The 56,484-nt window shown below is 49.9% G+C and carries 61 protein-coding genes and 2 tRNA genes (2 of these 63 cut by a window edge); 25 read left to right on the forward strand and 38 right to left on the reverse strand.

Features of this window, described 5'->3' with window-relative positions:
* Window positions 1–311 carry the 5' end (the start) of a 2-dehydro-3-deoxyglucarate aldolase gene (gene garL, locus DES37_RS17700; RefSeq protein ID WP_036104799.1) on the reverse strand. It extends 460 nt beyond the left edge of the window, so only the first 311 of its 771 coding nucleotides appear in the window; the start codon lies at window positions 309–311; its stop codon lies off the left edge, out of view.
* Between the two features lie 20 nt (window positions 312–331).
* The gene (locus DES37_RS17705) at window positions 332–1,660 is read right to left on the reverse strand and encodes an MFS transporter (protein ID WP_110027104.1); all 1,329 of its coding nucleotides are present in this window, start codon (window positions 1,658–1,660) and stop codon (window positions 332–334) included.
* A gap of 376 nt (window positions 1,661–2,036) precedes the next feature.
* Here DES37_RS17705 and garD point away from each other — a divergent pair, with 376 nt between their 5' ends.
* Window positions 2,037–3,608, forward strand: coding sequence for a galactarate dehydratase (gene garD, locus DES37_RS17710; RefSeq protein WP_036104805.1), 1,572 nt, complete (start codon window positions 2,037–2,039; stop codon window positions 3,606–3,608).
* A gap of 63 nt (window positions 3,609–3,671) precedes the next feature.
* Here the strand turns inward: garD and rsmI are convergent, their stop codons facing one another.
* On the reverse strand, window positions 3,672–4,538 hold the full coding sequence (rsmI, locus tag DES37_RS17715; protein ID WP_110027105.1) for a 16S rRNA (cytidine(1402)-2'-O)-methyltransferase: 867 nt from the start codon (window positions 4,536–4,538) through the stop codon (window positions 3,672–3,674).
* Between the two features lie 60 nt (window positions 4,539–4,598).
* Between rsmI and DES37_RS17720 the strand changes: the two genes are divergently transcribed.
* Genes DES37_RS17720 through dolP form a run of 4 tightly spaced genes read left to right on the forward strand, consistent with a single transcriptional unit; the run spans window position 4,599 to window position 8,342 of the window.
* Complete coding sequence (locus DES37_RS17720) at window positions 4,599–6,785, forward strand: penicillin-binding protein activator (RefSeq protein WP_110027106.1); 2,187 nt, start codon at window positions 4,599–4,601, stop codon at window positions 6,783–6,785.
* Window positions 6,743–7,144, forward strand: a complete 402-nt coding sequence (locus DES37_RS17725) for a YraN family protein (RefSeq protein WP_110027108.1) — start codon at window positions 6,743–6,745, stop codon at window positions 7,142–7,144. Before DES37_RS17720 ends, DES37_RS17725 begins: the two co-directional genes overlap by 43 nt.
* A gap of 22 nt (window positions 7,145–7,166) precedes the next feature.
* Entirely contained in the window at window positions 7,167–7,757 is a 591-nt protein-coding gene (gene diaA / locus DES37_RS17730) for a DnaA initiator-associating protein DiaA (protein WP_036105135.1), read from the forward strand.
* A gap of 9 nt (window positions 7,758–7,766) precedes the next feature.
* The gene (dolP, locus tag DES37_RS17735) at window positions 7,767–8,342 is read left to right on the forward strand and encodes a division/outer membrane stress-associated lipid-binding lipoprotein (protein ID WP_036104816.1); all 576 of its coding nucleotides are present in this window, start codon (window positions 7,767–7,769) and stop codon (window positions 8,340–8,342) included.
* 113 nt (window positions 8,343–8,455) lie between these two features.
* On the opposite strand, the gene DES37_RS17740 is transcribed toward dolP, so the two are convergent.
* The 3 genes from DES37_RS17740 to DES37_RS17750 all read right to left on the reverse strand — a co-directional run bounded on the left by DES37_RS17740 (window position 8,456) and on the right by DES37_RS17750 (window position 10,694).
* Window positions 8,456–9,517, reverse strand: coding sequence for a permease (locus DES37_RS17740; protein ID WP_110027110.1), 1,062 nt, complete (start codon window positions 9,515–9,517; stop codon window positions 8,456–8,458).
* A gap of 77 nt (window positions 9,518–9,594) precedes the next feature.
* A complete protein-coding gene (locus DES37_RS17745; RefSeq protein WP_110027112.1) occupies window positions 9,595–10,239 on the reverse strand; it encodes an NAD(P)H-binding protein in 645 nt (214 codons plus the stop codon).
* Window positions 10,236–10,694 (reverse strand): YhbP family protein, encoded by a 459-nt coding sequence (locus DES37_RS17750; protein WP_036104823.1) that lies wholly within the window; start codon window positions 10,692–10,694, stop codon window positions 10,236–10,238. Before DES37_RS17750 ends, DES37_RS17745 begins: the two co-directional genes overlap by 4 nt.
* Before the next feature lie 104 nt (window positions 10,695–10,798).
* Between DES37_RS17750 and DES37_RS17755 the strand changes: the two genes are divergently transcribed.
* Window positions 10,799–11,092: a GIY-YIG nuclease family protein gene (locus DES37_RS17755; protein ID WP_036104824.1), complete on the forward strand. Its 294-nt coding sequence runs from the start codon at window positions 10,799–10,801 to the stop codon at window positions 11,090–11,092.
* Here the strand turns inward: DES37_RS17755 and DES37_RS17760 are convergent.
* Window positions 11,089–11,592: a GNAT family N-acetyltransferase gene (locus DES37_RS17760; protein WP_110027113.1), complete on the reverse strand. Its 504-nt coding sequence runs from the start codon at window positions 11,590–11,592 to the stop codon at window positions 11,089–11,091. The genes DES37_RS17755 and DES37_RS17760 overlap by 4 nt on opposite strands.
* The gene (ubiT, locus tag DES37_RS17765; RefSeq protein ID WP_036104826.1) at window positions 11,586–12,110 is read right to left on the reverse strand and encodes a ubiquinone anaerobic biosynthesis accessory factor UbiT; all 525 of its coding nucleotides are present in this window, start codon (window positions 12,108–12,110) and stop codon (window positions 11,586–11,588) included. Before ubiT ends, DES37_RS17760 begins: the two co-directional genes overlap by 7 nt.
* Before the next feature lie 248 nt (window positions 12,111–12,358).
* On the opposite strand from ubiT, the gene ubiU reads away from it, so the two are divergent.
* The 3 genes from ubiU (at window position 12,359) to DES37_RS17780 (ending at window position 15,382) form a co-directional block, all read left to right on the forward strand.
* On the forward strand, window positions 12,359–13,354 hold the full coding sequence (gene ubiU, locus DES37_RS17770) for a ubiquinone anaerobic biosynthesis protein UbiU (RefSeq protein WP_036104827.1): 996 nt from the start codon (window positions 12,359–12,361) through the stop codon (window positions 13,352–13,354).
* A gap of 11 nt (window positions 13,355–13,365) precedes the next feature.
* Window positions 13,366–14,244 carry a U32 family peptidase gene (locus tag DES37_RS17775; protein WP_110027115.1) on the forward strand — a complete coding sequence of 293 codons (879 nt, stop codon included), beginning with the start codon at window positions 13,366–13,368 and terminating at the stop codon, window positions 14,242–14,244.
* Between the two features lie 130 nt (window positions 14,245–14,374).
* Window positions 14,375–15,382 (forward strand): luciferase-like monooxygenase, encoded by a 1,008-nt coding sequence (locus DES37_RS17780; protein ID WP_110027116.1) that lies wholly within the window; start codon window positions 14,375–14,377, stop codon window positions 15,380–15,382.
* Window positions 15,383–15,418: 36 nt separating this feature from the next.
* Here DES37_RS17780 and mtr read toward each other — a convergent pair whose 3' ends face one another.
* The 18 genes from mtr to rlmE form a co-directional block, all read right to left on the reverse strand.
* Entirely contained in the window at window positions 15,419–16,666 is a 1,248-nt protein-coding gene (gene mtr / locus DES37_RS17785) for a tryptophan permease (protein ID WP_110027118.1), read from the reverse strand.
* Between the two features lie 230 nt (window positions 16,667–16,896).
* Window positions 16,897–18,795, reverse strand: coding sequence for a DEAD/DEAH family ATP-dependent RNA helicase (locus tag DES37_RS17790; protein ID WP_146211535.1), 1,899 nt, complete (start codon window positions 18,793–18,795; stop codon window positions 16,897–16,899).
* Window positions 18,788–18,868, reverse strand: a complete 81-nt coding sequence (yrbN, locus tag DES37_RS17795; protein ID WP_110027122.1) for a protein YrbN — start codon at window positions 18,866–18,868, stop codon at window positions 18,788–18,790. The genes DES37_RS17790 and yrbN overlap by 8 nt, the downstream gene beginning before the upstream one ends.
* A gap of 101 nt (window positions 18,869–18,969) precedes the next feature.
* Window positions 18,970–19,863, reverse strand: coding sequence for a lipoprotein NlpI (gene nlpI / locus DES37_RS17800; protein ID WP_110027124.1), 894 nt, complete (start codon window positions 19,861–19,863; stop codon window positions 18,970–18,972).
* 206 nt (window positions 19,864–20,069) lie between these two features.
* Entirely contained in the window at window positions 20,070–22,220 is a 2,151-nt protein-coding gene (pnp, locus tag DES37_RS17805) for a polyribonucleotide nucleotidyltransferase (RefSeq protein ID WP_036104837.1), read from the reverse strand.
* 236 nt (window positions 22,221–22,456) lie between these two features.
* Window positions 22,457–22,726 carry a 30S ribosomal protein S15 gene (rpsO, locus tag DES37_RS17810; protein WP_036104840.1) on the reverse strand — a complete coding sequence of 90 codons (270 nt, stop codon included), beginning with the start codon at window positions 22,724–22,726 and terminating at the stop codon, window positions 22,457–22,459.
* Between the two features lie 105 nt (window positions 22,727–22,831).
* Complete coding sequence (gene truB, locus DES37_RS17815; protein WP_110027125.1) at window positions 22,832–23,776, reverse strand: tRNA pseudouridine(55) synthase TruB; 945 nt, start codon at window positions 23,774–23,776, stop codon at window positions 22,832–22,834.
* Window positions 23,776–24,186 carry a 30S ribosome-binding factor RbfA gene (gene rbfA, locus DES37_RS17820; protein WP_036104845.1) on the reverse strand — a complete coding sequence of 137 codons (411 nt, stop codon included), beginning with the start codon at window positions 24,184–24,186 and terminating at the stop codon, window positions 23,776–23,778. The genes truB and rbfA overlap by 1 nt, the downstream gene beginning before the upstream one ends.
* 70 nt (window positions 24,187–24,256) lie before the next feature.
* Entirely contained in the window at window positions 24,257–26,962 is a 2,706-nt protein-coding gene (gene infB / locus DES37_RS17825) for a translation initiation factor IF-2 (protein WP_110027127.1), read from the reverse strand.
* A gap of 24 nt (window positions 26,963–26,986) precedes the next feature.
* Window positions 26,987–28,474, reverse strand: coding sequence for a transcription termination factor NusA (gene nusA / locus DES37_RS17830; RefSeq protein ID WP_036104847.1), 1,488 nt, complete (start codon window positions 28,472–28,474; stop codon window positions 26,987–26,989).
* A 25-nt stretch (window positions 28,475–28,499) separates the two neighbouring features.
* Entirely contained in the window at window positions 28,500–28,952 is a 453-nt protein-coding gene (gene rimP / locus DES37_RS17835; protein WP_036105136.1) for a ribosome maturation factor RimP, read from the reverse strand.
* Window positions 28,953–29,165: 213 nt separating this feature from the next.
* A tRNA-Met gene (locus DES37_RS17840) sits at window positions 29,166–29,242 on the reverse strand.
* Between the two features lie 59 nt (window positions 29,243–29,301).
* A tRNA-Leu gene (locus DES37_RS17845) sits at window positions 29,302–29,388 on the reverse strand.
* A gap of 35 nt (window positions 29,389–29,423) precedes the next feature.
* Window positions 29,424–29,759, reverse strand: a complete 336-nt coding sequence (gene secG, locus DES37_RS17850; protein WP_036104849.1) for a preprotein translocase subunit SecG — start codon at window positions 29,757–29,759, stop codon at window positions 29,424–29,426.
* A 218-nt stretch (window positions 29,760–29,977) separates the two neighbouring features.
* On the reverse strand, window positions 29,978–31,315 hold the full coding sequence (gene glmM / locus DES37_RS17855) for a phosphoglucosamine mutase (protein WP_036104851.1): 1,338 nt from the start codon (window positions 31,313–31,315) through the stop codon (window positions 29,978–29,980).
* The gene (gene folP / locus DES37_RS17860; RefSeq protein WP_110027129.1) at window positions 31,308–32,156 is read right to left on the reverse strand and encodes a dihydropteroate synthase; all 849 of its coding nucleotides are present in this window, start codon (window positions 32,154–32,156) and stop codon (window positions 31,308–31,310) included. The genes glmM and folP overlap by 8 nt, the downstream gene beginning before the upstream one ends.
* 78 nt (window positions 32,157–32,234) lie before the next feature.
* Complete coding sequence (gene ftsH, locus DES37_RS17865; protein WP_036104857.1) at window positions 32,235–34,172, reverse strand: ATP-dependent zinc metalloprotease FtsH; 1,938 nt, start codon at window positions 34,170–34,172, stop codon at window positions 32,235–32,237.
* Between the two features lie 56 nt (window positions 34,173–34,228).
* Entirely contained in the window at window positions 34,229–34,858 is a 630-nt protein-coding gene (gene rlmE / locus DES37_RS17870) for a 23S rRNA (uridine(2552)-2'-O)-methyltransferase RlmE (protein ID WP_036104859.1), read from the reverse strand.
* Between the two features lie 120 nt (window positions 34,859–34,978).
* On the opposite strand from rlmE, the gene yhbY reads away from it, so the two are divergent.
* Window positions 34,979–35,272 carry a ribosome assembly RNA-binding protein YhbY gene (yhbY, locus tag DES37_RS17875; RefSeq protein ID WP_036105139.1) on the forward strand — a complete coding sequence of 98 codons (294 nt, stop codon included), beginning with the start codon at window positions 34,979–34,981 and terminating at the stop codon, window positions 35,270–35,272.
* 132 nt (window positions 35,273–35,404) lie between these two features.
* On the opposite strand, the gene greA is transcribed toward yhbY, so the two are convergent.
* On the reverse strand, window positions 35,405–35,881 hold the full coding sequence (gene greA, locus DES37_RS17880; RefSeq protein ID WP_036104862.1) for a transcription elongation factor GreA: 477 nt from the start codon (window positions 35,879–35,881) through the stop codon (window positions 35,405–35,407).
* Between the two features lie 256 nt (window positions 35,882–36,137).
* Between greA and dacB the strand changes: the two genes are divergently transcribed.
* The 3 genes from dacB to pmrB are packed head-to-tail and all read left to right on the forward strand — an operon-like array spanning window position 36,138 to window position 39,294.
* Entirely contained in the window at window positions 36,138–37,568 is a 1,431-nt protein-coding gene (dacB, locus tag DES37_RS17885) for a serine-type D-Ala-D-Ala carboxypeptidase (protein WP_036105142.1), read from the forward strand.
* 2 nt (window positions 37,569–37,570) lie between these two features.
* Window positions 37,571–38,233, forward strand: coding sequence for a two-component system response regulator PmrA (gene pmrA, locus DES37_RS17890; RefSeq protein WP_036104865.1), 663 nt, complete (start codon window positions 37,571–37,573; stop codon window positions 38,231–38,233).
* Window positions 38,230–39,294, forward strand: a complete 1,065-nt coding sequence (gene pmrB / locus DES37_RS17895; RefSeq protein WP_110027131.1) for a two-component system sensor histidine kinase PmrB — start codon at window positions 38,230–38,232, stop codon at window positions 39,292–39,294. Before pmrA ends, pmrB begins: the two co-directional genes overlap by 4 nt.
* A gap of 66 nt (window positions 39,295–39,360) precedes the next feature.
* Here pmrB and cgtA read toward each other — a convergent pair whose 3' ends face one another.
* The 4 genes from cgtA to rplU all read right to left on the reverse strand — a co-directional run bounded on the left by cgtA (window position 39,361) and on the right by rplU (window position 42,198).
* The gene (gene cgtA / locus DES37_RS17900; protein WP_036104869.1) at window positions 39,361–40,539 is read right to left on the reverse strand and encodes an Obg family GTPase CgtA; all 1,179 of its coding nucleotides are present in this window, start codon (window positions 40,537–40,539) and stop codon (window positions 39,361–39,363) included.
* Between the two features lie 16 nt (window positions 40,540–40,555).
* Complete coding sequence (locus DES37_RS17905) at window positions 40,556–41,521, reverse strand: DMT family transporter (protein ID WP_110027133.1); 966 nt, start codon at window positions 41,519–41,521, stop codon at window positions 40,556–40,558.
* 91 nt (window positions 41,522–41,612) lie between these two features.
* The gene (rpmA, locus tag DES37_RS17910) at window positions 41,613–41,870 is read right to left on the reverse strand and encodes a 50S ribosomal protein L27 (RefSeq protein ID WP_036104873.1); all 258 of its coding nucleotides are present in this window, start codon (window positions 41,868–41,870) and stop codon (window positions 41,613–41,615) included.
* 16 nt (window positions 41,871–41,886) lie between these two features.
* Complete coding sequence (gene rplU, locus DES37_RS17915) at window positions 41,887–42,198, reverse strand: 50S ribosomal protein L21 (protein ID WP_036104882.1); 312 nt, start codon at window positions 42,196–42,198, stop codon at window positions 41,887–41,889.
* 256 nt (window positions 42,199–42,454) lie between these two features.
* Between rplU and ispB the strand changes: the two genes are divergently transcribed.
* Both ispB and sfsB read left to right on the forward strand, forming a co-directional pair.
* Window positions 42,455–43,426 (forward strand): octaprenyl diphosphate synthase, encoded by a 972-nt coding sequence (gene ispB / locus DES37_RS17920; RefSeq protein WP_036104883.1) that lies wholly within the window; start codon window positions 42,455–42,457, stop codon window positions 43,424–43,426.
* Window positions 43,427–43,647: 221 nt separating this feature from the next.
* On the forward strand, window positions 43,648–43,911 hold the full coding sequence (gene sfsB / locus DES37_RS17925; protein WP_036104884.1) for a DNA-binding transcriptional regulator SfsB: 264 nt from the start codon (window positions 43,648–43,650) through the stop codon (window positions 43,909–43,911).
* A 30-nt stretch (window positions 43,912–43,941) separates the two neighbouring features.
* Here the strand turns inward: sfsB and murA are convergent, their stop codons facing one another.
* The 7 genes from murA to mlaF all read right to left on the reverse strand — a co-directional run bounded on the left by murA (window position 43,942) and on the right by mlaF (window position 48,743).
* On the reverse strand, window positions 43,942–45,201 hold the full coding sequence (murA, locus tag DES37_RS17930; protein ID WP_036104886.1) for a UDP-N-acetylglucosamine 1-carboxyvinyltransferase: 1,260 nt from the start codon (window positions 45,199–45,201) through the stop codon (window positions 43,942–43,944).
* A 53-nt stretch (window positions 45,202–45,254) separates the two neighbouring features.
* A complete protein-coding gene (gene ibaG / locus DES37_RS17935) occupies window positions 45,255–45,509 on the reverse strand; it encodes a BolA family iron metabolism protein IbaG (protein WP_110027134.1) in 255 nt (84 codons plus the stop codon).
* A gap of 128 nt (window positions 45,510–45,637) precedes the next feature.
* Window positions 45,638–45,937, reverse strand: coding sequence for a lipid asymmetry maintenance protein MlaB (gene mlaB / locus DES37_RS17940; protein ID WP_036104891.1), 300 nt, complete (start codon window positions 45,935–45,937; stop codon window positions 45,638–45,640).
* Window positions 45,937–46,566, reverse strand: a complete 630-nt coding sequence (gene mlaC, locus DES37_RS17945; RefSeq protein WP_036104895.1) for a phospholipid-binding protein MlaC — start codon at window positions 46,564–46,566, stop codon at window positions 45,937–45,939. The genes mlaB and mlaC overlap by 1 nt, the downstream gene beginning before the upstream one ends.
* A gap of 15 nt (window positions 46,567–46,581) precedes the next feature.
* Entirely contained in the window at window positions 46,582–47,133 is a 552-nt protein-coding gene (mlaD, locus tag DES37_RS17950) for an outer membrane lipid asymmetry maintenance protein MlaD (RefSeq protein WP_036104897.1), read from the reverse strand.
* Between the two features lie 4 nt (window positions 47,134–47,137).
* Window positions 47,138–47,923, reverse strand: a complete 786-nt coding sequence (mlaE, locus tag DES37_RS17955; RefSeq protein WP_110027136.1) for a lipid asymmetry maintenance ABC transporter permease subunit MlaE — start codon at window positions 47,921–47,923, stop codon at window positions 47,138–47,140.
* 4 nt (window positions 47,924–47,927) lie between these two features.
* The gene (mlaF, locus tag DES37_RS17960; RefSeq protein ID WP_036104902.1) at window positions 47,928–48,743 is read right to left on the reverse strand and encodes a phospholipid ABC transporter ATP-binding protein MlaF; all 816 of its coding nucleotides are present in this window, start codon (window positions 48,741–48,743) and stop codon (window positions 47,928–47,930) included.
* Between the two features lie 231 nt (window positions 48,744–48,974).
* Here mlaF and DES37_RS17965 point away from each other — a divergent pair, with 231 nt between their 5' ends.
* The 10 genes from DES37_RS17965 to rapZ form a co-directional block, all read left to right on the forward strand.
* On the forward strand, window positions 48,975–49,952 hold the full coding sequence (locus DES37_RS17965) for a calcium/sodium antiporter (RefSeq protein WP_110027138.1): 978 nt from the start codon (window positions 48,975–48,977) through the stop codon (window positions 49,950–49,952).
* Window positions 49,953–49,964: 12 nt separating this feature from the next.
* Window positions 49,965–50,951 (forward strand): arabinose-5-phosphate isomerase KdsD, encoded by a 987-nt coding sequence (kdsD, locus tag DES37_RS17970; protein ID WP_036104909.1) that lies wholly within the window; start codon window positions 49,965–49,967, stop codon window positions 50,949–50,951.
* Between the two features lie 15 nt (window positions 50,952–50,966).
* Window positions 50,967–51,533, forward strand: a complete 567-nt coding sequence (gene kdsC, locus DES37_RS17975; protein WP_036104914.1) for a 3-deoxy-manno-octulosonate-8-phosphatase KdsC — start codon at window positions 50,967–50,969, stop codon at window positions 51,531–51,533.
* Entirely contained in the window at window positions 51,530–52,105 is a 576-nt protein-coding gene (gene lptC / locus DES37_RS17980) for an LPS export ABC transporter periplasmic protein LptC (protein WP_036104917.1), read from the forward strand. Before kdsC ends, lptC begins: the two co-directional genes overlap by 4 nt.
* A complete protein-coding gene (gene lptA, locus DES37_RS17985; protein ID WP_110027140.1) occupies window positions 52,074–52,625 on the forward strand; it encodes a lipopolysaccharide ABC transporter substrate-binding protein LptA in 552 nt (183 codons plus the stop codon). The genes lptC and lptA overlap by 32 nt, the downstream gene beginning before the upstream one ends.
* 6 nt (window positions 52,626–52,631) lie before the next feature.
* Complete coding sequence (gene lptB / locus DES37_RS17990; RefSeq protein WP_036104924.1) at window positions 52,632–53,357, forward strand: LPS export ABC transporter ATP-binding protein; 726 nt, start codon at window positions 52,632–52,634, stop codon at window positions 53,355–53,357.
* Window positions 53,358–53,518: 161 nt separating this feature from the next.
* On the forward strand, window positions 53,519–54,952 hold the full coding sequence (gene rpoN / locus DES37_RS17995) for an RNA polymerase factor sigma-54 (RefSeq protein WP_036104927.1): 1,434 nt from the start codon (window positions 53,519–53,521) through the stop codon (window positions 54,950–54,952).
* 22 nt (window positions 54,953–54,974) lie between these two features.
* Window positions 54,975–55,262 carry a ribosome hibernation promoting factor gene (gene hpf / locus DES37_RS18000; RefSeq protein ID WP_036104930.1) on the forward strand — a complete coding sequence of 96 codons (288 nt, stop codon included), beginning with the start codon at window positions 54,975–54,977 and terminating at the stop codon, window positions 55,260–55,262.
* An 82-nt stretch (window positions 55,263–55,344) separates the two neighbouring features.
* Window positions 55,345–55,830, forward strand: coding sequence for a PTS IIA-like nitrogen regulatory protein PtsN (gene ptsN / locus DES37_RS18005; RefSeq protein WP_036104934.1), 486 nt, complete (start codon window positions 55,345–55,347; stop codon window positions 55,828–55,830).
* 220 nt (window positions 55,831–56,050) lie between these two features.
* Window positions 56,051–56,484, forward strand: the 5' portion of a protein-coding gene (gene rapZ / locus DES37_RS18010; RefSeq protein ID WP_110027141.1) for an RNase adapter RapZ. 421 nt of this gene lie beyond the right edge of the window; only the first 434 of its 855 coding nucleotides appear in the window; its start codon is at window positions 56,051–56,053; its stop codon lies off the right edge, out of view.

Consider the following 56,484-nt stretch of genomic DNA (forward strand, 5'->3'; position numbering starts at 1 on the left):
TCTTCTGATTCAACAAACGGGATCAGGAAGTTATAGAAACCAATATCCAGGAACCGTTTAATGATGACTGGCTCATTGGTCGGAACACGAACCACAGGAGCGCTGTGGCTGCCCTTCAGGGCCATAAGCTGAGGAATGAAAGTAGAAATATCATTCGGCGCATGTTCGCCATCCAGCACCAGCCAGTCGAAACCTGCCAGGCCAAGCACTTCTGTCGTGATAGGGCTTGCAAGAGCAGACCAGCAGCCTATCTGTGTCTGGTGAGCCGCCAGTGCGGCTTTGAATGTATTTGGAAAAAATTCGTTATTCATTGTCTTGCCTTCATCGTTGCTTATTTTTGAAGTTCCATACGTTTGATATCGCCAACAACCAGCAGGTAGCAAACCATCGCCATCAGTGCTGAACAGCCGACAAAGATCAGAGCAGCATTAAAAGAGTGAAGCTCACTGACCAGATAACCAATCACCAGTGGAGTCACAATTGATGCTACGTTACCGAAGACATTAAACACCCCACCGCACAACCCAACGATCTCTTTCGGTGCGGTATCGGAAATTACTGGCCAACCCAGTGCGCCAAAACCTTTACCAAAGAACGCCAGCGCCATCAGTGTTACAACCAGTGCTGTGTTATCAACGTAGTTGCACAGAATGATGGTTGAAGCCAGTAACATGCCCAGCACTATTGGTAATTTACGGGCAAAAGTAAGAGAGACACCACGGCGAATCAGGTAATCTGAGAACACGCCACCCAATACCCCACCGGCGAAGCCACACAGTGCCGGGATAGAAGCAACCAGGCCAACTTTCAAAATGGACATGCCACGTGCCTGAACCAGGTAAATAGGGAACCAGGTCAGGAAGAACCAGGTGATGGTGTTGATAAAATACTGCCCGAAGAACACACCCAGCATCATCCGGTTTGTTAGCAACTGTTTGATGTAGTTAAGTTTTGGACCAGTAACGCCATTATTCTTACGTTGGTCCATATCAACAACTGCCCCACCTTTACGGATGAAGTCCAGTTCTGCTTTAGACATACGCGGGTGATCTGTTGGGTTATGGATAGTACGAGTCCAGACCCAGGTCAGGATAAAACCAAGAACCCCCATCACGGTGAATACATGTTCCCAGCCCCAGGTAAAGGTTAGCCAGCCCAGTAATGGAGAAAAAATCGCTAATGAGAAATATTGCGCAGCATTAAATAAGGCTGAAGCTGTGCCACGCTCTTTGGTCGGGAACCATGCGGCAACAATACGCGCATTTGCGGGAAATGAAGGCGCTTCGGAAAAGCCCAGCATAAAGCGCATTGCGAACATAGTAACCCCGGCCCATGCAAGAGGAAACATGCCAACAAACCCTTGCAGGAAGGTAAATAATGACCAGAAAAACAAACTGTAGGTATAAACTTTACGTGAACCAAATTTATCCAGTAACCAGCCTCCGGGAATTTGCATTAACAAATAGGCCCACCCGAAAGCAGAAAAAATATATCCCAACGAGATTGAACTAAGTTGTAGTTCTTTACCCACTTCAGCACCGGCGATGGAGAGAGTGGCCCGGTCTGCATAATTTATTGCAGTGACAATAAATATCACTAACAAAATAAGATATCGGGTATGCATTCCCCGTTTAGCTTCCACTGTTTCATCCAAAATCATTTTTCCAGCCTCTAAGTCGGGTACGAATAAGTAGATTTAAAATATATTGATGAACACTATCTAAATGCACTAACAAAATAACCAGCAGGTGTTTTTTAATTTTCTTCAGTATAAGCACAGTATAAATAGCACGCACCATGCAAACGCACAATTGAAAGTGTTAATTTAAATTATCTCATGAGCAAATGCACAACATCATGGGCGATAATGCACAATTTTTACTGTTTCCATCCTTGCCAGCTCTGGCTTCAGCATATTAAGTGATGTAGATCACATTTTATTCCAGGTGAACCTGACATGCTAACTCCACAATATATTTATTAGACTTTTTCTTTTTTCAAATATCACCAGACAGCGTACCTGGAGAATACTGGAAATGGCAACGATAGAAGTTAAACAGCATTCGCCTCAGGCGTTTTATATAAAAGTTCATGAAACAGATAATGTCGCTATTATTGTTAACGACAATGGTTTAAAAGCCGGCACACGTTTTCCTGATGGCCTGACATTAATTGAGCATATTCCCCAGGGGCACAAAGTTGCCTTAATTGATATTCCACAAAAAGGGGAAATAATTCGTTACGGCGAAGTTATCGGCTATGCGGTGCGTGATGTCCCGGCCGGAGCCTGGATTGATGAATCCATGGTTGAGTTACCGAAAGCGCCCCCATTGAACACACTCCCGCTGGCTACCCGCGTTCCGGAGGCTTTACCACCGCTGGAAGGGTATACCTTCGAAGGTTACCGCAACGCAGATGGTAGTGTCGGCACCAAAAACCTGTTGGGTATCACCACCAGCGTGCACTGCGTCGCCGGGGTTGTGGATTATGTAGTCAAACTGATTGAGCGAGACTTACTCCCCAACTACCCTAATGTTGATGGCGTGGTTGGGCTAAATCACCTGTATGGTTGCGGTGTGGCTATTAATGCGCCTGCAGCAGTGGTTCCGATTCGCACTATCCATAACATTGCGCTTAACCCCAATTTTGGTGGAGAGGTGATGGTGATTGGGTTGGGTTGTGAAAAACTGCAACCTGAGCGCCTGTTGCAGGGTACTGAAGATGTCCAGCCAATAAATGTTGATGACGCCAGTATTGTTCGCCTGCAGGATGAACAGCACGTTGGCTTCCAGTCAATGGTGGAAGATATCTTACGTGTTGCTGCCCGTCATCTGGACAAGCTCAACCAACGTAAACGTGAAACCTGCCCGGCATCTGAGCTGGTGGTGGGCACACAGTGTGGCGGGAGTGACGCTTTCTCTGGCGTAACAGCAAACCCGGCGGTGGGCTTTGCATCTGACTTGCTGGTACGTTGTGGCGCAACCGTGATGTTTTCTGAAGTGACCGAAGTGCGTGATGCCATTCATTTGCTCACCCCGCGCGCTGTTAATGAAGATGTGGGTAAGCGCCTGCTTGAAGAGATGGCGTGGTATGACAACTATCTGGACATGGGTAAAACGGACCGCAGCGCCAACCCATCTCCAGGGAATAAAAAAGGCGGGCTGGCAAACGTTGTAGAGAAAGCATTGGGATCCATTGCCAAGTCAGGGAAAAGTGCAATTGTGGAAGTGCTGTCACCAGGCCAGCGCCCGACTAAACGTGGGCTGATTTATGCCGCAACCCCCGCCAGCGACTTCGTTTGTGGCACGCAACAGGTTTCATCAGGCATAACCGTTCAGGTATTCACTACTGGCCGTGGGACACCTTATGGCCTGATGGCTGTACCGGTAATTAAAATGGCAACCCGTACCGAGCTGGCTAACCGCTGGTTTGACTTAATGGACATTAATGCCGGTACCATTGCTACTGGTGATGAGACAATTGAAGATGTGGGCTGGAAGTTGTTCCACTTTATTCTCGATGTAGCCAGTGGACGGAAAAAAACCTTCTCAGACCAGTGGGGACTGCACAACCAACTGGCTGTATTTAACCCCGCACCAGTAACCTGATCCACCAGCAAGGCATGAACACGCCACATTTGCCATGTTCATGCCTGCTTTGCCAGGATAACGTCAACCGTTATCCTGTGCATCCAGCGCATATTTATACAGCGCATTTTTCTTAACACCATGAATTTCTGCCGCCAGCGCGGCAGCTTTTTTCAGTGGTAATTCTGCCTGTAATAAGGCCAGAGTGCGCAATGCATCCGGCGGCAGTGCTTCTTCTTGTGCTTTATAGCCTTCCACAATCAGCACCATTTCCCCTTTACGCCGGTTATCATCTTCCTGAACCCAGGCCAGTAGTTCACCTATCGGGGCACCATATACAGATTCCCAGGTTTTGGTGAGCTCACGAGCCAGCACCACATAGCGTTCAGACCCCAGCACGGCATTCATATCAGCAAGGCTGTCCAGCAAACGGTGAGTGGATTCATAGAAAATCAGCGTGCGAGGCTCTTGCAACAATGCGGTCAGTGCATCCCGCCGACCTTTTGGTTTGGCAGGCAAAAAGCCCTCGTAACAAAACCGGTCAGAAGGCAAACCTGCTGCGCTTAAAGCGGCAATGGCAGCACATGGTCCAGGTAATGGCACCACACGAATTCCCGCCTCACGGCAGGTGCGCACCAGATGGTAACCCGGGTCGTTAATCAGTGGTGTCCCTGCATCAGAAACCAGAGCGATGTTCTGCCCTTCTTGCAGCTTAGCCAGCAATGTTTCTGCTTTTTGTTGTTCGTTATGGTCATGAAGTGCGAATAAACGCGCATTTATGGCAAAATGCTGTAAAAGTAGCCCGGTATGACGGGTATCCTCTGCAGCGATAAGATCAACAGACTGCAATACGGAAAGCGCGCGTTGAGTAATATCACCCAAATTTCCGATAGGTGTAGGAACTATATAAAGCTGACCATCAGAATTCAGCACTGATTCGTCTTGTTTCATTGTTTCATCCGTATTGCCGATTTAATATTGAGCATTAAGCAAAAAAACACTGGATACAGTATGGTACCGTCAAACCGTTTTCGTTCTAAAGCTTCACGCAGCCTGCCAGTGGTTCTGGCCGCGATTTTGTTCGCCGGATGCGTCTCGCATGAACCAGACCAAAGTGCACCTTACATGCAAGGCCAGGTAAAGGCCGACTCCGCCTTCTACTTGCAGCAAATGCAGCAGAGTACGAATGATACCAAGACCAACTGGCAATTACTTGCCATTCGTTCACTACTCCAGGAAGGAAAAACCAGCCAGGCAGTGCAACTCTTCCAGGCACTACCACAACAGGTTACTGCACAGCAACGTGATGAACAGGCTTTACTGGCCGTTGAAATGAAACTGGTGCAGCAAGACCCGGCCAGCGCAAAAACACTGCTGGCAAGCATCAACCCGGAAACGCTGACCCCGGCTCAGGCACAACGTTACTGGCAGGCGCAAATTGCGCTTAACCAGGGCACACCATCAATTGAGTTACTCCGGGCACTGGTCGCTCAGGAACCCGGCCTGCAGGGTGCGGCAAAACAGCAAAATATTGATGCGACCTGGCAGGCGCTGTCTTCAATGACCCAGGACCAGGCCAATGCCCTGGTTATCAATACCGGTGAGCAGACCTTACGCGGCTGGCTCGACTTGCAGCATACGTGGTTCGATAACCGTAATGATGCCACCATGCTACAGGCTGCAATCAAAGACTGGCAGACACGTTACCCAGACAACCCGGCAGCAAAAATGCTACCAACCCAACTGGCAAATGTTCAGTCATTCCAGCCCACATCGGTTCAAAAAATTGCCCTGCTGTTGCCATTGAGCGGCCAGGCGGCCATTTTTGGGCGTACGATTGAGCAAGGTTTCGAAGCTGCCAAAAATGCGGGTACCACACCCGTTACACAAATTGCCCCGCAATCTGTGCCGGAGCCTGCCAGCAACACTGGGGCAGATAATGCTCAGGGCTCCCCGGCGACTGGCACTGGCACTGGCACTGGCACTGGCACTGGCACTGGCACTGGCACTGGCACTGGCACAACAGAGAATAGCGCTAACGGGGATGTTGTCAGCCCGTCTGCTGCATCCGTTGATAACCTGACGGGTGAAACAGCCACTGCCGCACCATCCGGAGCCACAGCAACTGATGGCGTGGCAACACCAGACACCCCCGTTGCCGCCAGCACAACACCATCCGCTGATACCCAGGCCATCAACAGCACTGCGGCTAATCCATCGGCTGAATTAAAAGTGTATGACACCAGCACACAACCCATTGATCAGATTATGGCTCAGGTGCAAAAAGACGGTGCCAGCATCGTTATCGGTCCATTACTGAAAGAAAATGTTAAGGCAGCGGTAAAAAGTAATACAACCTTAAATATGCTGGCGCTTAACCAGCCGGAAGATGTGCAGAATCAGGCCAATGTGTGTTACTTCGCGCTGTCGCCAGAAAACGAAGCTGCAGATGCTGCGCGCCATATTTGGCAATCCGGGCAACGTAACCCGCTAGTACTGATTCCACGTAATAGTTTTGGCTCACGCATCAGTAAAGCTTTTGCTACCGCATGGCAAGAACTGGGTGGTGGTGTCGTACTGGAGCAGCAATTCGGTTCAGTCAATGAACTGAAGATGAGTATTAACCGCAATTCAGGTATTGCGCTGACTGGCCGCCCCGTTCAGGCGAGCCTGCCACAGCAACAGAGTGTCACCATTGGTGGGTTAACCATTCCGGCTCCACCGTCAGATGCTGACATCACAGCCGGAACGTCGGGTAAAGTCGATGCGGTGTACATTGTGGCAACGCAACCCGAACTGGCTCTAATCAAGCCGATGATAACTATGCGCTCAGGCAGCCGTAGTGGCGGTGCAGTGCTGTACGCCAGTTCACGCAGTGCCCAGGGTGGTACTGGCCCAGACTTCCGTCTGGAAATGAACGGCCTGCAATTTAGTGACATTCCGATGCTGTCCGGTGGTAACAATACCCTGATGCAGCAGGCACTCGGCAGTGTGAATAATGATTACTCACTTGCCCGCCTTTACGCTATGGGTGTCGATGCATGGACGCTGGCCAGCCATTTCTCGCAGATTCGCCAGGTGCCTGGTTACCAGGTCATGGGAAATACCGGCGACCTGACTGCCAACAGTGACTGTGTTATCAAACGGAAATTGCCATGGCTTATGTACCAACAAGGAAACGTGGTTCCTGTCAATTAAGCGCCACTCAACAAACAGGCGCGCTCTGGGAACAGAGGGCGCGCCGTTGGCTGGAGCAACAAGGGTTACATTTTATTGCAGCCAATGTGCGTTTTGGCAGAGGTGAGATAGACCTTATTATGAAACAGGGCGGGTGCCTGGTTTTTATTGAAGTGCGTTATCGCCAGTCAGCACTATATGGTGGTGCGCAAGCCAGTATCACTCGCCAAAAAAGGCGTAAACTGTTACAAACTGCCAACTTATGGCTGGCGCAACAAAACCAGAGTTTTGATACTGTGGATTGCCGTTTTGATGTGTTAGCCTTCACGAATGACCGGGCGGAATGGATACCAAATGCATTCTCCGCCTGCGACAATTAAAGCCATTGCATCAGGATCTATTGTGCTGGACAGAATTAAAGCCTGTTTTACCGAAAGTATTCAAACACAGATTGCGGCCGCAGAAGCGCTGCCAGATGCAATTTCACGTGCCGCACTCACCATTGTGCAGTGTTTACTGAACGGCAATAAAGTGCTGTGCTGCGGCAATGGCACATCTGCGGCGAATGCGCAGCATTTTGCCGCCAGTATGATAAACCGCTTTGAAACGGAGCGCCCCAGTTTACCTGCTATTGCACTAAATGCTGATAATGTGGTCTTAACCGCCATAGGCAATGATCGTTCGCATGATGAGATTTATGCCAAGCAGGTGCGCGCTTTAGGCCATCATGGCGATGTTTTATTGGCGATTTCGACTCGTGGCAACAGCAGAGACATCGTTAAAGCAGTGGAAGCGGCTGTCACCCGTGATATGTCAATTGTGGCATTGACCGGTTATGACGGTGGCGAACTTGCTGGTCTGTTGGGCCCGCAAGATGTCGAAATTCGTATACCTTCTCATCGCAGTGCACGTATTCAGGAAATGCATATGCTGACGGTGAATTGCTTATGTGATCTGATCGATAACACATTATTTCCTCACCAGGACGACTAAGGAGTACTCATGAAGGCATTAACGCCGCTGGCAGTCCTTATTTCCGCACTACTGTTACAAGGCTGTGTTGGCGCCGTAGTCGTGGGAAGTGCAGCCGTCGCAACAAAAACCGCTACCGATCCACGAACTGTAGGCACACAAGTGGATGATGGCACACTGGAATTACGTGCCAGTAATGCCCTGAGCAAAGATGAACAGCTGAAAAAAGAAGCCCGGGTCAATGTTATGGCATATCAGGGAAAATTGCTGCTGACAGGCCAGGCTCCGACACAAGCGCTGTCTGAAGAAGCGAAGAAAATTGCTATGGGCGTGGATGGCGTAACGGAAGTCTATAATGAAATCCGGATTATGCAGCCAATCAGCCTGGGTACCGTTTCCATGGACACGTGGATAACCACCAAAGTTCGCTCTCAGTTGCTGGCAAGCGATACAGTGAAATCGTCTAATGTGAAAGTTACTACTGAAAATGGTGAAGTTTTCCTGATGGGCCTGGTAACAGATGCTGAAGCGAAAGCGGCTGCAGATATCGCCAGCCGGGTCAGTGGTGTTAAACATGTCACCACTGCGTTTACCCCCCTGAAATAATAAGCACCACCACATTCTGGTATTTTGTACGCCTGGCTACAGTCAGACAACAAAGCCCTGCACATACGCAGGGCTTTGTTATTTTGAAAGTACCGGTTACTGGCCAGAACAACTCAGAACATCAGCGCCAGCGCCCCCAGAACACTCCCGCAAACAATAACCATCAACCCCGTGAGCCAGAGTGCTTTTGCCGGGAATGTTTTATGCAGCATAACCAGTGATGGCAGGCTGACTGCAGGTAGCGTTATCAACAACGCCATGGCAGGGCCTGTTCCCATCCCTGCGGCCATCAGCGTTTGAATAACAGGAATTTCAGCCGCAGTAGGAATCACAAACAGGCACCCGGCAATTGCCATTGCCACAACCCAGAACAGGTTGTTTTCAATAATGCCGTCTGCATGAGGGAACAGCCAGACACGAGCGGCTCCCAGAACGAATACCGCCAGGATATACACCGGAATGGTGCTCCAGAACAGCCACCATAACGCAGATGCCCACCGGCGTAAGAAACCACCAGTTTGCTGGCTGGGTAAGTTACCCAGCAACGCATTTGATTTAGCACGGGCACTAAGCAGTTCAGGCTCTTTCACCCAGCGCTGTACCAGCCACGCCACACCCAGCACGGTAACCAACCCGGCAACAACACGTATTAACGCGAATTGCCAGCCCAGCACAAATCCCATGAAGACCAGCGTAGCCGGGTTGAGCAGTGGGTTGCCCATCCAGAATGCCAGTGCGCCTCCCATAGAGACTGACTGACGGCGCATGCCGGCAGCTACAGGTGCCGCACAACAGGTACACATCATGCCGGGTAATGCAAATAATGCCCCAAACAGAGTACCGCCAAAACGAGTTTGACCCAGTGTTTTCAGTAACCAGTTACGGGGAAGCAAAACCTGAATCAATGAACCCAGCAATACACCAAGTACAGCCGCTTTCCAGACAGCCAGAAAATACACTACCGAATAATCAATAGCAGACTGGAAGGGATGTGTTTCGGCCTGAGCAATAATGGAATGCCCAATACTGTGGGTTTCAGCCGCAGTAAATGCTTTAAAATAATAAGGTTGCCATTTTACGTACCAAAGACCTACAGCCATTACCAGGAAAAATAAGACGGGTTTCCACCATGCAAATGCAGACACCCGTTCAGCAGGCGCGGATTGCGTTGCCATAAGAACCTCAAAAAATATGTAGTGATTAAAAAGTCCCGCGGCCTGCTATGCCAGGATACCAGGCTGGAACAATCTGTTTAAACTATGTAACGCTGTGCGTCCTGGCTGAGTTGAGCGGAGTCCCTGACAACAACGGCTGATTTATTAGCGGATAATGCATTAAACATCAGAGCCCGAGCGACATCTGCTGCTTTGATAGCCCGCAAAGAGCCTGGCAGGCATTTAAAAAACGGCGCGCTCAGCGTTTCTGTCCAACGTTTTTTGGGCCGGTCACCAAGCAACATTGATGGACGGGCTATGACCAGTTCAGGCCAGGCCTGCTCAATCAAAGCATGCTCTGCAAGACCTTTTGTTCGATTATAGAAGATACGTGAGCGAGGGTTGGCTCCCATAGCGCTGACCACCAACATTTTTTCAGCGCCAAGACGTAGCCCGGTTTTCCCGGTCAGTACGACCAAATCATGATCCACTGCGTAAAAAGCCTGAGTGCCGCCCGCATCATGGCGAGTTGTGCCAAGGCAACAGAAAACCAGGTCGACCGGTGTTGCGACCTGATTCAGGGCGTCTGCTAATTCAGGGGCAGCAATACAGGTCACTTTCGGGTGGGAGGGCAGTGAACGGCGCGCGGCAATAACGATATGAGAAACTTGCGGGCTGGCAACCAGCAGTTCAAGCAAATGGCTGCCAACTAAACCACTGGCTCCGGTAAGTAATACATTCACTGGTCAAGACCTGCCTGCCGTGCAGCCTCAGGGTAACGGAACCAGAATAATTTCTTACCAAACCCCAGGGTGTTATCGGTGAATTTGAGTTCATCGACCAGAATTTCCCAAATCGGAGCCTTATGGACTCTGGCGATTGGGAAACGCCGGTAATAAGGCTCGCGAAATGGGCCTGAATCAGCTTCATCAACCAGGCGAATAGTTCCGCTATACTGCAAGCCACGAATCAGTGCGACTGTTTTGGTCTGGCCATTCACAGTACCTGCCACCGGGCTGCTTTGGCCGATAATCTTGCCATGCCGGGAGGCAGGGTCACTCAACAGATAAAACGCAACACGCTGTTCATCAAAATAAAAAAAAGCATTAGCGCACCAGATACTGCTGTCATTTGAGACACAAAAGGTGACGACATGTTGCTTCTTCAGCCACCGGCTGATAACACTCAGAGATTCCATCGCGACTCCTGTTTGTTTAAACCTGCGACGTGATTCTGGCGGCCACTCACCGGTCGCCCAAATTCGTGGTAAGGTAGCCCGAAACTCCCTTACAACTTGTTATTATGTCTGTCTGGTTCCTGTACCTTATTCACACGCAAAATAACCGCCTCTACACGGGCATTACCACGGATGTAGAACGCCGTTTTAGCCAGCACCAGCGTGGCAAAGGCGCAAAAGCGTTGCGTGGCGCGGGCGAGTTAACCCTGGTATTCAGTTACCCAGTAGGCGATAAGTCACTGGCACTGCGAGCAGAATACCGGGTAAAACAATTTACCCGGGCCGAAAAAGAGCACCTGCTTACCGACAATACAAAACTGGTTAATCTTCTGGCGAGCCTGCACACATCAGCGGATTAAAAGCGATTAAAATGTTCGTGATAATCGACCCGGCCAGAAATGCCCACCAGAGCCTCTTCTGCCAGAGGGTAAATCAAGAAAGCATTTTCTGTTCCAGGCCAACGGCAATACAAGTCGAACTGTGCGGCTTTTTTAAAGCCCAGATGTGAGTAAAAATCTGGTTCGCCAAGCACAACAACAGCGGCATAACCAAATTCATTTAACGAATCCAGCCCTTCATAGACCAGTTGCTTACCCAGCCCCTGCCCACGAAATTGCGCATCGACTGCCAGCGGAGCCAGCCCGACCCATTGCCGGTCTTCCCCTGCGATATCCACCGGGCTGAACGCAATATAGCCAACCACCTGGCCTTCGTCATCGGTTGCGACGAGGCCTAATGTCAGCAATCCGTCTTCACGCAGGGAGTGAACCAGTTGCGCTTCTGCATCGCCGTCAAATGCCCGGCGAAGCAGTGCATCAATGCCCGGGGCATCAATGGGGATTTCCACACGAATTAGCATGTCTCACCTACTGAGGTCTGTTTGATTGCTGGCGCATTTTCAAGGCCAGCTTCGACAAAGCCTGCGAGCTGAAGGAGCAGAACCCGCAACGGCTTAGGCATTGCGTCCAGCTCTATTGCATCCATCAAATTTTTAACATACAAGCCAAGTTCGGTATCGCCTTCAATCACCAGACGGCGCTGGAAAAAGAGTGTATCAGGATCCTGCTTGCGTGCTGCAACCATTAACAGATCGTTGGCATCGGCAATAAAACTCACATCAGCATTTGCCTGCTCACGCACCACCAGTTGGTTATCCTGCAACGAAGTAAACCACTGCAGCCCGATATCACGCACTTCGATACTCAGCCAGCGGCCTTCCAGAAAGTCCAGTTCGCCTTCTTCCAGCGCCTGACGAAACTGCCAGCCAAGAACTTGTTCCAGAACTTTACGTTTCAACGCAAATGGCGTCAGTTTTACCGGCTGGCGCAACAACGCAGGGCCAAGACGCACCAGATTTGTACGCAATTTTTCCAACACGGGCTTTCACTCCTTAACACAATATTACCGCCTATTCTGCCACATCAGGCTGGCGATATAGCGGCTCAAATCAACTATTACACAGGTTTCATTACCAGTGTCTGGAGCTATGAATACGACTTTAGCTGCCTTAAATCAAAATGTATCGTGTAAAGGTTAACTAGAATCGCACTTCATTAACAATTCTTGCTGTCCGGTCACGGTCAGCCCGGTAACGTTGATGGTTACCAGACAATCCAGGAAACGCTATGGAGTTGCTTTGTCCGGCCGGGAATTTACCGGCTCTGAAGGCGGCCATCGAAAATGGTGCCGACGCGGTCTATATTGGCCTGAAAGATGATACCAACGCCCGCCATTTTGCCGGGTTAAACTTTACCGAAAAACGGTTACAAGAAGCAGTAGACTTTGTGCATCGCCATAAACGTAAACTGCATATCGCTATCAATACTTTTGCCCATCCTGATGGTTATGCCCGCTGGGAAAAAGCGATAGATATGGCAGCACAACTGGGTGCAGACGCCCTAATTCTGGCTGACCTGGCAATGCTGGATTACGCTGCCCGCCGCTATCCAGGTGTTGAGCGCCATGTTTCGGTTCAGGCATCCGCCACCAATGAAGCCGCTATTCGCTTTTATCACAATAACTTCGCCGTCAGCCGTGTTGTTCTGCCCCGGGTGTTGTCTATTCACCAGGTAAAACAACTCGCCCGCGTTACCCCGGTTCCACTGGAGGTATTCGCATTTGGCAGCCTGTGTATTATGGCTGAAGGGCGTTGCTATCTCTCTTCCTACCTGACGGGTGAATCACCGAATACTGTTGGTGCCTGCTCACCAGCTCGTTTTGTGCGCTGGCAACAAACACCGCAAGGGCTGGAATCCCGGTTGAACGACGTACTGATAGACCGCTACCAGGAAAACGAAAATGCTGGCTACCCAACCCTGTGCAAAGGCCGCTACCGGGTCGATGGCGATTTGTATCACGCACTGGAAGAACCCACCAGCCTGAACACTTTGTCGCTCCTGCCTGAATTGATGTCTATGGGTATAGCTTCCGTCAAAATCGAAGGCCGCCAGCGCAGCCCGGCTTATGTTACTCAGGTTGCCAAAGTATGGCGCCAGGCGATTGACCGCTGTAGTGCAGACCCAGAAAGCTTTGTGCCACAAGATGCATGGATGCAGGCGCTGGGCGCAATGGCCGAAGGTACCCAGACAACCCTGGGCGCCTATCACCGGAAATGGCAGTAACAGGAGCAAAGATGAAATATTCATTAGGGCCTGTGCTGTATTACTGGCCGAAAGAAATACTGGAAACGTTTTATACTGCCGCACAGAAAAGTGAAGCAGATATTATTTACCTGGGCGAAGCCGTTTGCAGTAAGCGCCGGGCAACAAAGCAAGGTGACTGGATGGCGCTGGCAAAAATGCTTGCTGGTAGCGGGAAGCAAGTGGTTTTATCCACACTCGCTCTCGTCCAGGCGCCTTCAGAGCTGGGCGAATTGAAGCGCTATGTCGATAACGGTGAGTTTCTGATTGAGGCCAATGACTTCGGTACAGTCAGCCTTGCAGCGGAACACAAACTACCTTTTGTCGCCGGGCATGCGCTCAACTGCTATAACGCCGTAACTCTGCGTATTTTACTCAATCAGGGGATGGTACGTTGGTGTATGCCAGTCGAACTTTCCCGTGACTGGCTGATTAAATTACTTGAGCAGTGCGATACGCTGGGTATTCGTAATCAGTTCGAAGTGGAAGTGCTCAGTTATGGCCACCTGCCGCTGGCATATTCTGCACGTTGTTTTACTGCGCGTTCAGAAAACCGGGCAAAGGATGAGTGCGAGACCTGCTGTATCAAATACCCGGTTGGCCGCAATATGCGCTCACAGGAAGACCAGCAAGTTTTCGTGCTCAATGGTATTCAGACCATGAGTGGTTATGTGTACAACCTTGGTAATGAATTAGCCGGTATGCAAGGTCTGGTGGATATTGTCCGGTTGTCGCCAATGGGGCTGGGAACGCTGGATGTGCTCAAACACTTCCGCGCCAATGAGCTGGGTGAAAAACCCCTGGCACTGGAGAACCACCACGATTGTAACGGTTACTGGAAACGCCTCGCAGGCCTTAACCTCGAAGTCTGAAACAGCTCGCATTGTTAACGCGCATCATCAATCTTTAATGCAGTATTAAAATTACATGAACGGGCAGATGCTAAAGCCATCTGCCCGGCAGTAGTTATTTTTCTCAACGATGCGATAAAAGCGAGTGCTTATGTCTGATTACGCCAGTGTACCGTTTTCTGTTCTTGACCTTGCCCCTGTACCGGAAGGTGCTGAAGCAGGCACAGCTTTCAGCCACTCTCTTGAGCTGGCAAAGCTTGCTGAGAAACTCGGCTACCACCGCTACTGGCTGGCAGAACACCACAATATGTCGGGTATAGCCAGCGCAGCAACCTCCGTGCTTATTGGCTACCTTGCGGCTAATACCACCACTCTTCATTTGGGGTCTGGTGGTATTATGCTGCCGAACCATTCTCCCCTGGTTATTGCGGAGCAATTTGGTACGCTGGAAACGCTCTTTCCGGGGCGTATAGACCTGGGGTTAGGCCGTGCTCCGGGGAGTGATCACCGTACAATGGCAGCATTACGTCGCCACATGAATAGCGAACTGGACAGCTTCCCGGAGGATGTCAGTGAACTGATCAACTGGTTCGATGCCAGTGAAAACGCTTCTGCCGTACACCCTGTACCGGGCTATGGGCTGCGCATCCCAGTATGGCTTTTAGGCTCCAGCCTGTATAGCGCTCAACTGGCGGCAAAGCTCGGGCTACCTTTTGCTTTTGCATCGCATTTTGCACCCGATATGCTGTTTCAGGCCCTGCAGCTTTACCGCAGCAACTTCGTGCCTTCTAAGCGCCTTGAAAAACCTTATGCTATGGTGTGCATTAATATTATTGCTGCTGACAGCAACCGTGATGCTGAGTTTTTGTTTACTTCAATGCAACAGGCATTTGTAAAGTTACGCCGCGGCGAAACAGGCAAATTACCCCAGCCAATCCAAAATATTGCTAATTTCTGGAGCCCGGCAGAGCAATATGGTGTTCAGCAGGCACTGAGTATGTCTCTGGTTGGCGATAAAGCTAAAGTGCGCCATGGCCTGTTAAGTTTGCTACGGGAAACCCAGGCCGATGAAATTATGGTTAATGGGCAAATCTTTGATAACCAGGCCCGCCTGCACTCCTTCGAACTGGCAATGGAAGTCAAAGCGAGTCTGGAATAACGGGCTTACGCAGGGGGCAGCCCTGCGTTTTGCGGTTTACTGGTAAGCAGGCAACAAATTAAAACTGGAAAGAATGTGAACCACCGCGTTCACGATGCCAAAGCAAAGAACCAGTACAATGAGCGGTTTTCCTCCCCACACCCGAAACGGCGCATCCGGGAAACGCTTGCGTGATTTCCGTGCCAACAGAGCCGGAACAACTGCTGCCCACACAGTTGCAGCCAGGCCGGCATAACCAATTGCATAGAGAAAACCATTTGGCCAGCACAAAGCCCCGGCAACCGGGGGCAGAAAAGTTAGCCCGGCTGTTTTCAGGCGGCCAGACGCCGTGTCATCAAAGCCGAACAGGTCAGCCAGATAATCGAACAACCCCAGAGTCACGCCCAGAAAAGAACTTGCCACAGCAAAATTAGAAAACGCCACCAACAGCAACCCCAGGCTTTTACTGTTCAGTACACTCCCCAAAGCCTGAACCAGCGCATCAATGTTGCCGCCTTTTGCAGCGATATCAATAAAGTCATGACGCGGGATATTCCCCATCGTTCCCAGTAACCACACAGTATACAGGCCAAGCGCGATAAGGGTGCCCCCCACCAGGCAACGCACGATAGCCGCCGGATTTTTCCCATAGTACTTCACAAGGCTCGGGACATTGCCGTGATAACCAAATGAAGCCAGGCAAAATGGCAGGGTCATCAACAAATACGGCGCATAATGTGGGTTGCTGTCTGCGGTGTTAAGCAATATGGCTGGCTGGACATGCCCCAGCAGTGTGCCAAAAGTGAGAAAGAACGTAATCACTTTTGCCCCCAGCACAATGGCAGTTACCCGGTTCACCGCTTTTGTGCTCAGCCAGACAATAAAGGCAATCAACAGTGCAAACCCTGTCCCGGCAAAACGGGCTGAAATATTCAGGGAGAAAGAAGAAAAAGTATGCTGCAGAATAGAGCCACTTGCAGAAATATACGCATAGGTAAGGATATACAAGACAAATGCAATGGACAGGCCATTGAGCAAATTCCACTTTTTGCCCAGTAAGTCCCGCGTCAGAGTATCAAAACTCGCTCCCGGGCGATAATTGAGGTTTGCCTCAAGGATCATCAACCCGGAGTGCAGCATGCAAAACCAGGTAAAAGCCAGCCCTGCCAGAGACCAAAAAAACCAGGCACCAGACATCACAACGGGCAGAGAAAACATACCGGCACCAATGATGGTACCTGCAATTAGCATCACGCCGCCCCAAACAGATACAGAGGCCGAAGATGATGTTGTGAGTGTTGCCATACAAGCTCCATTTAACCCATTTTTGGGTCAGTAATTATATGGAACATTGTACCAGTACATGAGTACACGCTGAAATAACGTTGCCTGAAATAGCAAAAGCGTAGTGAAGTGTAAAATGTAAACATGAGTTTACAGCTAATTATTTCACTAAAGTGAGCATGTAATCAGGGGAAAAATAGCAAAAAAAAGCCCTGCTTACGCAGGGCCTGAATAACAGTAGTTATACTGAATTATGCTTCGCTAAAGCGGCGGCGACCTGTTGAGTCGTCACGGCGCGGGGCACGGCTGTCGCGGTTATCACGGCGTTCACCATTAAACGGACGACCACCTTCGCGGCGCTCACCACCACCGAAGCGACGGCCTTCACCACGGCCACCTTCACGGCGTTCACCGCCAAAGTTACGGCCACGGTCACCGCCACCACCACGGCGTTCGCCGCGCGGCTGTGCATCACCCAGTAACTGCATATTCATCGGTTTGTTGAGAATACGAGTGCGGGTGAAATGCTGTAACACTTCGCCTGGCATGCCTTTTGGCAGTTCAATGGTGGAGTGTGAACCAAACAGTTTAATGTTACCGATGTAACGGCTGCTGATATCGCCTTCGTTTGCAATTGCACCAACGATATGACGAACTTCAACGCCATCGTCACGGCCCACTTCGATACGGTAGAGTTCCATTTCACCAGCATCACGGCGTTCACGGCGAGGACGATCACTACGCTCACCACGTTCACCGCGCTCGCCACGGCGATCACCACGATCGTCACGGTCACGGAATTCACGGCGCGGACGGCGCTCAATTACCGGATCCGGCGGCAGAATCAGCGGACGCTCACCCTGAGCCATTTTCAGCAATGCTGCGGCCAGCGTTTCCATATCAGCTTCTTCACCTGGCTGCAGTTTGCTTAACAGTGCACGGTACAGATCGAGATCGCTGCTTTCCAGTTGCTGCTGAACACTTGCAGAGAATTTAGCCAGGCGGCGCTCGCCCAGTAACTCAGCATTCGGCAATTCCACTTCCGGAATGGTCAGCTTCATAGTGCGTTCAATGTTACGCAGCAGGCGACGTTCACGGTTATCAACGAACAGCAAAGCGCGGCCAGCACGACCAGCACGGCCAGTACGGCCAATACGGTGAACGTAAGACTCCGCATCCATCGGGATGTCGTAGTTCACAACCAGGCTGATACGCTCAACGTCCAGACCACGTGCGGCAACGTCTGTTGCAATCAGAATGTCCAGGCGGCCATCTTTCAGGCGCTCCAGCGTTTGTTCACGCAGAGCCTGGTTCATATCACCGTTCAGTGCAGCACTGTTGTAACCATTACGTTCCAGAGCTTCGGCCACTTCAAGGGTCGCATTTTTGGTACGCACGAAAATAATCGCCGCATCAAAATCTTCAGCTTCAAGGAAACGAACCAGAGCTTCGTTTTTACGCATGCCATATACAGTCCAGTAGCTCTGGCTGATATCAGGGCGCGTATTAATGCTGGTCTGGATCCGCACTTCCTGCGGGTCTTGCATAAAGCGACGCGTAATGCGGCGAATCGCTTCTGGCATAGTTGCAGAAAACAGTGCGGTCTGATGACCTGCAGGAATTTCCGCCATGATAGTTTCAACGTCTTCGATGAAACCCATGCGCAGCATTTCATCTGCTTCATCCAGAACCAGACCTTTCAGTTGGGAAAGATCAAGGGTGCCACGTTTCAGGTGGTCCAGCAGACGGCCTGGTGTACCAACAACGATTTGCGGCCCCTGGCGCAAAGCGCGCAGTTGCACGTCATAACGCTGGCCGCCGTAAAGGGCCAGAACGTTTACACCACGCATATGTTTAGAAAAGTCATTGCATGCCTCTGCAACCTGAACGGCCAACTCACGGGTTGGAGCCAGAACCAGGATTTGCGGTGCGCGCAACTCAGGATCAATATTGTTCAGTAACGGCAGCGAAAACGCTGCGGTTTTGCCACTCCCGGTTTGGGCCATCCCCAGAACATCACGCCCTTCCAGTAAGTGCGGGATGCATGCAGCCTGAATCGGAGAAGGTTTTTCGTAACCCAGGTCGTTCAGTGCTTCAAGGATTGGGGCTTTCAGGCCCAGTTCGGAAAAGGTGGTTTCAATATCAGCCATGTAGTACAAGTGCCTCAGTGTCAATGGCGGCCAGTCTACATAACTCATCGTGAAAACGATCTGCAATTTTCATTGAAAAGTGTGAACCGGCTCAAATTTGTTGAATTGACGAACAAAACAGCCCTCACCCCTGAAGGTGAAGACTCGATAAAAAGGGCTGAAAAAATTCGTCAGCTATTGCTGGTCCGATTCTGCCAGGTCATCTTGCTCCTGGCCCAAGAGCGATAATTCCAACAATGCATAGCGATGCTCGACAAAGTTATGAACGTTGTTAGCAAGCGCTAATTTGAACAATGCCGCAGCACTGTCCTTATCCCCCAGACTTAGGTAATGCTTACCTAAATAGAAGTTGGTTTCACTGAGATGCTCAGCGAGCGAGGTGTTATCCGTTGCATCTGCCTTGAGTCTTTCCATCAGTGTGCTTTCACTGATATCACCAAGGTAGAATTCGACAATATTCCATCCCCATTGCTCCCTGTCCGATTTATTGAAGCGTTGTCTTAACGCGTCTTTTGCCTGTTGTTCGTTTAACTTGCTTTCGTCAAGGTAAAGCCACAGGCTACGGAAAGGATCGTTAGGATCGTCATGATCGTCATGATAAAACGCCAGCAGATCATCTTGCGCTAACCGGTACCTACCGCCGTAATACAGCGCGATACCACGGTTTAAATACGCATAGTTGTAAGTTGGATCAAGCTCAAGTACAGAATCAAACGCTTCATAAGCGGCATCAAAATTGCCCGCCTGCGTTAAGTAAATCCCGAGATAATTAAAAACCTCAGGCATATCTGGTCGGATTGCCAGCGCTTGAGAAAAATCATTCCGCGCTAAAGCTCTCAGACCGAGACTATCATACAACACTCCGCGCTCATATAAAAGCTGTGCGCGTTCATCTTCGGTTAAAGCCCGACTGGCAAGAATTTGTTCCATCCGTGCCAGGATAACTTCCTGCTGTAGTGTTGGCTGTAAAGGAACAGCAAGCACTTCATCCTTACGCCAGGCAGAGTTGCTGCATCCCGCCAGCGTCAGGGCTGTCGCAACGAAACACCAGCGCAAAAAAGGCTTCATTTCCTACTCCCGAAGACAACAAATGGATGAACGTCCTGTTACCCGGCTGTATAACATGGCTTCCTGCCCTGAATGAAACAGCTCTTCATGTCACCATGAAGAGCCAACTCCGCATTCCAGATACTGTTTTTATTACCCGCCAGTGCGGCACTGGCAGGCAACACATTTACAGACGGTATCGGGTATTAATATGCCATAGAGCGAGATTACTCTGCCTGAGTATCAACCGCTGCATCCGGAGCTGATTTTTCTTCCTGCTCCTGTGCTTTTGGCTGCTCAACAGCTTCTTTCATGCTCAGACGTACACGGCCCTGGCGGTCAACTTCCAGTACTTTAACCGGAACTTCCTGGCCCATATGCAGGTAGTCTGTCACTTTTTCTACACGCTTGTCGGCAATCTGAGAAATATGCACCAGACCTTCTTTACCGCCGCCAATCGCTACAAACGCACCGAAATCAACGATACGGGTAACTTTACCATTATAGATGCGACCAACTTCAATCTCAGCAGTAATTTCTTCGATGCGACGAATAGCATGTTTTGCTTTATCGCCATCAGTTGCTGCGATTTTCACAGTACCGTCATCTTCAATCTCAATGGTTGTACCGGTTTCTTCAGTCAGAGCGCGGATTACAGAACCACCTTTACCGATAACGTCTTTGATCTTATCAGGGTTGATCTTAATCGTATGGATACGCGGTGCAAATTCAGAAATGTCACCACGCGGTGCATTGATTGCTTGTTCCATCACACCCAGAATGTGCAGACGCGCACCTTTAGCCTGGTTCAAAGCAACCTGCATGATTTCGCGAGTGATACCTTCGATTTTGATATCCATCTGCAAAGCAGTGATACCTTCACGAGAACCCGCTACTTTAAAGTCCATATCGCCAAGGTGATCTTCATCGCCCAGAATATCAGAAAGGACAACAAAGTTATCGCCTTCTTTAACCAGGCCCATTGCGATACCCGCAACAGCAGCTTTCACCGGTACACCCGCATCCATCAGTGCTAAAGACGCACCGCAGACAGAAGCCATGGAAGAAGAACCATTGGACTCAGTGATTTCAGAAACAACACGCACAGTGTACGGGAAACGATCTGCAGCCGGCATAACAGCCGCCACACCACGTTTAGCCAGACGGCCATGACCAATTTCACGGCGTTTAGGCGAACCCACCATCCCGGTTTCACCCACAGAATATGGAGGGAAGTTATAGTGGAACAGGAAACGATCAGTACGCTCGCCCATCAGTTCATCGATGTTTTGCGCGTCACGTTCAGTCCCTAAGGTTGCAGTAACCAGAGCCTGAGTTTCGCCACGGGTAAACAGTGCTGAACCGTGAGTACGCGGCAGAACGCCTGTGCGCACATCCAGGCCACGAATCATGTCTTTTTCACGGCCATCAATGCGCGGTTCCCCAGCCAGTACGCGGCTACGGACAATTGTTTTTTCCAGCGCATGCAGAATTTCACCCAGTTCGTTTTCGTCCAGGGCTTCATCTTCTGCCAACAGAGCAGCAATGACTTCAGATTTAATGACATCAACCTGAGCATAACGCTCTTGTTTGTCAGTAATGCGGTATGCATCGCTCAGACGCGCTTCAGCAAGAGCAGCAACACGCGCATTCAATGCTTCGTTAACTGCTTCTGGCTGCCAGTCCCAACGCGGTTTGCCCGCTTCAGCAACCAGCGCTTTGATATTTTCGATAACAATCTGTTGCTGGTCGTGACCAAAGACCACAGCACCCAGCATCTGGTCTTCGCTCAGCAGTTCAGCTTCAGACTCAACCATCAGCACGGCGTTATCAGTACCTGCAACCACTAAATCCAGTTGGCTGTTTTTCAGTTCATCGGCAGTTGGGTTCAGAACATACTGGTCATTGATATAACCAACACGCGCAGCACCAATTGGGCCATTGAATGGAATACCAGACAGGGAAAGGGCAGCAGAAGCACCAATCATAGCAACGATATCAGGGTGAACCTGCGGGTTAACAGAAACAACCGTTGCAATAACCTGAACTTCATTAACAAAACCTTCCGGGAACAGAGGGCGAACCGGGCGGTCAATCAGACGCGCAATCAGTGTTTCGCCTTCACTTGGACGGCCCTCACGACGGAAAAAACCGCCCGGGATACGGCCAGCCGCGTAAGTACGTTCCTGGTAGTTTACTGTAAGAGGGAAGAAATCCTGGCCGGGTTTCGCTTTTTTAGCACCAACAACGGTAACGAAAACGGCGGTGTCATCCATGCTGACCATCACGGCTGCAGTTGCCTGACGAGCCATCATGCCAGTTTCGATGGTGACGGTATGTTGACCATACTGGAATTGACGAATGATCGGATTAAGCAAAATAGTATCCTTTCTTTAGACGAGTGACAGCACAACAAAGTGCTGTTGTGATTACCAGCCTTTATGCTCCCTCGCGACTAATGGAAACACAGAAAAATTTATGTGCTTTCATTAGCCGCGCGAACCTCAGCAATAAAGACTATTAAAAGCAACAATACATTACTTTCTGGTTAATTGCTGCTTTTGAGTTGAAAAAAGGGGCCTCTGGAGGCCCCTTTTTCAGAAACTCGCAAATATTAGCGACGCAGACCCAGACGTTCGATCAGGGAAGAATAGCGTGCAACATCTTTACGTTTCAGGTAGTCAAGCAGCTTACGACGCTGAGAAACCATGCGCAGCAGACCACGACGGCTGTGGTGATCTTTTTTGTGCTCTGCAAAGTGACCTTGCAGGTGGTTGATCTGTGCAGTCAGCAGGGCAACCTGAACTTCAGTTGAACCACTGTCGTTAGCACCATGACCGAACTCAGAAACGATTTTAGCTTTAGCTTCAACACTTAGAGACATTTTGAACTCCAGTAATTAAATAAGAAAACAGGGCGCCAATCTCTAATTCAGCAGCCCCAGAGCCGCGCTATTCTACCTGCGCGGACAGGTTATCGCAAGGTAAGACTATGCCGGATAATGCACAACCAAACGGCGAGGCGCAACACGGCCTTCGTCATCAATTTCACCCATACCGATAAACTCACCAGGCTCACCTTCTGTGACGCGAACCAAACCATCAGAAGGTACCCCAGTAACCCTGACCGGCTGCCCTTGTTTGAAATAAGCAGCGACAGCGGGCTGCAAATTCACTTGAGGGAAGTCAGCCGCCGGGCTATCCATTGGCATCAGCAGAGGGTCCAGTACTGTCTCAATACCCGTGCCCTCTTCCTGGGCCTTAGCAACCAGTGTATTCAGGTGCTCAAGGGTCACCATACGCTCGACCGGATATTTACTGACGGATAAACGCCGCAGAAAAGTTACGTGCGCACCACAACCCAGTTTTTCACCCAGATCATCAATGATAGTGCGAATATAAGTACCTTTGGAACAATGGATTTCCAGCTCAAGCTCATTACCCTCGTGGCGAATAAACACCAACTCGTACACAGTAATGGCTCGCGCCTCGCGGGGAACTTCAATGCCCTGACGGGCGTATTCATATAAAGGCCGGCCCTGGTACTTAAGCGCAGAGAACATGGATGGCACTTGTTGCGTTTCACCACGGAAGGTTTCCAGCGCCTGCTGCAGTTCTGTTTCACTGAAGGTAACCGGGCGCTCCTGAACAACCATGCCATCTGCATCTGAGGTATCGGTGCGCTGCCCAAGCCGGGCAATAACACGGTATCGCTTGTCTGAATCCAACAAGTAACGGGAAAACTTGGTTGCTTCACCAAGGCAAACAGGCAGCATGCCGGTTGCCAGTGGGTCGAGCGCCCCTGTGTGACCAGCCCGGTTAGCATTAAAGAGACGTTTTACTTTTTGCAGCGCATCATTCGATGACAGGCCACGAGGTTTATCCAGCAATAAAACGCCATGGACATCGCGCCCACGCCGACGAGGACGACTCATCAGTCCTCCCGGGTGCTGTCATCCGTTTCCGAATTGGAACGGCGCTCTTCATCCTGCTTAACCACACTGCTGACCAGGTTTGACATCCGCATCCCTTCAACCAGAGAGTTGTCGTAGATGAATGTCAGTTCTGGAACAATGCGCAAACGCATGGCTTTACCCAGCAACATACGAATATAACCAGATGCATCCTGTAGCGCTTTCACGCCAGCTTTTACCGCGGCTTCATCCTGATCATTCAGAAAGGTGACATAAACTTTTGCGTAAGCTAAATCACGGGATACTTCAACACCTGAGACAGTTGTCATCAGACCTACGCGCGGATCTTTAATTTCACGCTGCAGAATGATTGCGATTTCTTTCTGCATTTCCTGAGATACGCGCTGCGGGCGACCAAACTCTTTCGCCATAATATTTTCTCCAGACAAATCAGGGGGGCACCAGGCCCCCCTTAATAATCCTACCGAGCCCCGAAAGGGATTAGGAAATGGTACGTTGAACTTCGATAATTTCGAAGACTTCAATCATGTCGCCGGTGCGAACATCATTGTAGTTCTTAACGCCGATACCACATTCCATACCATTACGGACTTCGTTAACGTCATCTTTAAAGCGACGCAGAGATTCCAGCTCGCCTTCATAGATAACCACGTTATCACGCAGAACACGAATTGGGTTGTGACGTTTAACCACACCTTCCGTAACCATACAACCTGCAATCGCGCCAAACTTCGGTGATTTGAACACATCACGAACTTCAGCCAGGCCGATAATTTGCTGTTTGTATTCCGGAGCCAGCATACCGCTCATAGCCTGTTTAACTTCGTCAATCAGGTTATAGATAACGGAGTAGTAGCGCAGGTCGATGCTTTCAGCTTCAATAACCCGGCGAGCAGAGGCATCGGCACGGACGTTAAAGCCTACAACAATCGCGTTGGATGCAGCAGCCAGCGTCGCATCGGTCTCAGTAATCCCACCAACACCAGAGCCCACAATTTTCACTTTCACTTCATCTGTGGACAGCTTGATCAGAGAGTCGGTAATTGCTTCAACAGACCCCTGAACGTCGGCTTTCAGTACGATGTTAACCTCAGAAACTTCACCTTCAGTCATGTTAGCAAACATGTTTTCCAGTTTAGATTTCTGCTGACGAGCCAGTTTAACTTCACGGAATTTACCCTGACGATACAGCGCAACTTCACGCGCTTTTTTCTCATCACGAACAACCGTGGCTTCATCACCGGCAGCTGGTACACCAGACAAGCCCAGGATTTCTACTGGAATTGACGGACCCGCTTCTTCTACATCTTTGCCCAGTTCGTTACGCATTGCACGAACACGACCATATTCAAAACCGCACAGAACGATATCGCCACGATGCAACGTACCTTCACGAACCAGTACAGTTGCTACCGGGCCACGGCCTTTATCCAGGAAGGATTCGATGACCACACCGCTCGCCATACCATTACGTACAGCTTTCAGTTCCAGTACTTCAGATTGCAGCAAGATAGCATCCAGCAGCTCATCAACACCGGTGCCTGCTTTTGCAGAAACATGAACGAACTGGCAATCGCCACCCCATTCTTCCGGAATGATACCGTACTGAGCCAGTTCGTTTTTAACGCGATCCGGATCTGCTTCTGGTTTATCAATCTTGTTCACAGCAACCACTACCGGGACTTTCGCCGCTTTAGCGTGCTGGATAGCTTCAATAGTTTGCGGCATCACGCCATCGTCTGCTGCAACAACCAGCACTACGATATCTGTTGCCTGAGCACCACGAGCACGCATTGCGGTAAACGCTGCGTGGCCTGGGGTATCCAGGAAAGTAATCATGCCGTTATCAGTCTGAACGTGATAAGCACCGATATGCTGGGTAATACCGCCAGCTTCACCAGAAGCAACTTTCGTAGAACGAATGTAGTCCAGCAGAGACGTTTTACCGTGGTCGACGTGACCCATGATAGTAACAACAGGTGCACGCGGTTCTGCCTGAGCACCAGTATCACGGTCGCTCATTACCGCTTCTTCCAGCTCGTTCTCACGACGCAGGATAACTTTGTGACCCATTTCCTCAGCAACAAGCTGAGCGGTTTCCTGGTCAATCACCTGGTTGATGGTTGCCATGGCGCCCATTTTCATCATTGCTTTGATGACCTGAGAACCTTTCACCGCCATTTTGTTAGCCAGTTCCGCAACGGTGATGGTTTCACCAATCATGACATCACGGTTAACTGCCTGAACAGGTTTCTGGAAACCTTGTTGCAAAGCGCTGCCTTTACGCTGACGACCACCCTTACCGCCACGAATAGCGGCACGCGCTTCTTCACGGTCAGCTTTGGATTCAGCGTGTTTGTTACCTTTCTTAGGACGTGAAGCTTTAGCGTTGCGGCCACGGCCACGGCCACCTTCAACTTCACGGTCATTATCATCTTCAGCCTGACGAGCATGCTGAGACGTCGTAACGTGATAGTCGCTGCTTTCCGTTTCTTCCTCAGTATTACGCCAACTGTCGGCATTCTCCTCCGCCATGCGACGCGCTTCGTCTGCAACGCGGCGAGCCTCTTCTTCAATTTTGCGGCGGGCTTCTTCTTCAGCCTTACGTTTCAGCTCTGCTGCTTCTGATTCACGACGGGCTTTCTCAGCCTGTACGGCTTTCTGTTGTTCGGATTGTTGATTGCTCACTTTGCTATTTTCCGCAGCTTCACGTTTCGCTTGTTCCGCGGCCTCACGCTTCGCATGTTCATCGGCATCGCGTTTGGCTTTCTCTTCCGCTTCGCGTTTGGCCTTTTCCTCAGCCTCACGTTTAGCAGATTCCTCTGCTTCACGACTGGCCAGCTCTTCCGCCTCACGCTGCGCTTGCTCTTCCGCGGCAAGACGCTCAGCTTCTTGCGGATCACGTTTTACAAAGGTGCGCTTTTTGCGGACTTCAACTTGTACCGATTTACTTTTACCACCGGTACCCTGAATACTCAAAGTGCTGCGCGTTTTGCGCTGCAATGTTAACTTGTCCGGCCCTGAACCATGTTCACGGTTCAAAAATGCCAGCAAAGTTTGCTTTTCTTGTGCTGTCACTGAATCTTCAGACGATTTGCGGATCCCGGCATCAGCAAATTGCTGTATCAGGCGATCCACTGGAGTCTGAATCTCCGCGGCCAGCGATTTAATAGTCACATCTGTCATGCTGTTCCTTCCTGCTACAGTTTATTACGCTTCGTCGCCGAACCAGCAAATATTTCGGGCGGCCATAATCAGCGCCCCGGCTTTCTCATCGGTTAAGCCTTCAATATCTGACAGGTCATCAATGCCCTGCTCAGCGAGATCTTCCAGCGTACTAATACCACGCGTAGCCAGTTTAAAGGCCAGCGCACGATCCATACCTTCAAGGTTGATCAGATCGTCGGTAGGTTTCTTATCACCGAGGCTTTCTTCCTGCGCCAACGCCAGCGTGGTCAGCGCATTTTTCGCGCGGTCACGTAATGCTTCTACAGTAGGTTCATCAAGCCCATCGATTTCAAGCAATTCTTTCATCGGGACATACGCGAGCTCTTCCAGTGAGGAGAAGCCCTCTTCTACCAGAACAGTCGCGAAATCTTCATCAATATCGAGATACTTGGTGAACGTATCAATGGCTGCGTGTGCTTCAGCCTGGTGCTTAGCTTGCAGGTCTTCCACCGTCATGACATTCAGTTCCCAGCCACTCAGTTGAGAAGCCAGGCGAACGTTTTGACCGTTACGACCAATAGCCTGCGCCAGGTTACCCGCTTCTACTGCAATATCCATTGTGTGTTTGTCTTCATCAACCACAATGGAAGCGACATCAGCAGGCGCCATTGCATTGATAACGAACTGCGCAGGATTATCATCCCACAGCACGATATCAATACGCTCGCCGCCAAGTTCAGTTGATACTGCCTGTACGCGTGCCCCACGCATCCCAACGCATGCGCCAACAGGGTCGATGCGTTTATCATTGGTTTTCACAGCAATTTTTGCGCGAGAACCCGGGTCACGAGCCGCAGCTTTAATTTCGATGACTTCTTCACCAATTTCCGGAACTTCAATGCGGAACAGCTCAATCAGCATTTCCGGCTTAGCGCGGGTAACAAATAACTGCGCACCACGTGATTCAGGACGCACGGAATACAGCACCCCACGCACACGGTCACCCGGGCGGAAGTTTTCACGTGGCAACATATCTTCACGAAGAATGACGGCTTCTGCGTTATTACCCAGATCCAGCGTGATATTTTCGCGATTCACTTTCTTCACCATACCGGTGATGATTTCGCCTTCATGCTCACGGAACTGATCAACCACCATTGCACGCTCAGCTTCGCGCACTTTCTGCACGATAACCTGTTTTGCAGTTTGCGTGGTGATACGGTCAAAAGTCACTGACTCGATCTGGTCTTCTACATAGCCACCCAGATTCAGCGCAGGATCTTCGAACTGCGCGGCTTCAAGCGTGATCTCACGCGTAGGCTGGGTAACTTCCTCAACGATCAGCCAGCGGCGGAAAGTGTCAAAATCACCACTTTTCCGGTCAATGCTGACGCGAACGTCGATTTCTTGTTCATATTTTTTCTTGGTCGCTGTTGCAAGGGCTGTTTCCAGCGCTTCAAAAATTTTTTCGCGCGGAACCGCTTTTTCATTAGAAACCGCTTCAACAACAGCCAAAATTTCTTTGTTCATCCTGGGTTCGCCTCAAGCCAGACTGTTAAAAGTGGGGGACCAGGTTCGCTTTCTGAATATTACTCAGTGCGAACACTTCATCATTGCCATCGACCGTAACGGTAACCATTTCACCATCAACCTGTTTGATGATGCCCTGCCATTTACGACGGTTCTGCACCGCCATGCGTAACACCAACGCGACTTCCTCACCAAGAAAACGCGTGTAATGCGCGGCAGTAAACATCGGGCGGTCAAGGCCAGGAGAGGAGACTTCGAGGTTATAAGCAACAGTGATTGGATCTTCTACATCCATAACTGCACTTACCTGATGACTGACATCAGCGCAATCATCAACAGTTATACCATTCGGACTATCAATGTAGATGCGCAACGTAGATGTACGACCGCGAACAAACTCAATACCAACCAGTTCGTAGCCCAGAGCCTCTACTGGTGCAGTAATCATCTCTGTTAACTTTTGCTCTAATGTGGACAAGCCCACCCCCAAGACATAAAAAAAGGGCGTTAAGCCCAGTTATTCTCTCGTCAGATAACAAAAAACCCCGATAAATCGGGGCTTTATATAACTGAACCCTACAAGCCGCGACTGCGACCTGGAACTATTTCCATGAGAATTTTTTTCAAAATTCCATCGTGAAAAGAACTGTCGCTCTTCACAGTATATTTGAAAAACAACTCTCAGGGAAATTGGTTGCGGGGGCCGGATTTGAACCGACGACCTTCGGGTTATGAGCCCGACGAGCTACCAGGCTGCTCCACCCCGCGTCCGAAAACGTGGCAAATACTACGCCTTTAACACAAAAAAAGCAAATTTTGCTGGGATTTGGTACCGAGGACGGGACTTGAACCCGTAAGCCCAATCGGGCACTACCACCTCAAGGTAGCGTGTCTACCAATTCCACCACCTCGGCACTTATTTCGCACAAAAGTGCGATGATACGACAACTTAGTGCGGGATATCACTGCTCGGCTGCGCTGGCGCTGCCGGTTGAGTAGTCTGCTCAGTTTGAGCGGGCTGGCTCAGATTGTCCCAGCTGCTTCCCTTGGTGGTTTTGTTACTGTTGATATTACCCAGCGCCAGGCTGATAATAAAAAACAGTGTTGCCAGCACGGCAGTCATGCGGGTCATAAAGTTACCAGAACCGCTTGAACCAAACAGAGTTGCAGAAGCGCCTGCGCCAAAGGAGGCACCCATATCAGCACCTTTACCTTGCTGCAGCATAATCAAGCCAACAAGGCCGATGGCTACAATAAGGAAAACGACTAAAAGAGCTTCGTACATAATTAACCTGTTCCTTGCGGATTTCCGCATGCCAATGCTTCTAACCAAAAAGACGTGGGTATTTGTCATTCCCCACTGAAGCGGGTGTGAATACTAACCAAAGCGCCTGCACTGTGCAAGACCATTTTCTTCGCAATGATTCAATTGCAGAAAAAAGCGGCAACACGCGTAGATTTCAGCCGGTAAAGCGAGAATCTCACCTCACCGGCCGTTCATTTTCAGACCGCTTTCACTGCATCGGCTATTTGGTTAGCCAGTTGAGTCACCTGCGCTTCATCTTCACCTTCCACCATTACGCGAATCAAAGGTTCTGTACCCGATTTACGCAACAGGACACGCCCACGTTTACCCAAAGTACGCTCAACTTCTGCGGTAATTTGTTTCACGCTATCGTGCTCCAGCGGATCACCACTCCCCGCGGTATAACGGACATTAACCAGAATCTGCGGGAAGAGCGACATGCCACTGCACAAATCATGCAGACTCATATGATTGCGCACCACAGCAGCCAGAACCTGAAGACCGGCAAGAATACCGTCTCCCGTGGTGCTTTTATCCAACAGAATTACGTGGCCAGAGTTCTCCGCACCAATGCGCCAACCTTTTTCCTGCATTTTTTCCAGCACATAGCGGTCGCCAACTTTAGCCCGGGCAAATGGTATACCCAGCTGTTTCAGCGCCAGCTCCAGCCCCATATTACTCATCAGAGTGCCGACCACGCCACCCTGTAGTTTGCCCTGACGCAAGCCTTCCCGGGCAATAATGTAGAGGATTTGGTCACCATCAACCCGGTTTCCGAGATGGTCGACCATGATCACGCGATCGCCGTCACCATCAAAAGCCAGACCAAGGTCTGCGTTTTCCGTAATCACCCTGGCCTGAAGCGCGGCGACATCTGTTGCGCCACATTTTTCATTGATATTCAGCCCATTAGGTTCACACCCCATGGCAATGACATCAGCGCCCAACTCTCGGAAAACGTTCGGCGCGATGTGGTATGTTGCACCATTGGCACAATCGACAACCACTTTAAGGCCGTTCAAATTCAATTCGTTCGGGAAGGTACCTTTACAGAACTCAATATAACGCCCGGCAGCATCAACAATACGGCTGGCTTTACCCAGCATGGCCGATTCCGCACAAGTAATCTCTTTTTCCAGTTCAGCTTCAATAGCTTCTTCTACTTCATCTGGCAACTTGGTGCCTTCGGTAGAGAAAAACTTGATACCGTTGTCATAATACGGGTTATGGGATGCAGAAATGACAATGCCAGCTTCGGCCCGAAAAGTACGGGTTAAATAAGCCACTGCCGGTGTTGGCATGGGCCCGGTAAACGAGGCGGACAAACCGGCTGCCGCGAGCCCGGCTTCCAGCGCGGATTCCAGCATATAGCCTGAAATACGGGTATCTTTGCCAATAATCACTTTTCGTGAACCGTGACGCGCCAGCACTTTGCCCGCTGCCCAGCCCAGTTTCAGAACAAAATCAGGTGTAATAGGGGCCTGACCAACACAGCCGCGAATCCCATCGGTACCAAAATATTTACGGTTACTCATAGCGTCTATTTTCCTTCGCTGATAACGTCGCTTCCACAACCCGCATCGCCTCAACGGTTTCTTTTACATCGTGAACACGAATAATATGTGCCCCTTGCATAGCTGCGATGACCGCACATGCAAGGCTGCCGCTCAGGCGCTGATCCGGCCCCACATTCAGGAGTTGCCCAACCATCGATTTACGGGACATTCCCACCAACAGTGGCAAACCGAAATGATGCAGTTCAGATAAACGCGTCAGCAGCTGATAATTGTGACTCAGATTTTTACCGAAACCGAAGCCGGGGTCGAGTAACAATTTGTCTTTCGCGATGCCTGCGGCTTCACAGCGTGCTATTTGTTCCGTCAGGAAATGCTCTACATCCTGAAAGACATCATCATAACGCGGAGCCTCCTGCATAGTACGAGGTTCACCCTGCATATGCATCAGGCAAACTGGCAGCCCGGTTTCTGCCGCGGCTTCTATTGCACCCGGCATAGTAAGAGAGCGGATATCGTTAATCAGATGCGCACCTGCACGTGCGGATTCCCGAATAACCTCAGGCCGAGATGTATCCACCGAAACCCACACTTCGAAACGTTGCGCAAGAGCTTCAACCACAGGAATAACACGGGCAAGTTCTTCTTCAGCACTCACTAAAGCGGCACCAGGCCGGGTTGACTCGCCCCCAACATCCACAATAGTCGCCCCGGCGTTAATCATCAGGTTGGCATGTTTTACAGCTTCATTCAGGGTATTGTGCTGGCCGCCATCAGAAAAAGAATCTGGCGTAACATTTAAAATCCCCATGACATGAGGATGCGAGAGATCAAGTGAAGTCCCCTGAGCAAAGAGTTTCATGTGATTACCTTCGGAATAACGGGTTACAAATGAGAAAACCCCGGCAGGCCGGGGTTTACAAATTACAGCAAAACGGGATTATTTATCACCAGCCTGCTCTGACATGGGATTTCCAGGCTTATTGATATCCGGGTCATCCACTGGTTTTGGCGCTGTTGGCGTACCAGAGGTATTGTCAGTGTTGTTGCTGGCATTCGGGTCTTCCCAGCCTGCCGGTGGGCGCACATCACGCCGGGCCATCAAATCATCAATCTGCGGTAAATCAATAGTTTCATATTTCATTAACGCATCTTTCATAGCATGGAGGATGTCCATGTTATCGTTAAGGATTTGACGGGCACGGTTGTAATTACGCTCAATCAGTGATTTCACTTCCTGATCGATAATACGAGCAGTTTCGTCTGACATGTGTTTCGCTTTAGCCACACTGCGGCCAAGGAACACCTCGCCATCTTCTTCCGCATACAGTAACGGCCCCAGTTTTTCTGAGAAGCCCCACTGAGTGACCATGTTACGAGCCAGGTTAGTCGCAACTTTAATATCGTTGGACGCACCGGTTGAAACATGTTCAACGCCGTAAATTATCTCTTCTGCCAGACGGCCACCGTACAGTGTCGAGATCTGGCTTTCCAGTTTCTGACGGCTGGCACTGATTGCATCGCCTTCAGGCAGGAAGAACGTTACACCTAGTGCGCGACCACGAGGAATAATCGTTACTTTATGTACCGGGTCATGTTCCGGCACCAAACGCCCAATAATAGCGTGGCCCGCTTCATGATATGCGGTTGATTCTTTCTGAGCTTCGGTCATCACCATCGAACGACGTTCTGCGCCCATCATGATTTTGTCTTTCGCTTTTTCAAATTCAACCATGGACACAACGCGTTTATTGCCACGAGCAGCAAACAAAGCGGCTTCGTTCACAAGGTTTGCCAGGTCTGCACCGGAAAAACCCGGTGTACCGCGGGCAATAATTGCGGCGTCGATATCCGGAGCCAGTGGCACACGGCGCATATGAACTTTAAGGATTTGCTCACGACCACGCACATCAGGCAGCCCAACAACAACCTGGCGGTCAAAACGGCCTGGACGCAACAAAGCCGGGTCCAGAACATCCGGGCGGTTAGTCGCTGCAATGACGATAATGCCTTCATTGCCTTCAAACCCATCCATTTCAACCAGCATCTGGTTCAGTGTCTGTTCGCGTTCATCATGACCGCCGCCCAGACCAGCACCACGCTGACGCCCCACAGCATCGATTTCATCGATAAAGATAATGCAGGGCGCTGCTTTTTTAGCCTGTTCGAACATGTCACGGACACGGGAAGCACCCACACCTACAAACATTTCGACAAAGTCAGAACCTGAAATGGTGAAAAACGGCACTTTTGCTTCACCGGCAATAGCCTTGGCAAGCAAAGTTTTACCTGTCCCTGGTGGGCCAACCATCAGCACACCTTTCGGGATCTTACCGCCTAATTTCTGGAAGCGGCTTGGCTCACGGAGATATTCCACCAATTCACCAACTTCTTCTTTCGCTTCGTCACAACCCGCGACATCGGCAAAGGTGGTTTTAATCTGATCTTCCGTCAGCATTCGCGCCTTACTCTTGCCGAACGACATGGCACCTTTGCCACCACCGCCCTGCATTTGGCGCATAAAAAATATCCATACCCCAATAAGCAAAAGCATTGGGAACCATGAAATAAAGATCGTTGCCAGCAGGCTTTGTTCTTCTGGTGGTTCGCCAACAACCTTCACGTTCTTGGTAAGCAGGTTATCAAGAAGTTTGGGATCGTTTACGGGGATATAAGTCGTGTATCGGTTACTATCTTTCTTGGTAACGGTAATCTCACGTCCGTTGATACGCGCTTCACGAATCTGATCCTGATTGACCTCAGACAGGAAGGTAGAGTAATCCACCCTGCGGCCATTAGACTCGCTGGGCCCAAAGCTCTGGAATACTGACATCAGCACAACGGCAATGACCAGCCAGAGTATTAGGTTTTTCGCCATGTCACTCAAGGGATTAACCTCATATTACAACTGTGTTAACAAACAGCGTCAGGGTACTATAGTTTACGCCCGGTCGCTACAATGTACACTTCACGTGAGCGAGCACGCGAAGCGTCCGGCTTACGAACTTTAACACTCGTAAACAGGGAGCGAATTTCCCGCAGGTACTCATCGAAACCTTCGCCCTGAAATACCTTCACTACAAAACTACCACCTGGTGCCAGAATATCACGACACATTTCTAACGCCAGTTCCACCAAATACATAGCACGGGGAATATCAACAGCAGGTGTTCCGCTCATATTAGGTGCCATGTCGGACATGACAACCTGAACCTTTTTATCACCTACACGTTCAAGAAGTGCTTTCAGGACTAATTCATCACGAAAATCACCCTGAAGGAAGTCCACACCGACGATTGGATCCATAGGTAAAAGATCGCAGGCAATGATACGACCTTTTCCGCCGATTTGACTTACCACATATTGCGACCACCCACCGGGTGCCGCACCAAGGTCGACAACCGTCATACCCGGCTTAAAAAGTTTGTCACCTTGCTGTATTTCATCAAGTTTAAACCAGGCACGGGATCGTAACCCTTTTTTCTGTGCCTTCTGAACATATTTATCGCTAAAGTGTTCCTGCAACCAGCGGCTAGAGCTGGCAGAACGCTTTTTACCTGTCATTTTATAATCCAGTCGGGTTCATCTTCCGCGAGCGATATCAAAAAGCGCACGGCGATTTGGCTATAATCAGGAGATGGCGGTAGAATGTCCCGTTTTCAATCCCAACGTAAGCAAAAAACGATGAATCTGAGTACAAAACAAAAACAGCACCTGAAAGGTCTCGCGCATCCGCTCAAGCCGGTAGTCCTGCTTGGCAATAACGGTCTGACCGAAGGGGTGCTGGCCGAGATTGAACAAGCGCTGGAGCACCACGAACTGATCAAGGTTAAAGTTGCCACAGAAGATCGTGAAACGAAAACTTTGATAGTGGAAGCCATCGTGCGGGAAACCGGAGCCTGTAATGTACAGGTCATCGGTAAAACGCTGGTGCTTTATCGCCCATCCCAGGAACGTAAAATTTCGCTGCCTCGTTAACAAAAAGTGCAATAGTCATCTGCATTTTTATAACGCAGGCCGAGCAAAATGACACGCTCCCTTCATGGTTAAAAGGCCGCATTGCGGCCTTTTCCATTCTTTACAAAACCGTTATATCCAGCGTAGCAGAAATCAGAGGTATTCTACCTTGATGATTTCAAATTCAACTAACCCACCAGGGGTGTTAATTCCTACGATATCATCGGCTTCTTTGCCAATCAGCCCGCGGGCAATCGGTGAGTTAACAGAGATAAGATTCTTTTTAAAATCTGCCTCGTCGTCACCAACAATGCGGTAAGTCACCTCTTCTTCGGTATCAAGATTCAGTACTGTTACCGTTGAACCGAAGATAACCCTACCATTGTTAGGCAACTTGGTTACATCGATAACCTGCGCATTAGACAGCTTACCTTCAATATCTTTGATACGGCCTTCACAAAAGCCTTGTTGCTCACGCGCAGCATGGTATTCGGCATTTTCCTTTAAATCACCGTGCTCACGCGCTTCGGCGATGGCTGCGATGATCTCCGGACGGCGAACGCCCTTCAGAAACTCAAGCTCTTCGCGCAATTTTTCGGCGCCACGTAAAGTCATCGGAATAGCTTGCATATTATACCTCATTATAAAAAAACGCCCCGGACACAAGGGCCACAATTGGCCGCCCAACCGGAGTACTGCCCGAAGAAACTCTGCATTCACCGGGCCAGAAACAAAAGAAAACTACCCCGAAGCAAAGCTTCAGGCTAGTCGTATTTCGCATTTTGATACGTATTTTAACCTGGAGTTCCCTGGGGGTCATCGTTTACTTTACAGGGGATTGCACCGTAGTATGACGGCACGTTTCCAGGTTTTAATGCCAAAAATTATGCGATTTTTACGTTTAGCTGTTGGACTGGTTTTATCCTTCGCCTTAGAGGCTCAGGCTGCAAATGTTGACGAATACGTCAAACAACTCCCACCAGGCGCTAACCTCGCGCTTCTGGTGCAAAAAGCCGGTTCAGATACACCGCTTATTGATTACCATGGCCAACAGATGGCGCTACCCGCCAGTACTCAGAAGGTGATAACGGCTCTCGCAGCCCTGTTATCGCTCGGCCCTGATTACCGTTTCACAACAACCCTTGAAAGCCATGGAAACATCAATAACGGGATTTTGCAAGGAGACCTTATAGCGAGGTTTACCGGCGACCCGACACTGAAACGCCAGCAGTTGCGCAATATGGTAGCCAGCCTGAAAAAGGCGGGAATAGAAAAAATTCAGGGAAATATCTTAATTGATACTTCAGTATTCGCCAGTCACGATAAGGCCCCCGGATGGCCATGGAATGATATAACGCAATGTTTCAGCGCCCCGCCTTCTGCGGCTATCGTCGATAAAAATTGTTTCTCTGTATCGCTTTCCAGTACCCGCCCGGATGAAACAGCGACGGTACGCCTGGCATCATATTACCCTGTTCATGTATTTTCTAATGTGCGCACACTTGCCCGTGGTTCTGCAGATGCCAAATATTGTGAACTGGATGTCGTCACGGGTGACCTGAATCGCTACACACTGACAGGCTGCCTGACTCAGCGTGAAGACCCATTACCTTTGGCGTTCGCTGTACAGGACGGAGCCAGCTATGCAGGTGAAATACTCAAAGATGAGTTGAATAGTGCAGGCATAACTGTGACCGGAACGTTGATTCGCCAAACCCGCCTGAACCAGCCGGGGCAGGTTTTAGCCTCAACACAATCAGCCCCGCTTCATGATTTACTTCGCGTGATGCTGAAAAAGTCTGACAACATGATTGCTGATACTGTTTTTCGCACCATTGGGCGGGAAACTTTGGGTGTCCAGGGAACCTGGCGTGCAGGTGCAGATGCTGTTCGCCAAATCCTGAAGCAGAAAGCGGGTATCGATTTAGGGAACACTATTCTGGTGGATGGTTCGGGTTTATCACGTCATGACCTGATTTCGCCTTCAACCATGATGCAAGTGCTACAATTTATTGCCAAAAATGATAATCAGCTAAACTTTATCTCAATGCTGCCACTGGCAGGCCATGATGGCTCGCTGCAATACCGGGCCGGGCTGCATGAAGCCGGGGTAGATGGGAAAGTCTCAGCAAAAACAGGATCATTGCAGGGTGTTTATAACCTTGCAGGGTTCATTACTACGGCATCCGGGCAACAGTTGGCGTTTGTTCAGTATCTTTCTGGTTATGCCGTTGAACCCGGCGACCAACGTAACAGAAGGATACCGCTGGTACGCTTTGAAAGCCGACTCTACAAAGACCTCTATCAGAATAACTAATTATGAAATTACTCATTGTTGAAGACGATTTACTGCTACAAGAAGGACTGGCTCTGGCACTGAATGGCGACGGGTATGCTGTTGATACTGCTGCGACAGCCAGCGATGCAGACGCACTGATTCAAAGTGGCGAATACAGTCTGGTGATTCTGGATCTTGGGCTGCCCGATAAAGATGGTGCAACACTACTCAGTCAATGGCGCCGGCGAGGGCTGAAAACCCCGGTATTGATTCTGACTGCAAGGGATGCACTGGAAGACCGGGTCAGTGGCCTTGATGCAGGAGCAGACGACTACCTGGTTAAACCCTTCGCTCTGGCTGAATTACAAGCCCGTGCCCGGGCGCTTATTCGCCGTTACCAGGGGCACAGTGACAACCTGTTGCAACATGATGACCTCACATTAAATCTGCAGACGCAACAAGTGTTGCTGCAAGGTAACGCGGTGGAAGTCACTCCCAAAGAATTTGCTTTGCTGACCCGTCTGATTATGCGAGTTGGTCAAACTGTTCACCGGGAAACACTTCAGCAGGATCTCTATAGTTGGCAGGACGATCCTGGCTCAAATACTCTTGAGGTTCACATTCACAATCTGCGGCGCAAGCTGGGTAAAGAACGCATCAAAACTGTTCGTGGCGTCGGTTATCGCCTGGAGAACCGGGTATGAACAGTATGCGCCGGCGTTTAATGGCAATGCTGGCGTTGATTTTTCTTTTCTTTCAACTTGTCAGCGTGTTGTGGCTGTGGCACGAGAGCCAGGAGCAAATTGGGTTCCTGGTTAATGAAACGCTGTCCGCCCGGGCACGCAATCAGCATGTTGAAAAAGAGATCCATGAGGCCATAGCCTCATTGTTAGTTCCATCACTGGTGATGGTTGGCTTTACACTGTTTTTTTCCTTTCTGGCTGTTACCTGGATTATCCAGCCTCTCAATAAACTCAGCCGTAGTCTGGTTAACCGCTCCGCCGATAACCTCAGCCCGTTGCCCATGTTTTCCGAGATGGAAGAGATGGTGGCGGTCACCACGGCACTCAATCAATTGCTGTCCCGGCTGGAAAGTACCATCCAGCAAGAGCGATTATTTACCGCCGATGCTGCCCACGAATTACGTACCCCACTGGCCGGTATCCGTCTCCACCTTGAGCTTATGGCTCAGTCCGGAAATAAGCAGGCTGATTCATTGATCCAGCGCCTGGATCAACTGATGCATGTGATTGAACAGCTGTTAATGTTATCCCGGGCAGGTCAAGCCTTAGCCAGCGGGAATTATGATACGCACCAGTGGTGGAAAGATATTATCGAACCACTTCAGGAAGAAATGACCGAGATGGCAGAGCGGCATGATCAGCGGATACTCTGGCCTGAAGATAAGGGGCTCTCCGTACAGGGGGACCCGGTATTATTACGGTTGCTGCTGCGTAATCTGCTGGAAAATGCCTGGCGCTACAGCCCACAAGGGAGTTGTATCGAAATACGATTACAGGAAGAAAACAACGGCGCACATCTCCAGGTGCTGGATGAAGGGCCTGGAATCGACGAGGCACACCGGAAAACGATTACGGAACCATTCAGGCGTCTTGACCAACGCTATGGTGGTAGTGGGCTTGGGCTCAATATCGTTCGGCGTATTGTGCAACTGCACCGGGGGAAATTGCTGATTGATAACCGCACCGACAGCCAGGGTCTGGATGCAGGTTGCTGGTTCCCGGCTCGCATTGACTTAAGCTGATACCACAGAGCCGAAGCAAAAAAGTAAGGCCGGGAACCCGGCCTTAGCTTAACAACTACGTGAAGATTAACGCTCGTAGATTATCTCCACACCTTCATCGTCATCTTCATCCCAGTCATCGTCATCATCCCAGGGCTCTTCGGCTTCAGACTGCATTTCTTCCAGTTGTTTACGGTGGTAATCGTCCCACATAAACTCAACTTTCTCTGCTTCCTGAGCCACTTCTTCATGAACAACCGGGTTTTCGATAATGAAATGCATCACATCCCAACATAATGCATTGACACCATCACGTGTCGCTGCAGATATCAGGTAATGTTTCTCTTCCCAGCCCAGCGCAGTAGCAATTTCTTTGGCCCGCTGTTCTGCTTCTTCACTATCGAGCAAGTCAACTTTATTGAATACCAGCCAGCGTGGTTTTGCAGCCAAAGTGGCACTGTATTTCTCCAGCTCGCCAATAATAATGCGCGCATTCTCGACCGGATCAGAACCATCAATCGGTGCCAAATCAATCAGGTGCAATAAAACACGGCAACGTTCAAGGTGCTTGAGGAAACGAATCCCCAGCCCTGCGCCATCAGCCGCGCCTTCGATCAGACCCGGGATATCAGCAACCACAAAACTCTTTTCGTTATCCATTCGCACAACACCCAGGCTTGGAACCAGGGTGGTAAAAGGATAATCAGCCACTTTCGGTTTTGCTGCGGATACGGCACGAATAAACGTAGATTTACCTGCATTAGGTAAACCAAGCATGCCAACATCAGCCAACAACATCAGCTCCAGGTCGAGTTCACGCTTCTCACCAGGTGTACCATTCGTTTTCTGGCGTGGTGTGCGGTTTACTGAAGATTTAAATCGTGAGTTACCCAGGCCATGCCAGCCGCCTTTTGCGACCAACAAACGTTGACCGTGGGAAACCATATCGCCCATTGCTTCCCCGGTACCTTTATCGATAACCCGGGTACCAACAGGCACACGAATGGAGACATCTTTGCCTCGTTTACCAGTACAGTCACGGCTTTGGCCATTCTGGCCGCGCTCAGCACGGAATGACTTTTCAAAGCGATAATCGATAAGGGTATTCAGGTTTTCGTCAGCTTCCAGCCAGACATCACCACCATCACCACCATCGCCACCATCCGGGCCACCTTTCGGGATGTACTTTTCACGACGGAAGCTAACACACCCGTTGCCGCCATCACCTGCGACCACGAGGATCGTTGCTTCATCAACAAACTTCATTTTACTTCTCCGTAGATCATTCGCCCGAACGGGGCACAGGTATTGCCGGCTGGCGCTTACGCCAGCGCCCCCAAAGGCGATGCCCAATCGCGGAATACATTGCGCCCGCCACAACGACAAATGCGCCGATATAACCCATGACATTCAACATTGGCATGGCAAAGAAACCCGGCCATGCCAGTGCTAATAAATCTGAAAACAGCAACGTAAATAAAGGAGTCAGTGTAATAAATGCACTTACCTGCGCTGCCTGCCAGCGCGCCATTGCTTCTGCAAGCGCACCGTAACCCACCAGTGTATTCAGGCCACAAAACACCAGACACCCCAGTTGCCACCCACTCAGTTGCTTTATAACCATTGGGTCAGCCAATGGAAGCAACGCTATTGTACATAAAGTGTACAACAAAAACAGAATCTGTTGAGATGCCAGACGCCGTAGTAACACTTTCTGTGCCACCCCATAACTGACCCAGACGCAGGCAGCAGAAACACCAAATATTACGCCCCACGTGTAGTCTGTCAGGCGAGTAAATATTTCAACCAGGCTGGAGTTAAAAAACATAATCAACCCGGAAAGCAGCATCAGTGCACCAACAACTTGCGTACCACGCATCTTTTCTTTCAGGATGACGACACTGGCAACCATCATGCCTACCGGAGAAAGTTGCCCAATGACCTGTGATGCTGTGGGGCTCAGATACTGCAAAGAGGAACTAAAGAAAATAAAGTTCCCAAACAGCCCACCTGTTGCTATAGCCAGTAATACTAACCAGCGGGGGCTTTTAAAAATTCTGAGTGGAGGTAAATTTCCCCTCAGTGTCAAAATCAGACCCAGTCCGGCGCCAGCCATCAGAAAACGATAAAACACAACAGTAGGAGGAGACATCACCTCCAGTACCTGTTTCATAGCAATAGGTAATGCGCCCCAGCACATTGCTGTTGTCAGGGCTAAAGCAATACCAATTCCTGCCTGTTGTTTCATTTAAAGCTCCTGGCGCTTTACCCAGTGTCAGAATGTAAAAAGCCCCGCAACGTGTTGCGGGGCTTCAATCCGTTACCGGGACGCGAAAAACTTATTCAGCAACAATGCTTACGAATTTACGGTTTTTCGGACCTTTAACTTCGAACTTGACTTTACCGTCAGACAAAGCGAACAGAGTATGATCTTTACCGCAACCTACATTGCTGCCTGCGTGGAATTTAGTGCCACGCTGACGAACGATGATGCTGCCAGCAAGAACTGCTTCACCGCCGAAACGTTTTACGCCCAGACGTTTAGCTTCAGAATCGCGACCGTTACGTGTTGAGCCGCCAGCCTTTTTGTGTGCCATTTAATCTGCTCCCCTGTTAAGCGCTGATGCCAGTAATTTTCACATCAGTGAACCACTGACGGTGGCCCTGCTGCTTACGATAGTGTTTACGACGACGAAACTTAACGATTTTAACTTTCTCGCCACGACCATGAGCAACAACTTCAGCTTTGATTACGCCGCCCTCAACAAAAGGAACGCCGATTTTAACTTCTTCGCCATTGGCAATCATCAGAACCTGGTCGAATTGAACTGCTTCGCCAGTTGCGATGTCCAGCTTTTCCAGGCGAACGGTCTGACCTTCGCTTACTCGGTGTTGTTTACCACCACTTTGGAAAACCGCGTACATAAAAAACTCCGCTTTCCGCACACACCTTTGTGTTTTCAGTGCGCGCTATAAATAATCACAATAGGGCGCGAATATTACGCAAATCCTGGACATTTGACAAGTACCATCATCAATTCGTGTAGAAAAAAAACACTACGCACAATGTTCCATTTATTAAGCGCATTTTTTCAGTACAATCTGTATTTGATGACCAGACAGATACCCAATAACATGTTCCGTCGAACGGGATAAACCGGGCAACAGCCAGACTTTTGCGATGAATTTAGAGAAAATAACCGAGTTAACCGCGCAAGATATGGCGGGCGTAAACGCGACAATTCTGGATCAGCTCAACTCTGACGTTCAGCTAATCAACCAGTTGGGGTACTACATAGTCAGTGGTGGCGGGAAACGCATTCGTCCAATGATCGCAGTGCTTTCTGCCCGTGCACTGGGTTATAACGGCAACGCGCACGTCACTATTGCGGCCTTAATTGAATTTATTCATACCGCGACGTTGCTCCATGATGACGTTGTTGATGAATCAGATATGCGCCGTGGTAAAGCGACGGCAAATGCCGCTTTTGGTAATGCTGCCAGTGTTCTGGTTGGTGATTTTATCTACACCCGCGCATTCCAGATGATGACTCAACTGGGCTCACTCAAAATACTGGAAGTGATGTCGGCGGCCGTCAACGTTATTGCTGAAGGGGAAGTACTTCAGCTAATGAACGTCAACGACCCGAATATTACAGAAGAAAGCTACATGCGGGTTATTTACAGTAAAACAGCACGCCTGTTTGAAGCGGCTTCGCAATGTTCCGGCATTCTTGCTGGAGCATCACCCGAGCAAGAACTCGCGCTGCAAGATTATGGCCGCTACATTGGTACAGCCTTCCAGCTTATCGATGACCTGCTTGATTACAGTGCCGATGGCGCAACGCTGGGGAAAAATGTGGGAGATGACCTCAACGAAGGGAAACCCACTCTCCCACTGTTGCATGCCATGCAGCACGGCACACCTGAGCAGGCCACTATGATTCGCCAGGCCATTGAACAGGGAAATGGTCGCCATCTTCTGGAACCCGTTCTGGAAGCAATGGAAATGTGTGGCTCGCTCGCCTGGACAAGACTTCGGGCCGAACAGGAAGCGGATAAAGCCATTGAAGCGCTGGCAATACTTCCGGACTCCCCCTGGAAAACCGCACTGACAGGCCTTGCTCATATTGCCGTGCAACGCAATCACTAAGCACACGACTCCTTGTTGGCTTAGCGAAAAAGGATCTGCGCCATTGTGCGTGGATCCTTTTCAATTCGCCCTTTTTATGCAACACATTACACAAAGCTGAGCGCGGGAACACAAAACAAACCGCGGGCCTCAATATTAAGAACTTTCAAGAATCTCCTGTGCTATATAACCCGGGCTTTCACTGAGTAGCCAATGCAACCCAATAGCGACAGGGAGAAAACATGGAAAGTAATTTTGTTGACTGGCACCCGGCAGATATTATCGCTGCGCTGCGCAAGAGAGGAACATCAATGGCCGCGGAATCACGTAAGGCCGGGCTGAGTTCTTCAACGCTCGCCAATGCTCTGGCGCGCCCCTGGCCCAGGGGAGAAATGTTGATAGCTGATGCGCTTGATGTAAACCCATGGGAGATTTGGCCCTCCCGTTACTATGACCCACACACCGCACAATTCATTGACAGAACCCGGCTCATTCGCCAGCGTTAAAAAAACCGGGGAATTCCCCGGTTCTTTACGTTATTCAGCGCGAATACGCTCAATTTTAGCGCCCAGCGCCTGAAGCTTGTCTTCAATGCGCTCATAGCCACGATCGATGTGGTAAATGCGATCAACCACCGTAACGCCTTCAGCAATACACCCGGCAAGCACCAGGCTTGCCGATGCACGCAAATCAGTCGCCATAACCTGGGCACCCGACAATTTAGCCACGCCATGGCAAATCGCAGTGTTACTCTCAATTTCTGCATGTGCGCCCATACGAATCAACTCTGGCACATGCATAAACCGGTTTTCGAAGATGGTTTCAGTGATGACACCAGTGCCTTCGGCTACCAGGTTGAGCAGTGTAAACTGTGCCTGCATATCCGTTGGGAAGCCAGGATGCGGCGCAGTGCGGACATTTACCGCTTTAGGGCGCTGGCCATGCATATCCAGAGAGATCCAGTCTTCGCCTGTTTCGATATCTGCGCCTGCTTCACGCAGTTTGGCTAATACCGCATCCAGAGTGTCCGGACGGGTATGACGGCACATCACTTTGCCACCAGAAATCGCTGCAGCCACCAGGAAAGTGCCTGTTTCAATACGATCAGGCAAGACGCGATACACGCCGCCACCCAGGCGTTCAACACCCGTGATAGTGATACGGTCAGTACCCATGCCCGTGATTTTTGCTCCCAGCGTATTCAGGAAATTGGCTGTATCGACAATTTCTGGCTCGCGGGCCGCATTTTCAATAACTGTAGTGCCTTCAGCCAGGGTTGCCGCAGACATAATCGTGACTGTGGCACCAACACTGACTTTATCCATAACAATGTGCGCCCCTTTCAGGCGACCATTGACACTGGCTTTTACATACCCTTCTTCCAGTTTGATCTCTGCACCCAGTTGTTCCAGGCCAGAGATATGCAAATCGACGGGGCGGGCGCCAATTGCACAACCACCGGGTAAAGACACCTGCCCCTGGCCAAAACGAGCAACCAAAGGACCTAATGCCCAAATAGATGCCCGCATTGTTTTGACCAGTTCGTAAGGTGCACAGTAAATGTTAACTTTACTGGCATCAATCCAGACGGACCCGTTGCGCTCAACCTTTGTACCCAGTTGGCTCAACAATTTCATTGTGGTATCAATGTCTTTCAGTTTGGGGACATTCTGAATTTCAACTGGCTCTTCAGCCAATAGTGCGGCAAATAAAATCGGCAATGCGGCGTTTTTCGCCCCCGATATAGTTACTTCGCCGCTCAGGCATGTCGGCCCTTCTACGCGGAATTTATCCATCAGGACAGCTCTCTACATATTCAAAATCACAAGTGCTGCAGCGTCGTTGCAGCTCAGAATCCGTTTAACTTACGGTCGCGTTCCCACTCTGTCGGGGTACAGGCTTTGATGGATAAAGCGTGGATACGGTTATCCGCAATGTATTCCATAAGAGGCCCATAAATCGTTTGTTGTTTTTTCACACGACTCATGTCGGCGAAGAGTTCACCCACTGCAGTAACCTGAAAGTGGCTACCGTCACCAGTGACGTGGACTTCCTGAAGGGGCAGTGCATTCATCAGCACCGTCTGAATTTCATGATTTTCCATGGGCTCTTCATCATCGTCGATTAATAAAACCAGCCAAACATCTTAGAGGAAAGTGTTCGCCGCTGAAATAAGCAAAAAGGCCTTGCAGTGAGAAAATGCAAGGCCTTGAGACTAACCCACTGAAAACACTAGTGAGTATAGGGAAATACTGATTCCGGTAAATTATAAAGCTTGCTCAGCATATCAAGCTTTTCATTCACGCCAGTGAGCACAACTTCACGCCCCTGTGAGCGAGATGTTGCCACCAGATGCAGTAAGATAGCCAGGCCTGCAGTATCTACCCGGACCAGTTCACCAACTGCTATTTCTGATAATGCCTGGCAAATAACCTGGCGCTGTGACCAGAGTGGCAACAATGACCCCTGATCCAGAATACCGGACAAAGACAGAGTGCCGTTATCCAGTTGCCACTGCAAAGCAGCCGCCATTATTTCTGTGCTTCCAGTGTAATTGGATGGCGAGATATTTCTTTCAGTTCTGCAGTCAGGCCATCAATCCCTTTCTGACGTAACAAATCACTCCACTCATTTTGCTTGGTAGTGATCATGCTGACACCTTCTGCAATCATGTCATATGCCTGCCAGTTTCCAGTCTGGCTGTTTTTACGCCACTGGAAGTCCAGGCGCACCGGAGGGCGACCATTCGGGTCAATGATGGTCACACGAATTGCCACGATAGTCGCGTCACCAATAGGTTGTTCAGGGGCTATCTGATAAGTCTGGCCATGATACATTGCCAGAGCCTGCCCATAGGCCTGTTTCAGGTATTCGCGGAAAGCAGCAAAATAGGCTTCACGCTGCGCCGGAGTGGCATCACGGTAATAGCGCCCCAGAACCAATGCCCCGGCGTACTTGACCTGGACATAAGGCAGCAATTCCTGATCAACTATCTCACGCAGATAATCCGGATTCTGACGAATTTTAGCCTGTTCATTTTTCAGCCGGGAAAACGTTTTTTCCGCCGCCTGGTTCATTAACACATACGGATTGGACTGATCCGCCGCTACCGCCAAAGGTGCGATCACCAACATGGCAACCATTAACAGCCGTTTAAACATGACATATCTCCAAACTTAGTTCGTTTTCCCGGACGGGGATGGCTCATTATTCCCGTGTGACGTTCCTTGTGCATCGCCACTCGTCTTATTGTCGTCACCATTGTTGCTCTTATATAAGAACTGGCCTATCAAGTCTTCAAGCACCATAGCTGACTTGGTATCCTGCATGGTGTCGCCATCTTTCAGAATACCAGTACCGAGTTCTGGGTCTTCAAACCCCACATTCAGTGCCAGATACTGTTCACCCAGTAAGCCTGAAGTGCGCACAGCCAACGAACTGGTGTCTGGAATATGGTTGTAACGTTGCTCGATATCCATTGCCACACGGGGCAAATAGGTCTTTGGATCCAGAGAAATATCGGCCACCCGGCCAATCACCACACCACCAATACGCACTGGAGAGCGTGCTTTCAGGCCACCAATGTTGTCGAAAGTGGCATACAGACGATACGTTGGCTCAGTATGAAACGAGGTGATATTTGCCACACGCAGGCAGATAAAAAGAATAGCGGCAAACGCAACCAGCATAAATGCGCCAACCCAGATTTCAAATTTCTTCGTTTGCATGAACTTAATTCCCAAACATCAGTGCAGTAAGCACAAAATCCAGCCCCAAAACAGCCAGAGAAGCGTGCACAACAGTACGTGTAGTTGCCCGGCTAATCCCTGCAGATGTTGGGATAGCATCGAACCCATTAAATAACGCAATCCACGTTACCGTAATGGCGAACACTACGCTCTTGATAACACAGTTGACCAGGTCAAGGCGCCAGTCGACAGCATTCTGCATGGCAGACCAGAAAAAGCCGGAATCGATCCCTTTCCAGTTCACCCCAACCAGCGAGCCGCCCCAAACACCAACCGCGACAAAAATCAGTGTCAGCAGCGGTAATGAAATAACCCCAGCCCAAAAACGTGGGGAAATCACACGACGCAACGGATCGACAGCCATCATTTCCATACTGGAAAGTTGTTCCGTGGCTTTCATCAGGCCGATTTCAGCAGTAAGCGCAGAACCAGCCCGCCCGGCGAACAATAATGCAGCGACCACCGGACCCAGCTCACGCAGCAGCGACAATGCCACCAGCATTCCCAGACTGGTTTCTGCGCTGTATGTGGTTAAAACCAAATACCCCTGAAGGCCCAGCACCATACCGATAAACAACCCCGATACGATGATGATTATCATAGACAGCACACCAACACTGTAGAGTTGGCGCATTAACAGCGGCGCATGTTTGCGAAACTCGGGTTTTCCGACCAGTGCATTGAAGAGCAGTACCCCTGCCCGACCAAATGTTGCACAAAACTTTATGCCTTTATGCCCGAGAGATGCCAGCGCATCCAGAAATACCACGTGATTACTCCTCCGCTCCTGCAAATAGATCCCGTTGATATTCCCCAGCCGGAAAACGGAACGGCACAGGACCGTCGGCAATACCATCCAGAAACTGACGAACCCGTGGATCCGGATTACTGCGTAGCCCCTCCGGGCTACCATGCGCGATAATCTGTTGATCAGCAACGATCCATGCTTCATCGGCAATACTGAGCACTTCCGGTACGTCGTGGGACACGACAATGCAGGTCACACCCAGCGAACGATTCAACTCAGAGATCAGCTTCACCAACACGCCCATAGTGATAGGATCCTGGCCAACAAAAGGTTCATCAAACATGATGAGTTCAGGTTCCAGCGCTATAGCACGAGCCAGCGCAGCCCGCCGGGCCATCCCACCAGAAAGCTCGGATGGCATAAGCTCCGCAGCTCCGCGCAGCCCCACGGCTTCCAACTTCATCATGACTGTACTGACCAATAGCGGCTCAGGCAGATGTGTATGTTCGCGTAAGGGATAAGCCACATTTTCAAACACGTTCAGGTCCGTAAACAACGCGCCCGACTGGAAAAGCATGCTCATCCGTTTACGGACGGTGAACAACCGTGAACGAGACAGTGACGGAATGTTGTCACCATCAAATAAAATTTGCCCGGCATCAGGTTTAATCTGCCCACCAATCAGGCGTAACAGGGTGGTTTTACCAATCCCGGATGGCCCCATGATGGCCGTGATCTTTCCACGCGGTACGGTCAACGAGATATTGTCGAAAATACGCCGACTCCCGCGTGAAAAGGTCACGTCTCGAATATCGACCAGGTTATCCACTCTCTGGTTCATCTGATGTCCTTAAACTCTTAGCTTCAGATACACCTGTACATTTAAACACGGCATTGATTTCTGCTGTGCGCGATATTCTTACAGAATATTGCGCAGTTCAGTTAGCGAAAACTGGCATCGTTTTACTTTTCGGTGCCATATAGTCAAAATTAGGCAAGTGTTTCATGCTGTGCTGTTCCCGCATAAGCAAGAGCAGTGAACCAGTCATTGTAACTGAATAAAGGATTTTTCATGTTTTTAGCGACGTCTCTGTTAATCATCGGTTTACTTTTGGTGGTTTACAGCGCCGACCGGCTGGTCTTTTCTGCGTCTTTACTTTGCCATCGGCTTGGGGTTTCTCCCTTAATCATCGGCATGACTGTCGTTACCGTTGGCACGTCGTTACCCGAGATAATTGTTGCGTTATCGGCAACGTTACGTGACCAGGGGTCACTGGCCGTAGGCACGGCAATTGGTTCTAATATCACGAATATTCTGCTGATTCTTGGTCTGGCAGCAACGTTACACCCCTTAAAAGTTCACTCAGCGTTGCTACGCAGAGAAATCCCACTGATGCTGCTGGTCACGCTTATTGCCGGGTATATTCTGTGGGATGGTGAGTTGACTCGTAGCGAAGGCGTTGTCTTGCTGATAATCGCCGCTATTTACTTGCTGCTGACAGTCAAATTCGCTCAGCACGCCCATCACAAAGAAAACGACAACCTGACCCGGGAACAACTGGCAGAACTACCTTGTGAAGGCTCCCTGCCCGTTGCGCTGTTATGGCTGGGGGTTGCGCTCATTATTATGCCAATAGCCACTCATATGGTTATTGACAACGCTACAGTACTTGCGAATGCCTTTAACATCAGCGAGTTCCTGGTTGGTGTCACTGTACTGGCAATTGGCACCAGTCTGCCGGAACTGGCAACGGCAATAGCCGGAGCAAGAAAAGGTGAAGACAACATCGCCATTGGCAATTTAATCGGTGCCAATATTTTCAACATCACAATTGTTCTGGGTTTACCTGCGCTCGGGTACCATAGAGACCTCGATCCGCTCATGATCCGGTATGATTATGGGGTGTTATTGCTGGTCAGCCTGGTGTTTGCGCTGCTTTGTTGGCGCCGTTCAGGTGAAATCAGTAAGTGTGCGGGTGCTTTGTTATTAACTGGCTTCATTGTCTGGTTAATTCTGCGCCTCGCCGGTTTTTTTCCTTTCGTCGAGTAATACGGACACGGTATGTCACACAAAAACGTGGATGCAGGCTTTGATTTCCAGCGCGCCGGGAAAACCGTGCTTACGGTTGAACGTGAAGGGCTGGCTCAACTGGACCAGTATATCAATGGCGACTTTACAGACGCCTGCAGGAAAATATTTGCCTGTCAGGGCAAAGTCGTGGTTATGGGAATGGGTAAATCCGGGCATATTGGCCGCAAAATGGCCGCTACATTCGCCAGTACAGGTACACCTGCATTTTTTGTTCACCCCGGGGAAGCCAGCCACGGTGATTTAGGCATGGTGACCAACAACGATGTTGTTATTGCTATTTCTAACTCAGGTGAATCCAACGAAATACTGGCACTTATTCCAGTACTTAAACGCCTTAATGTTTCCCTGATCAGCATGACCGGGCGGCCACAAAGCACAATGGCAAAAGCCGCAGATATCCACTTGTGCATTCACGTACCGCAAGAGGCCTGCCCGCTGGGCCTGGCTCCCACCACCAGCACAACCGCCACATTAGTGATGGGTGATGCTCTGGCTGTAGCTCTGTTGGAGGCCAGAGGGTTCACCGCAGAGGATTTCGCGCTATCGCATCCGGGCGGAGCTCTTGGGCGCAAGTTATTACTGCGTGTTAATGATATTATGCACACGGGTGATGAGATCCCCCATGTCAGTGAGCACGCCTCGTTACGCGATGCTTTACTGGAAATCACCCGAAAAAACCTGGGGATGACGGTTATCTGTGATGACCAGATGACAATTCATGGTATTTTCACCGATGGCGACTTACGCCGGGTGTTTGATATGGGCGTTGACCTGCATAGCCTGGCGATTAAAGACGTGATGACCCCGGGTGGTATTCGGGTTAAGCCCGGTACACTGGCTGTTGACGCACTGAATTTAATGCAGTCCAGGCATATTACAGCTGTAATGGTTGCGGATGGCGACCATCTGGCTGGTGTGATACATATGCATGATCTGCTGCGCGCAGGCGTAGTCTGAATAGGATATGAAGTAATGAGTACCCCCCAAACGGTAACTGAAACGTGCTACGGTCTGGTCGATAACTCCGTAATAGAGAAAGCAGCGCGGATTAAGCTGCTTATCCTTGATGTCGATGGCGTGATGTCTGATGGCCTCATTTATATGGGCAACAATGGTGAAGAGTTGAAAGCGTTCAATGTGCGGGACGGTTACGGCATTCGCTGCGCGCTGACATCAGGCATTGAAGTTGCCATTATTACCGGGCGTAAAGCAAAGTTACTGGAAGACCGTTGCCAGACACTGGGTATCACTCATCTTTGGCAAGGTCAAAGTGATAAGCGTATCGCTTACCAGTCTTTGCTTTCTCATCTGTCGTTGCAACCAGAAGACGTCGCTTATATTGGTGATGATCTGATCGACTGGCCAGTGATGTCACAAGTCGGTTTGAGTGTGGCTGTCGCTGACGCCCACCCACTGCTGCTCCCCCGAGCAGATTATGTCACGACGATTCCTGGTGGGCGCGGCGCAGTAAGAGAGGTTTGCGATATCCTGCTACAGTCTCAGGGCAAACTTGAGCAGGCTACAGGGCAATCAATATGAGTAAAAGCAGACGTTGGGTCATTATCCTGCTTGCTCTGGTCGTTTTAATTCTGCTGGGGATAAACCTCGCTGATACCGACAATAATTCGCAAGTACAGGTCAATAACAACGAGCCAACTTATCAGAGTGAGCACTCCGATACGGTTGTATATAATCCAGAAGGTGCGCTCAATTATCGCCTGATAGCAAAACATGTTGAATACTATTCAGATCAAGAGCTGACCTGGTTTACTGACCCCGTAGTGACTTCATACGATACAAACAAAGTCGCGACCTGGTCTATCCGGGCAGACAAAGCAAAACTGACCAATGATCGGATGCTTTATCTCTACGGGCATGTTGAGTTGGATGCACTGACACCTGACTCACAGTTACGAAAAATCACCACCGATAACGCTCAGGTAAACCTGATAACTCAGGATGTTGCCTCCGATGATCTGGTGACGCTATATGGCACCACATTTAATTCCAGTGGTTTGAAAATGCGCGGCAACTTACGCAGTAAAACGGCCAAGCTGATTGAAAAGGTTAGAACTTCCTATGAAATTCAAAATAAACAAACTCAGCCTTAACGTTCTGGTAGCCGGTGCATTGTTTGCCGCCAGCCTCCCGGCATTTGCGTTAACTGGCGATACGGATCAGCCTATCCATATCGAATCAGATCAGCAGTCTCTGGATATGCAGGGTAACATCGTCACCTTTACCGGTAATGTTGTTGTCACCCAGGGGAGCATCAAGATCAACGCAGACAAAGTCGTTGTGACACGCCCTGGCGGCGAAAAAGGTAAAGAAGTGATTGATGGCTATGGTAACCCGGCCACATTCTATCAAATGCAGGATAACGGCAAGCCGGTTAAAGGCCATGCCAGCCACATGCATTATGAACTGCAAAATGATTTTGTCGTTCTGACTGGCAAAGCTTATCTGGAGCAACTTGATAGTAATATCACTGGCGATAAAATTACCTATCTGGTGAAAGAACAGAAAATGCAGGCGTTTAGCGACAAAGGTAAACGCGTGACGACCGTTCTGGTTCCGTCCCAACTTCAGGACAAGAAAGACCAGACAACTGCCCCTAAAAAGAGTAACTAATTCAGTATGGCAACACTTACAGCGAAAAACCTGGCGAAGGCCTATAAAGGGCGCCGGGTCGTCGAAGATGTCAGTTTAACTGTGAACTCTGGCGAAATCGTTGGCCTGCTGGGGCCTAACGGTGCGGGGAAAACCACCACGTTTTACATGGTAGTGGGTATTGTTCCGCGCGACGCTGGTAATATCACCATTGACGATGAAGACATCAGCCTGTTACCGCTTCATGCCCGTGCCCGCAGAGGGATTGGCTATCTGCCGCAGGAAGCATCTATTTTCCGGCGTCTCAGCGTGTACGATAACCTGATGGCGGTGTTACAAATTCGCGATGACCTCTCCAGCGAACAACGTGTTGATCGGGCAAATGAGTTGATGGAGGAATTTCACATCGAACATCTGCGCGACAGCCTCGGGCAATCGCTGTCAGGTGGTGAACGCCGTCGTGTAGAGATTGCGCGAGCACTGGCTGCTAATCCGAAGTTCATTCTGCTGGATGAACCCTTCGCAGGGGTTGACCCCATCTCGGTTATCGACATAAAACGTATTATCGAACATCTGCGTGACAGCGGTCTGGGCGTATTGATTACCGACCACAACGTGCGCGAAACACTGGCGGTTTGTGAACGGGCTTATATCGTCAGCCAGGGTCACCTTATTGCCCATGGTACACCAGGCGAAATTCTCGAAGACGAGCATGTGAAGCGGGTATATCTTGGGGAAGAGTTCAGACTCTGATAGGGTAAGCGTGACAGGATGTAAAAAAGAGTGAGTACACCTCGTATCAGGTTTGTTCGCTATTCGTTATCACTGTCACCGTTTCACTTTATCAGGAGAGTTTTTCTTTTTGCCAGGGCAGGTATTATTAACGTATTGACCTGAGGAAGTATGCTCTGAATATGAAGCAAGGTTTGCAACTAAAGCTTAGTCAACAGCTTGCCATGACGCCTCAGCTACAACAGGCCATTCGCCTGTTGCAACTGTCTACGCTGGAACTGCAGCAAGAACTCCAGCAAGCGCTGGAAAATAATCCGCTGCTTGAGCAAACCGATTTTCATGAAGAAGTGGAAACTCAGGATGCCCAGGATAGTGAATCGCTGGATACCCGGGAAGCGCTTGAGCAAAAAGACATGCCTGAAGAGCTGCCTCTGGATGCGAGCTGGGATGAAATCTATACCGCCGGGACACCATCAGGAACCGGGGCAGATTACATTGATGATGAACTACCTGTTTATCAGGGTGAGACGACTCAAACATTGCAGGATTACCTGATGTGGCAAGTGGAGCTGACTCCGTTTTCTGATACTGACAGGGCAATTGCCACATCGATTGTCGATGCCGTAGATGAAACAGGTTATCTCACCGTTCCCGTTGAAGATATTCTGGAAAGCATGGGCGATGAAACCATCACGCTGGATGAAATTGAGGCCGTACTCAAGCGAGTACAGCGATTTGATCCTGTGGGGGTTGCTGCCCGTGATTTACGTGATTGTTTGCTTATCCAGCTTTCACAGTTCTCCCGTGAAACACCTTTTATTGAAGAAGCCCGGCAGATAATCAACGGGCATCTCGATCTTCTGGCAAACCATGACTTCCGCACACTGATGAAAGTCACGCGTCTTAAAGAAGATGTGCTGAAAGATGCGATGGTGCTGATCTTGTCTCTTGACCCTCGCCCTGGCCAGTCCATTCACACCACTGAACCTGAATACGTTATTCCGGATGTGTTGGTTCGCAAACATAAAGGGCGCTGGACAGTCGAACTGAATTCCGACAGTATTCCCCGCTTGTCCATCAACCAGCATTACGCCTCTATGTGCAACAATTCGCGTAATGACAGTGACAGCCAGTTCATCCGCAGTAATTTGCAGGAAGCGAAATGGTTAATCAAAAGTCTGGAAAGCCGCAATGAAACACTGCTCAAAGTCAGCCAGTGTATTGTTGAGCAACAACAGGCTTTTTTCGAAAATGGCGAAGAATACATGAAGCCAATGGTGCTGGCAGATATTGCTCAGGCGGTGGAAATGCACGAATCAACGATTTCGCGCGTTACCACGCAAAAATACCTGCACAGCCCACGGGGCATTTTTGAGCTGAAATATTTCTTCTCCAGCCATGTGAACACCGAAGGTGGGGGCGAAGCCTCTTCCACGGCTATTCGTGCGCTGGTGAAGAAGTTGATTGCCGCAGAAAACCCGGCAAAACCACTTAGTGATAGTAAACTGACTTCTATGTTATCTGATCAAGGTATCATGGTGGCGCGGCGCACTGTCGCAAAATACCGCGAGTCTTTATCCATACCGCCGTCGAACCAGCGTAAACAATTGGTTTGACTTAACCGATAAGGAAGACAATATGCAACTCAATATCACAGGACAGAATGTCGAGATTACTGAAGCTATGCGCGAATTCGTCAACACAAAGTTCGCCAAACTGGAGCAGTATTTCGAAAGGATCAACCAGGTCTATATTGTGTTGAAAGTGGAAAAAGTCACTCAAACAGCGGATGCAACGCTTCATGTAAATGGCGGTGAGTTGCATGCCAGTGCCGAAGGCCAGGATATGTATGCCGCAATTGACGGTTTGATAGATAAACTCGCCCGTCAGTTAACCAAACACAAAGATAAACTGAAACAGCATTGATGACCCAGGTATTTCCCTGAATCTCAGCGGCCCGTTATCGCAGGATAGCGGGCCGCTGGCACAGAGGGTGCCAGGTGGAGCTATGATGAATAATGATTCCGCGCTGCAACTCAGCGCTGTCCTGAACCAGGAATGTACGCGTAATAACGTGCATTGTCAGAGCAAAAAACGTGCTCTGGAAATCGTCAGTGAACTGGCGGCTAAGCAGTTAGGCCTTCCGTCACAAGCGGTTTTTGATGCTGTACTAACCCGTGAGCGCATGGGAAGTACCGGTATTGGCAATGGTATCGCTATCCCGCACGGTAAACTGGAAGAAGACACATTACGTGCCGTAGGTGTATTTATCCGTCTGGAAACACCCATACCTTTCGATGCCATTGATAACCAGCCAGTTGATCTCTTGTTCGCTTTGCTGGTTCCGGCAGACCAAACTAAAACACACTTACATACATTGTCGCTGGTCGCCAAAAAACTGGCTGACAAAACTATTTGCCGTCAGCTCCGTATGGCGCAAACGGATGAAGAGTTATTTAACATTATTACTGATGCAGGAAATGCAGGAGCCTGATTCAGGCGCAGTAATCATGCAATAACACCACAAGATACCCATAAAAATTTGGAGTGCAGCAGGCCAACACCGTAGACGTCACTGGCTTTATATGCCAGTTAGCAACGTAATAGGTTGCTGGTGAAGGCCATCAGGGTGCCTCTCAGGGATGAGAGAGATAAATATCGCCACCCTGTGCAAACCGATAACGGGTATATTCAGACTGGGGGAGAGACCGTTCATGGTGCTGATGATTGTCAGCGGCCGCTCAGGTTCAGGGAAATCCGTAGCCTTGCGTGCTCTGGAAGATATGGGGTTTTACTGTGTAGATAACCTGCCAGTTGTGTTGCTACCCGATTTAGCCCACACATTATCTGACAGGCAAACGTCTGCGGCAGTCAGTATTGATGTACGCAATATGCCCGAATCTCCGGAAATTTTTGAACAGGCAATGCGTAATTTGCCTGATACCTTTTCGCCGCAACTTCTGTTCCTTGATGCTGACCGTAATACGCTGATTCGACGCTACAGTGACACAAGGCGTCTTCATCCGCTGTCCAGTAAGAATCTGTCACTGGAAAGTGCGATCGATGAAGAAAATGATCTGCTGGAGCCACTGCGATCCCGGGCCGATCTGATTGTTGATACTTCGGAAATGTCAGTTCATGAACTGGC

The organism is Mangrovibacter plantisponsor, from assembly GCF_003182475.1.
GTDB classification, from domain to species: Bacteria; Pseudomonadota; Gammaproteobacteria; order Enterobacterales; family Enterobacteriaceae; genus Mangrovibacter; species Mangrovibacter plantisponsor.

Coding starts and splice junctions, on each gene's coding strand:
- DES37_RS17705 (WP_110027104.1), bottom strand. CDS start 1,660: ATGATTTTGGATGAAACAGTGGAAGCTAAACGGGGAATGCATACCCGA.
- garD (WP_036104805.1), top strand. CDS start 2,037: ATGGCAACGATAGAAGTTAAACAGCATTCGCCTCAGGCGTTTTATATA.
- rsmI (WP_110027105.1), bottom strand. CDS start 4,538: ATGAAACAAGACGAATCAGTGCTGAATTCTGATGGTCAGCTTTATATA.
- DES37_RS17720 (WP_110027106.1), top strand. CDS start 4,599: ATGGTACCGTCAAACCGTTTTCGTTCTAAAGCTTCACGCAGCCTGCCA.
- DES37_RS17725 (WP_110027108.1), top strand. CDS start 6,743: ATGGCTTATGTACCAACAAGGAAACGTGGTTCCTGTCAATTAAGCGCC.
- dolP (WP_036104816.1), top strand. CDS start 7,767: ATGAAGGCATTAACGCCGCTGGCAGTCCTTATTTCCGCACTACTGTTA.
- DES37_RS17740 (WP_110027110.1), bottom strand. CDS start 9,517: ATGGCAACGCAATCCGCGCCTGCTGAACGGGTGTCTGCATTTGCATGG.
- DES37_RS17750 (WP_036104823.1), bottom strand. CDS start 10,694: ATGGAATCTCTGAGTGTTATCAGCCGGTGGCTGAAGAAGCAACATGTC.
- DES37_RS17755 (WP_036104824.1), top strand. CDS start 10,799: ATGTCTGTCTGGTTCCTGTACCTTATTCACACGCAAAATAACCGCCTC.
- DES37_RS17760 (WP_110027113.1), bottom strand. CDS start 11,592: ATGCTAATTCGTGTGGAAATCCCCATTGATGCCCCGGGCATTGATGCA.
- ubiU (WP_036104827.1), top strand. CDS start 12,359: ATGGAGTTGCTTTGTCCGGCCGGGAATTTACCGGCTCTGAAGGCGGCC.
- DES37_RS17775 (WP_110027115.1), top strand. CDS start 13,366: ATGAAATATTCATTAGGGCCTGTGCTGTATTACTGGCCGAAAGAAATA.
- DES37_RS17780 (WP_110027116.1), top strand. CDS start 14,375: ATGTCTGATTACGCCAGTGTACCGTTTTCTGTTCTTGACCTTGCCCCT.
- mtr (WP_110027118.1), bottom strand. CDS start 16,666: ATGGCAACACTCACAACATCATCTTCGGCCTCTGTATCTGTTTGGGGC.
- DES37_RS17790 (WP_146211535.1), bottom strand. CDS start 18,795: ATGGCTGATATTGAAACCACCTTTTCCGAACTGGGCCTGAAAGCCCCA.
- yrbN (WP_110027122.1), bottom strand. CDS start 18,868: ATGAAAATTGCAGATCGTTTTCACGATGAGTTATGTAGACTGGCCGCC.
- nlpI (WP_110027124.1), bottom strand. CDS start 19,863: ATGAAGCCTTTTTTGCGCTGGTGTTTCGTTGCGACAGCCCTGACGCTG.
- rpsO (WP_036104840.1), bottom strand. CDS start 22,726: ATGTCTCTAAGTGTTGAAGCTAAAGCTAAAATCGTTTCTGAGTTCGGT.
- truB (WP_110027125.1), bottom strand. CDS start 23,776: ATGAGTCGTCCTCGTCGGCGTGGGCGCGATGTCCATGGCGTTTTATTG.
- rbfA (WP_036104845.1), bottom strand. CDS start 24,186: ATGGCGAAAGAGTTTGGTCGCCCGCAGCGCGTATCTCAGGAAATGCAG.
- infB (WP_110027127.1), bottom strand. CDS start 26,962: ATGACAGATGTGACTATTAAATCGCTGGCCGCGGAGATTCAGACTCCA.
- nusA (WP_036104847.1), bottom strand. CDS start 28,474: ATGAACAAAGAAATTTTGGCTGTTGTTGAAGCGGTTTCTAATGAAAAA.
- secG (WP_036104849.1), bottom strand. CDS start 29,759: ATGTACGAAGCTCTTTTAGTCGTTTTCCTTATTGTAGCCATCGGCCTT.
- glmM (WP_036104851.1), bottom strand. CDS start 31,315: ATGAGTAACCGTAAATATTTTGGTACCGATGGGATTCGCGGCTGTGTT.
- folP (WP_110027129.1), bottom strand. CDS start 32,156: ATGAAACTCTTTGCTCAGGGGACTTCACTTGATCTCTCGCATCCTCAT.
- ftsH (WP_036104857.1), bottom strand. CDS start 34,172: ATGGCGAAAAACCTAATACTCTGGCTGGTCATTGCCGTTGTGCTGATG.
- rlmE (WP_036104859.1), bottom strand. CDS start 34,858: ATGACAGGTAAAAAGCGTTCTGCCAGCTCTAGCCGCTGGTTGCAGGAA.
- yhbY (WP_036105139.1), top strand. CDS start 34,979: ATGAATCTGAGTACAAAACAAAAACAGCACCTGAAAGGTCTCGCGCAT.
- greA (WP_036104862.1), bottom strand. CDS start 35,881: ATGCAAGCTATTCCGATGACTTTACGTGGCGCCGAAAAATTGCGCGAA.
- dacB (WP_036105142.1), top strand. CDS start 36,138: ATGCGATTTTTACGTTTAGCTGTTGGACTGGTTTTATCCTTCGCCTTA.
- pmrA (WP_036104865.1), top strand. CDS start 37,571: ATGAAATTACTCATTGTTGAAGACGATTTACTGCTACAAGAAGGACTG.
- pmrB (WP_110027131.1), top strand. CDS start 38,230: ATGAACAGTATGCGCCGGCGTTTAATGGCAATGCTGGCGTTGATTTTT.
- cgtA (WP_036104869.1), bottom strand. CDS start 40,539: ATGAAGTTTGTTGATGAAGCAACGATCCTCGTGGTCGCAGGTGATGGC.
- DES37_RS17905 (WP_110027133.1), bottom strand. CDS start 41,521: ATGAAACAACAGGCAGGAATTGGTATTGCTTTAGCCCTGACAACAGCA.
- rpmA (WP_036104873.1), bottom strand. CDS start 41,870: ATGGCACACAAAAAGGCTGGCGGCTCAACACGTAACGGTCGCGATTCT.
- rplU (WP_036104882.1), bottom strand. CDS start 42,198: ATGTACGCGGTTTTCCAAAGTGGTGGTAAACAACACCGAGTAAGCGAA.
- ispB (WP_036104883.1), top strand. CDS start 42,455: ATGAATTTAGAGAAAATAACCGAGTTAACCGCGCAAGATATGGCGGGC.
- sfsB (WP_036104884.1), top strand. CDS start 43,648: ATGGAAAGTAATTTTGTTGACTGGCACCCGGCAGATATTATCGCTGCG.
- murA (WP_036104886.1), bottom strand. CDS start 45,201: ATGGATAAATTCCGCGTAGAAGGGCCGACATGCCTGAGCGGCGAAGTA.
- ibaG (WP_110027134.1), bottom strand. CDS start 45,509: ATGGAAAATCATGAAATTCAGACGGTGCTGATGAATGCACTGCCCCTT.
- mlaB (WP_036104891.1), bottom strand. CDS start 45,937: ATGGCGGCTGCTTTGCAGTGGCAACTGGATAACGGCACTCTGTCTTTG.
- mlaC (WP_036104895.1), bottom strand. CDS start 46,566: ATGTTTAAACGGCTGTTAATGGTTGCCATGTTGGTGATCGCACCTTTG.
- mlaD (WP_036104897.1), bottom strand. CDS start 47,133: ATGCAAACGAAGAAATTTGAAATCTGGGTTGGCGCATTTATGCTGGTT.
- mlaF (WP_036104902.1), bottom strand. CDS start 48,743: ATGAACCAGAGAGTGGATAACCTGGTCGATATTCGAGACGTGACCTTT.
- DES37_RS17965 (WP_110027138.1), top strand. CDS start 48,975: ATGTTTTTAGCGACGTCTCTGTTAATCATCGGTTTACTTTTGGTGGTT.
- kdsD (WP_036104909.1), top strand. CDS start 49,965: ATGTCACACAAAAACGTGGATGCAGGCTTTGATTTCCAGCGCGCCGGG.
- kdsC (WP_036104914.1), top strand. CDS start 50,967: ATGAGTACCCCCCAAACGGTAACTGAAACGTGCTACGGTCTGGTCGAT.
- lptC (WP_036104917.1), top strand. CDS start 51,530: ATGAGTAAAAGCAGACGTTGGGTCATTATCCTGCTTGCTCTGGTCGTT.
- lptA (WP_110027140.1), top strand. CDS start 52,074: ATGAAATTCAAAATAAACAAACTCAGCCTTAACGTTCTGGTAGCCGGT.
- lptB (WP_036104924.1), top strand. CDS start 52,632: ATGGCAACACTTACAGCGAAAAACCTGGCGAAGGCCTATAAAGGGCGC.
- rpoN (WP_036104927.1), top strand. CDS start 53,519: ATGAAGCAAGGTTTGCAACTAAAGCTTAGTCAACAGCTTGCCATGACG.
- hpf (WP_036104930.1), top strand. CDS start 54,975: ATGCAACTCAATATCACAGGACAGAATGTCGAGATTACTGAAGCTATG.
- ptsN (WP_036104934.1), top strand. CDS start 55,345: ATGATGAATAATGATTCCGCGCTGCAACTCAGCGCTGTCCTGAACCAG.